At 42.0% G+C, this 57,671-nt stretch carries 22 protein-coding genes and 2 pseudogenes (1 of these 24 running past the window's edge); 18 read left to right on the top strand and 6 right to left on the bottom strand.

Annotation, left to right across the window (positions count from 1 at the left end; genetic code table 11):
- The 4 genes from NSTCB13_RS25440 to NSTCB13_RS25425 form a co-directional block, all read right to left on the bottom strand.
- Nucleotides 1–677, bottom strand: the 5' portion of a protein-coding gene (locus tag NSTCB13_RS25440; protein ID WP_448274238.1) for an SAM-dependent methyltransferase. 253 nt of this gene lie to the left of the window's left edge; 677 of the gene's 930 nt are visible here — the first part of the coding sequence; the start codon lies at nt 675–677; its stop codon lies beyond the left edge, outside the window.
- A 173-nt stretch (nt 678–850) separates the two neighbouring features.
- Nucleotides 851–5,527 carry a type I polyketide synthase gene (locus NSTCB13_RS25435; RefSeq protein WP_448274237.1) on the bottom strand — a complete coding sequence of 1,559 codons (4,677 nt, stop codon included), beginning with the start codon at nt 5,525–5,527 and terminating at the stop codon, nt 851–853.
- The gene (locus NSTCB13_RS25430) at nt 5,505–12,539 is read right to left on the bottom strand and encodes an SDR family NAD(P)-dependent oxidoreductase (RefSeq protein WP_448274236.1); all 7,035 of its coding nucleotides are present in this window, start codon (nt 12,537–12,539) and stop codon (nt 5,505–5,507) included. The genes NSTCB13_RS25435 and NSTCB13_RS25430 overlap by 23 nt, the downstream gene beginning before the upstream one ends.
- A gap of 39 nt (nt 12,540–12,578) precedes the next feature.
- A complete protein-coding gene (locus tag NSTCB13_RS25425; RefSeq protein ID WP_448274235.1) occupies nt 12,579–20,528 on the bottom strand; it encodes an SDR family NAD(P)-dependent oxidoreductase in 7,950 nt (2,649 codons plus the stop codon).
- A gap of 1,479 nt (nt 20,529–22,007) precedes the next feature.
- Between NSTCB13_RS25425 and NSTCB13_RS25420 the strand changes: the two genes are divergently transcribed.
- The 7 genes and pseudogenes from NSTCB13_RS25420 to NSTCB13_RS25390 all read left to right on the top strand — a co-directional run bounded on the left by NSTCB13_RS25420 (nt 22,008) and on the right by NSTCB13_RS25390 (nt 44,195).
- Nucleotides 22,008–22,844 (top strand): hypothetical protein, encoded by an 837-nt coding sequence (locus tag NSTCB13_RS25420; protein WP_448265686.1) that lies wholly within the window; start codon nt 22,008–22,010, stop codon nt 22,842–22,844.
- 210 nt (nt 22,845–23,054) lie between these two features.
- Nucleotides 23,055–31,010: an amino acid adenylation domain-containing protein gene (locus NSTCB13_RS25415; RefSeq protein WP_448274234.1), complete on the top strand. Its 7,956-nt coding sequence runs from the start codon at nt 23,055–23,057 to the stop codon at nt 31,008–31,010.
- Nucleotides 31,007–34,849, top strand: a complete 3,843-nt coding sequence (locus NSTCB13_RS25410; RefSeq protein ID WP_448274233.1) for a non-ribosomal peptide synthetase — start codon at nt 31,007–31,009, stop codon at nt 34,847–34,849. The genes NSTCB13_RS25415 and NSTCB13_RS25410 overlap by 4 nt, the downstream gene beginning before the upstream one ends.
- 172 nt (nt 34,850–35,021) lie before the next feature.
- Nucleotides 35,022–36,065, top strand: a complete 1,044-nt coding sequence (locus NSTCB13_RS25405) for an inosamine-phosphate amidinotransferase 1 (RefSeq protein WP_448274232.1) — start codon at nt 35,022–35,024, stop codon at nt 36,063–36,065.
- A 199-nt stretch (nt 36,066–36,264) separates the two neighbouring features.
- Nucleotides 36,265–36,453: pseudogene (locus NSTCB13_RS25400) on the top strand (hypothetical protein); the annotation flags it as partial.
- Between the two features lie 52 nt (nt 36,454–36,505).
- On the top strand, nt 36,506–43,564 hold the full coding sequence (locus NSTCB13_RS25395) for a PAS domain-containing protein (RefSeq protein ID WP_448274231.1): 7,059 nt from the start codon (nt 36,506–36,508) through the stop codon (nt 43,562–43,564).
- A 1-nt stretch (nt 43,565) separates the two neighbouring features.
- The gene (locus NSTCB13_RS25390) at nt 43,566–44,195 is read left to right on the top strand and encodes a response regulator (RefSeq protein WP_448274230.1); all 630 of its coding nucleotides are present in this window, start codon (nt 43,566–43,568) and stop codon (nt 44,193–44,195) included.
- A gap of 271 nt (nt 44,196–44,466) precedes the next feature.
- Here NSTCB13_RS25390 and NSTCB13_RS25385 read toward each other — a convergent pair.
- Together NSTCB13_RS25385 and NSTCB13_RS25380 are read right to left on the bottom strand one after the other, a co-directional pair.
- Nucleotides 44,467–45,791, bottom strand: a pseudogene (locus tag NSTCB13_RS25385) (IS4 family transposase).
- A gap of 28 nt (nt 45,792–45,819) precedes the next feature.
- A complete protein-coding gene (locus tag NSTCB13_RS25380) occupies nt 45,820–46,005 on the bottom strand; it encodes a hypothetical protein (protein ID WP_448274229.1) in 186 nt (61 codons plus the stop codon).
- Between the two features lie 164 nt (nt 46,006–46,169).
- On the opposite strand from NSTCB13_RS25380, the gene NSTCB13_RS25375 reads away from it, so the two are divergent.
- From NSTCB13_RS25375 to NSTCB13_RS25325, 11 genes are all read left to right on the top strand, one after another.
- Complete coding sequence (locus NSTCB13_RS25375) at nt 46,170–46,775, top strand: DsbA family protein (protein ID WP_448274228.1); 606 nt, start codon at nt 46,170–46,172, stop codon at nt 46,773–46,775.
- 184 nt (nt 46,776–46,959) lie between these two features.
- Nucleotides 46,960–49,734: a PAS domain-containing protein gene (locus tag NSTCB13_RS25370; protein WP_448274227.1), complete on the top strand. Its 2,775-nt coding sequence runs from the start codon at nt 46,960–46,962 to the stop codon at nt 49,732–49,734.
- A 30-nt stretch (nt 49,735–49,764) separates the two neighbouring features.
- Nucleotides 49,765–50,172 (top strand): four helix bundle protein, encoded by a 408-nt coding sequence (locus tag NSTCB13_RS25365; protein ID WP_448274226.1) that lies wholly within the window; start codon nt 49,765–49,767, stop codon nt 50,170–50,172.
- Nucleotides 50,169–50,837 (top strand): response regulator, encoded by a 669-nt coding sequence (locus tag NSTCB13_RS25360; RefSeq protein ID WP_448274225.1) that lies wholly within the window; start codon nt 50,169–50,171, stop codon nt 50,835–50,837. Before NSTCB13_RS25365 ends, NSTCB13_RS25360 begins: the two co-directional genes overlap by 4 nt.
- 206 nt (nt 50,838–51,043) lie before the next feature.
- Nucleotides 51,044–51,604, top strand: coding sequence for a DsbA family protein (locus NSTCB13_RS25355; protein ID WP_448274224.1), 561 nt, complete (start codon nt 51,044–51,046; stop codon nt 51,602–51,604).
- Nucleotides 51,597–52,466, top strand: coding sequence for an alpha/beta fold hydrolase (locus NSTCB13_RS25350; protein ID WP_448274223.1), 870 nt, complete (start codon nt 51,597–51,599; stop codon nt 52,464–52,466). Before NSTCB13_RS25355 ends, NSTCB13_RS25350 begins: the two co-directional genes overlap by 8 nt.
- A gap of 83 nt (nt 52,467–52,549) precedes the next feature.
- Nucleotides 52,550–53,137, top strand: coding sequence for a Dps family protein (locus tag NSTCB13_RS25345; protein WP_448274222.1), 588 nt, complete (start codon nt 52,550–52,552; stop codon nt 53,135–53,137).
- A 113-nt stretch (nt 53,138–53,250) separates the two neighbouring features.
- Nucleotides 53,251–54,837 carry a GMC family oxidoreductase gene (locus NSTCB13_RS25340; RefSeq protein ID WP_448274221.1) on the top strand — a complete coding sequence of 529 codons (1,587 nt, stop codon included), beginning with the start codon at nt 53,251–53,253 and terminating at the stop codon, nt 54,835–54,837.
- A gap of 218 nt (nt 54,838–55,055) precedes the next feature.
- Nucleotides 55,056–55,595 carry an SgcJ/EcaC family oxidoreductase gene (locus tag NSTCB13_RS25335; RefSeq protein WP_448274220.1) on the top strand — a complete coding sequence of 180 codons (540 nt, stop codon included), beginning with the start codon at nt 55,056–55,058 and terminating at the stop codon, nt 55,593–55,595.
- A gap of 134 nt (nt 55,596–55,729) precedes the next feature.
- Nucleotides 55,730–56,479 (top strand): SDR family oxidoreductase, encoded by a 750-nt coding sequence (locus tag NSTCB13_RS25330; protein WP_448274219.1) that lies wholly within the window; start codon nt 55,730–55,732, stop codon nt 56,477–56,479.
- Nucleotides 56,480–56,763: 284 nt separating this feature from the next.
- The coding region (locus tag NSTCB13_RS25325) for an NAD(P)-binding domain-containing protein (RefSeq protein WP_448274218.1) at nt 56,764–57,671 on the top strand (908 nt) is incomplete at its 3' end.

The following is a 57,671-nucleotide window of genomic DNA, read 5'->3' as shown; positions in this document are numbered from 1 at the left end:
TGGTTGGCGAAAGGAATACACATTTTCTTGCTATTGACGCGCAGCCAAAAGTCAATATCTCGTCCAACTCTCGGCAAACAATCTGCTAATGCTAATTTTCCACCAGGGCGCAAAACTCGAAATGCTTCAGCAAAAAAATCTTCACGAGTATTGAAATGAAAAGCACATTCTAAAGCTGTAACTTTATCAAAAGAATTGTCTTCACAAGGAATTTTTGTTGCCGAACCAACCTGAAGATTTATGCGTTCGGCTAATCCCGCTCTAGCTACTCGTTCTTGAGCAATTTCTACTTGTAGCTCTGTAGTATTTATCCCAGTAATTGCATCTACATTGTTTTCACGTACCCAAAGGATATCTTGTTCGGCAAAACCGAAGCCGACATCTAAAACTTTGTCTCCAGGGCTAAGTTCGGCAATTTCTCCTAATTTACGGGCTAAAGCGGCACAAGCTCCGTCATAAGTAGTTTCTTCTTGCCAATAACCAAAGTTGAGCCATTGGGGAATATTGGGATTGTGAAGATCGCGATCTCGTTTTGCTATCCCGGTGTAAAGGTCAGACACCTCAAATTTATCTTGTAAAAACCAGATTTCCTTAAGTGGATTCTGGATGAATTCTTTGATAATTATCCAGCGATTGCGCCATTCATCATTGAAAGGGATTTTGCCAATATTTTCCAAAGCTATACCTCCTATTTGTAAAATAAAAATTTTCGCTGCACTGAAAGTTTTATAGCGTTTCCCACTCTAGTGAGATACGAAATCACCCCTCCCCAGCCCTCCCCTTGCCAAGGGGAGGGTGCGCGACAGCGCGGGTGGGGTGTATTTTATGTATTTGGGAATTGCTATAATATTTACTCACCATATTCCTCCAGCTCTGCTAACTTTTGATTAAGTAGTATAGCCAATTCATCTTCATTGAGACTTTCATAAGGATTCAAAGTATCGCTATTATGTATTGCGATCTCAAAATCAATATGCTTTGCTAAAACTTCTGCCTGTAGATAATTGCTGAGACTTGCAAGATTAGGATAATCAAAAATTATAGAAGTAGGTAAAGTGCAAGCTAAGTTACTTTCCAGCCGATTTTTAAATTCTAATACCATTAACGAGTTTAAACCTAACTCTAAAAATGAGGTATTTTGAGGAATAACACTACTGGCAGCTAATCCAGTAACTTCGCGTAAAATTTGCTCAATTACTTGAAATAAACTTTCTATTCGCTCATCTATGGGTGCAGATTTTAACTGTTCTAATAATTTTGCTTCTTTGCTATTTTCTTTGATTGCGATCGCTTCGGCAAAGAATGGTTGATTAATCTTAAAAGCTCGATTAAAAGTAGACCAATCAATATCAATAATAGCTCCTTGAGAAACGTTAGCCAGAATTAACTGGCTGAGATATTTGAGGGCAGTATCAGAAGACATACTTTGAATACCCCAATTAGCAAAACGTTGTTTGTCAATTTCATTTCCTGTATCCCATGCTCCCCAATTGATGCTGATACTTGGTAATCCTAAACTTTGCCGTTGCTGCATTAAAGCATCCATAAAAGCATTAGCAGCAGCGTAACTACTTTGTCCAGGCGAACCGAGAATCACAGCAGCAGAAGAAAAGGCAACAAAAAAGTCTAAAGATAGGTTGCGGGTATAGCGGTCTAATAATAAAGTACCTTCTACTTTGGGACGCATGACATTTTGATATCTTTGCCAATTTTGATTGCTCAAAAGACCATCATCTAAGACACCAGCAGCGTGAATTACTCCACGTAAAGGAGGTAAATCTGCACCAAAACGGGAGAATATTTGTTCCATATCTGCGGCTGAGGTAATATCAGCACCGATAACTGTAATCTGTGTACCATTTTTAGTTAACGAGGCGATCGCTTCTGGTTGAGACTTAACATTGCGGCTACACAAAACTAAATGTCTAGCTCCCATTTCTGATAACCACTCAGCCATTAGCAAGCCCAGTTTACCTAAACCACCAGTAATTAAATAAGCTCCTTCTTTGCTAACTAATTGCTGTTTTTGAGTTGTAGGAATTGTTGCAGATACTAACCTTGCTCCATAGCGATTTCCTTGACGTAAAGCTAGGCGTGACTCAGCGCTTGCAGCGTGGAATTCGTTGAATAAAAATTCAGCTTCATTAGGTTCTGTTGTGGGTGATAAATCTAAACATACACAACGAATTTGCGGGTATTCATTATTAATTACTGCGCCTAATCCCCAAAGGGAAGACTGTTGAGGTTGCAAATCAGTCTCAGCTAGCACTCGATTTGCACCGCGAGTTATTAACCATAAATCAGGTAGTTTTTTCCAACTAGCGGTAAGAGTTTGAATTAAGTGCAATGCAGCATGACAACTATTGTAAACAGTATCCGAACATTCTTCATCAGGTACATTTTCCCAAGCAAAAATCACACCCGTAGCAAATTCTCCCGATGGATATGCTTCTTGATATAAGCGCTGAAAATCAGATTTTTGAGATGGATTGATGATAAACTCATCTTGAGAATGGCATTTATATTCATCACCAAATTCTACAGTAATAACTCGTTCTCCAGCTTCTTTCAATAAATCAATAGAATAATTCAATGCTGTTCCAGGATGTACAAACACTAACCAAGAATTGTGTTTTTCTGTAAGAGTTGGAACTGTATCAAGCTTTTGCCATTCAATTTTGTAAAACCAATTATTTTCATTTTCTTGCCATAAACGTTGTAAAACCGCCGGATTAGTACGCCGTGCTGTTAAGTCTGTAAACCGAGCGCAAAGCTGTTCTTGCTCATCGTAAACATCTACGTTTACGCATATTTCGCCGTTACTATTAGATTTAACATCAATGTGCGTCCAAGCTTGAGTACCAGGATTGCCAAAGAATTCTAGTGAAGAGAAACCATAAGGTAAATGCAATTCTTGGCCGTGAATTTCTGGGAAAGCCGCACCAACACTTTGCAAACAAGCATCTAAAAGCACGGGATGCAGACAATATCGCCGATCTGCCAAACTGCGATCGATACTAATCTTAGCCTGAGAACCATTGCTTAAATAATTTAGTTCTTGAATAGCTTGAAACCCCTTACCATAGCTAATTCCCATCTGCTCATAAAGGTCATAAAATCTAGAAATCTCAACAGATTCTCCTTTTTTATCAGACCAATTCCTAACAGATGTGGGTATTTTTTGATTGTTGGGTTTAATTTCACCAGTTACATTAAGAATCCAGTTATCTTTTGCCGAATCACTACTAAATATCTCAAAACCATAGCCATTTGACTTGTTAGGCTTAAAAATCATTTGTAATTTACTTGGAGATTGAGATAAAAGTAATCCCTGATGAATAGACACATTTTGAATAATCGCCAAATTATCAGTAAATATTTTCTGGATAGCTGCTAAAATCGCTTCAATAAAACCCGTAGCCGGAAATAAGATTTTTCCAAATACTTTGTGTCCTTCCAGATATTCTGGACGAGCGGCACTTATCTCTCCCTCAAAAATAAATTCTTTCGTAGCTAGTTTTTTAACATCGCTAATAAAAGGATGCAACTTAGTTTTGATATCAGCTACAAAAAATTGTGAATTTGTTAGCCAATAACGTTCTCGCTGAAATGGATAAGTAGGTAAATTAATCCGCTTTCCGTGCTTAAATACCTCCGTCCATTCTACAGAATAACCATTAACAAAAAGTGTCGCTAAACTTCTGTAAATCTGGGCTTGTTCATCTTGTCCGGGTACGATACTGGGTAGCCATGATATTTCTTTGATTTGATAAGTTAGCCTTGCTATACCCAGTAACACAGGCTTTGACCCTATCTCTAAAAAATGGCGATAACCACTGTCAATTAAGAATTTAAATCCTTTATCAAAATGCACAGTGTTGCGAAGATGGCGCAGCCAATAATCAGGAGTAGTAATTTCTTGACCAATTGGTTTACCTGTGACATTGCTAATAATAGTCAAGTTTGGTTCGTGGAAAGAAATTTTCTCTAAAACCTTGGCAAACTCATCAAGAATTGGCTCTATTAACAGAGAATGAAAAGCATGAGATACTGCCAAGCGTTTAGTCTTATAACCCTGTTCTATAAAAGTTCTTTCTACTCGTTCGACAATTTCACGCAAGCCAGAAATGACATTAATTGCGCCATTGTCTGCGGCAATATTTACTTGATTTTTATATGGAGCAAGATAATTTGCTACTGTTTGATAATCAGCATAAATCGCTGCCATTGCTCCATTATGCGGTAGTTCTCCCATCAAGCGACCGCGTTGGACGACTAATTGCAAGGCATCTTCTAAAGAAAAGACTCCTGCTAAACAAGCGGCGACATATTCACCAATGCTATGTCCTAAAAGTGCAGAAGGTTGTATTCCCCAAGATTGCCATAATTTAGCAAGTGCGTATTCAAGTGCAAAAAGAGCTGGCTGTGTGATTTGAGTCTGTTCTAGCTGTTCGCTATTTTGCAATTGAAAGATTAAATCTAACAGCGACTTTTCTAAAATCGGTTCTAAGATTTGGTTACAAAGATCCAAAGTATTTTTAAAGACAGGTTCTTGGTTATAAAGAGTTTGTCCCATCCCTGAATATTGAGAACCTTGTCCTGAAAAGAGAAAAGCTACATTGGGCTGATTTTCTGATGTAATTGACGTAATTACATGATGAGAATCTTCATTTTTTTGGAAATCGGCAAGTGCTGTTTGTGCTGTAGTAATTGAGTCGGCTAAGACACACAATCGATGCTGGAAAACAGCCCGCCCTGTACTGGCGGTAAAACAAGCATCTGCTAAATTAACAGATTCATTCAAAGCGTACTGATAATTTTTGGCTAACTCTTTGAGAGATTTTTCAGAACGAGCCGAAAGCGGCAGTAGGTAAAATGTATTCTCGGATTTTTGCGGAGAATTAGATGCAATTTCTCCAACAATAATATGAGCATTAGTACCACTAAATCCAAAAGAACTTACTCCCGCGATGCGTTCTCGCTCGCTAGAATGCCAGTCTTTTCCATGTACTGGAACTTCAAAAATCTGAGAACTCCAATCAAAACGGGGGTTGGGTTTTTCAAAGTGAAGATGAGGAGGAATTTTGTGGTGTTGTAAGGCTAAAACAGTTTTAATTAATCCAGCAATTCCGGCTGCTCCTTCTAAATGTCCTAAATTAGTTTTGACAGAACCAATAATTAAAGGTCGATTTTGGGGGCGCTTCCCAAATACCGCAGCCATACTTTCTAATTCAATCGGATCGCCTAAAGCAGTTCCAGTACCATGAGCTTCGATAAAATCTATTTGCTCTGGTTTGAGTTTCGCTGTCTTCAATGCTTGCTGTAATAATTTTTCTTGAGCATCGCCATTAGGGACAGTCAAACCACTACTTGGGCCATCGTGATTCACAGCTGTAGCATGAACTCTAGCTAAAATGCGATCGCCATTTTTAATTGCTTGACTTAACCGCTTGAAAACAATCATCCCGCAACCTTCGCCGCGCACCATACCATTGGCACTTGCATCAAAAGTCTTGCAACGTCCCATCGGGTGCAAGCATATGAGCGCGACTTTCTATTAAGGAAATTACCGGGGTTAACATGATGTTGACACCACCCGCCAAGGCAATGTCACATTCACCATTACGCAAAGCATTGCAAGCTAAATGTACTGCTACTAAAGAAGAAGAACAAGCAGTATCAACTGTCATTGATGGCCCTTGCAAGCCCAGTACGTAAGAAAGACGACCGGCGGCTACACTTACAGAAGTTCCAGAACCGGTATACGCGTTGATAGCTTCTGGTGCATGACTCAACTGGGCATAGTCTTGAGTCATCGCCCCCACAAAAACACCAGTTTGACTGTTGCGTAACTGCTGCGGATTTTGTCCGCCTGATTCTAAAGCTTGCCAAGTAGTTTCTAGTAGCAGGCGTTGTTGAGGATCTATAGCGACAGCTTCGCGGGGGATAATGCCAAAAAATTCGGCATCAAATCGATCTATTTGTTCTAAAAATGCTCCGTAAGGAGAATATATTTTTCCTGGTGTATCTGGATCGGGATGATACCATGCTTGCATATCCCAGCGATCGCTGGGAATTTCTCTGACTGCATCTTTTCCTTGTTCTAAAAGTTGCCAGAATGATTCCAAATCATTCGCACCGCCAGGAAACCGACAAGCCATCCCCACAATCACAATTGGATCTTCTTCTTGTTGTGGTTTTTCTAAGAGGATGTTTGAAAAATCATCAAGTTTACCGAATAACCCCTCTCCAAACCTCTCCCCCAGTGGGGGAGAGGCTTTGAAACTCCCATTCCCTTGTAGGGAAGGGGGGCTAGGGGGGTTAGGTTGATTAGGATTGAGTTGTTGTACAGAAGTTTGCTGTTGAGAAATATTTAAAACTTCTCGCAGCAAATAATCTGCTAAAGTTTCCACATTGGGAAACCGAAAAGTAATTGTTGTGGGTAAAGAGCAATTAAAATCTGTTTGCAAAAGATTGCGAAGTTCTGTAGAGGTGAGTGAGTCCATCCCCATATCAAAAAAGCCTTGTTGGGGAGATACTTCATCGGTTGATAGTCCTAATACAGTGGAAACTCGCAAACTAATCTGGCGGATAAGTAAATCGCGGCGCTGTTTTACAGGTATAGTTTGCCATTGTTCTAAAATATTTGATGCAGTTTGAGATTTAGCTTTTCCTTGAGGTAAGAAGTTTTGATAAAAGCTTTGATTAATGTATGGGAAACGCTTCCAATCAATAGCAATTACACCAGCACGCACAATCTTGTTAAACAAGATTTTTTCTAGAGTATTGAGTGCTAAATCAGGTGCGATCGCATCATAACCTTTGGCGGCTAATCTTTCTAAAACGTTGCGATCGACTGCTGCACCGATTTCGCTCCACGGCCCCCAGTTGATGACTGTAGCTGGCAAATTATGGGCATGACGATAATAGGTAAAGGCATCCTCAAAGGCATTAGCAGCCGCAGCATTAGCTTGTCCCGCCGAGCCAATGAGCGACACCGCAGAGGTATAACAAACAAAGAAATCTAAAGGATCGTTCAGGGTTAGTTGATGTAGTAGCCAAGTTCCTTTCACCTTGGGCGCAAGAACATGGTTAAAACGTTCTGGTGTCAGTCGCAGTAATGTTGTATCGTCTAAAGTGCCGGCGATGTGGAAAATTCCCCGCACTGGATATTGCGATCGGCATTCTTCTAGTAAGGCGTGCAGTTTCTCGCCATTTGTGATATCAACATCTTTAATTTGGATGTCTGCGTTACTGGATTGCAGACTTGTTATAATTTCAGGAGTGAGAGCTTTTGCACCACTGCGACTGCACAATACTAAATGACGAGCGCCACGTGCTATCATCCATCGAGCAGTAGCTAAACCTAATCCGCCTGTACCACCAGAAATTAGATAAAAGCCATCTTGACGGAAATTAATGTTTCCGTCTGCTAATTTGCGCTCTACCAAACGCGGACAGAAGCGTTGTTCGCCCCGCAAAGCAATGCGGTTTTCTTGGGTATTGTTGTAGATTTCTCTAAATAACTTTTCTGCTAAATCTTGTGTATGAGGATCTAAATCAATCGCTCTAAAATTGAGTTCTGGATGTTCTAGAACTAAGCTTAAAGCGATTCCCAATAAGGAAGATTGGGCTGGAGAAGTTAAGGTGGTGATTTCTTTGGCGGGAACAGCACCTTGAGTGACAAGAATGAGTGCAGGGGGATTTTCTTGTTGTAATAATGCCTGAAGTAAAAATAGGAAACGTCTACAATGAATCTCTACTGCTCGATAAATTTCGCCTTCTATTTCTTGTAAGGGCCAGAGGTAGATGATTTCACGAGTTTCTGGCGTTAAAAGGTTTTGTAATAGTGATAGATAATCGTCGGCGTTATCAGGATCGATTTCTTGAGGGGAGATGAGAGAACAAGCAACTCCCCTTTGTTGGAATGAGGTGATTAAACTGCGACCAATTCCTTTATTATCGGCAAAGATTAATTCATGAGAAACAGACTTAGGATGACCATTTTCTTTAGCAATGATGACGCTTTGTCGTAATAGATTGCGTGTCTCTGGTTTGGTTGGTTCGATGACGTTAATTTCTGTAAATTGATGCTTGGCGAGTAAATTTTGCCAATGTTTTGTATCTACCAAAGGATAACCATTGCGGTGCGGATCTTGACTGCATAACCACCATCCCTCTGTTAACCCAAAGGTTAAATCTACCCAACGACGCGCCCCAGTACTTTCTAATAGTATTAGTAGAGCATCAGGAGCTATTAGAGAACGGAGATTTGCAAGTGTTTTGTTAATATCTGTTGTGGCATGAAGGACGTTAGCAGCGATAATAATATCAAAATATCCGGGGAGAAATCCTTGAGTCAGGGGATTTTTTTCTATATCTAAAGTTTGATATTGAATGAAGGGATAATCACTAAAACTTTCTTTGGCTCTGGTTAAAAAACTAGAAGAAATATCGGTAAATATATATTCAATTTGCTCTTGAGGTAAATGTGGTAAAATTGCTGCTGTAGCAGAACCCGTTCCGCTGCCAATTTCGAGGATTCGTAGCTGACGATTTGTTGGTAAATTTCCTACTGCACATTTAATTGTAGCTGCAACTAATTCATTCATCAACTTAGCACCAGCCGCATCAGAATATACAGATGCGATCGCATTCAAATCACCTTGGGGAAATAGTAATTCTAATGGCTCAATTTGGCAGCGCATCACCGCAGCTAAAGCCGATCCACAACGTTCTATCAGATTAATTTCTGCAAGGTAATCGGGATATTCGCTACGTAGTTGTTGAATTTGTAATTGAGATGAAGATATAACAAGTTCTTTTGCTAATAACCATCCATCTTTTTGCTGAGTAACTATTCCTTCCTCAGCTAAAATTGCTAAACACCGCGACAATAAAGGACGATAAAATTCAACTACTCCACCTTGATTCGCAATTTTTTCTTCTTGATAAATTTTACCTAACTGCGGTTGCCAGTTTAGCTCTTTTAAACCTTCCCATATATAACTTACGCTTAAAGTTTCCATTTCTTCAAGTAAGCGTTCATATTGGCGCAATTTTTCTGCTAATTGCTGTTCTAATTGCTGGGGTTTAACTTGAGTTTTAATGGCATCAGGATTTAGTAAATAATCTCTTCCATCAGGTAATAATGGTGCTAAGGGAACCCATTCTTCTATGTAAGATTGTGGTTGTATTTCACGGCGGATAATTTCTTGACGTTGAACAGCTTTGAGTTCAAATCCTCTAATTGTTACTAGTAACTCACCTTGTTCTGAATAAATATCAATATCAGAGATGATAAAATTATCAGAATTTTTAGTTATTCGAGCTGCACTGATAACACTATCACCTGGAGACTTGAAGAATTGAAATTTAGCAATGCGGACTGGAACATAAGTTATCGAAGAATTTTGCTGAAATAAAATCGCCGCGATCGCCTGAAAACAAGCATCCAACATCGCCGGATGAAACCGATAGTTTTTCGCTTCTAAACTCTGACTATTTGTTAACTGTATTTCAGCGAATGCACTATTTTTACCATATTGAAGCTTATTGATTATTTTAAAGCTACTACCGTAATTGACTCCAGATTTTTGGTAGGTTTCATAAAAGGAATTAATCTCAAGCTGTTCTGGACAATTAGCTATTATTTGCTCAACATTTTGGCAATCTACATCTATTAATTTTAAGTTATCAACTTCTCCAGTAACAAGTACATCCCAATTATTAACGCTTTGCTGATATATGTGAAATTTATTTTTGTCAATAATTAATTGTAGTGTATCTTCTTGTTCTCGGAGCAATAATGCTTTTTTAAACTCAATATTTTCTAAACTTACAGCCTGACTGTCTATCGCCGCTAACGCCATTTCAATAAATGCTGCACCGGGAAATATCGGTTTATCAAAAACTTGATGTTCTGCTAGAAATGCGGGGCTATTTTGACTAATGCTAGCTCGATATTGAATAGAAGATAGAGGAGAGGAGAAGCGATCGCCTAGTAAAGGATGTCCAGAGCGATGATGAGATTTAGTAGCATTTACCCAGTAGCGTTTGCGGATAAAAGGAGAATTGGGTAAACTAATTTTTTGTCCAGAGCGAGAGCGATGAAATTCCTGCCAATTAATATTTACTCCTCTTACATATAGTTGGGCTATGACTGTTTGAATTTGTTTATAGTTACTGCCATCTTTGGCTAAACTACATAAGTAAATAATTTCATTTGCGGGTAAATTACTACGCTCGACATTAATTATGGGCTGATTTCCAATTTCTAGAAATATTTGATAGCCCATCTGATGCAAATTAACAATTCCTTTAGCAACATTTTCTGATTGACGTAGCTGTTGCACCCAATAAGCAGCAGTTTTAATAGAATTACTAGCAACTTCACCATTATGAGAAATTAAAGTGAGTTGCGGATTACTATAAATAACTTCTTCAGCTACTTTTTGAAAAGCTAAAAATTTGCTTTCTTCAGTTTGTTTATTAAATAAATGAGCGCGATTTGCAACTAACTTAACTGCATCTTCAATTGAAAAAACTCCAGCTTGTTGAGCAGCCAGATACTCACCAAAGCCAGAACCTAAAACCGCAGAAGGGTAAATTCCCCAAGATTTCCAGAGTTCACACAGCGCATATTGCAGTGCAAATAATGCTGGTTGAACATATAAAGGATCGTTTATATCTTGATTGCTATCAAGTAACTCTTCTAGAGAGAAATTTAAATGATTTTGGAATAGGCGAGCGCATTGCATCAAAGCATCACGAAATGCAGGCTCATTTACAAAAAGCTCTTTCCAAATTCTTGAAAATATAGCTGTTGCCTCATTGCAAACAAAAGCAATTTTAGTGTTTCCTCTTGCCTCACCGTGAATAATATTAGTTTCTCGGTCATTACCACTAGCAAAAGCTCGAAGTTGTTCTTGAAAACTGGCAATGTTGGAAACTAATAAAGATAAACGTTGTTTATGATGAAAACGACCTGTATTTAAAGAAAAGGCGATATCAGTTAAGTTAACTTCTGGTTTTTGGTCAATATAATTAACAAAGTTAGCAGCCAATAAACGCAAACGTTCTTCATCTTTAGCAGACAGAGTAACTAGTAGAGGAAATGTATTTGTAGTTGGAGATTGCACTTGCGGAGGTTCGCTCAATATCGCATGAGCATTAGTTCCCGATGCTCCGAAAGAACTGACTCCGGCGGCTTTTATTTTGCCATTACCTTGAGACCAAGGACGAGTTTTTGTCACTACCTGGAGAGGTAAGCTATCCCATTTAATATGAGAATTTGGTTTTTGCAAATTGAGATGAGCCGGAATTTCAGCATGATAGATAGATAATATCGTCTTGATCAATCCAGAAATCCCCGCCGCCGCCGCTAAATGACCGAGATTTGTTTTGACAGAACCGACTAACAAAGGTTGGGATGAAGAACGATTGACACACAAAGCATCAGCGATCGCTTTAATTTCAATCGGGTCTCCCAAAGATGTACCAGTACCGTGAGCTTCGATATAATCAATGACATCGGCGCTCAAACGAGCGTCAGCCAGAGCTTCACGAATTAAATCTGTCTGCATCGGCCCATTAGGAACTGTAAAGCCGCCACTCGCACCATCGTTATTAACAGCTGTTCCCCGAATTAACGCCCAAATGCGATCGCCATCTGCTAAGGCTTCACTCAATCTTTTTAAAACGACGACTCCGCAACCCTCACCAATCCCAAATCCATCAGCGCTTTCGTCAAAGGTTTTGCACCTACCATCAGCAGCTAACATCTGATTTTTGCACAAGGCGATCGCTACTTCCGGTGTGAGAATTAGGTTCACTCCTCCCACCAAAGCCTGACGACATTCTTGGGCGCGCAAAGAACGGCAAGCTAAATGCACTGCTACCAAAGAAGAAGAACAAGCTGTATCCACAGCCAAGCTAGGGCCATTGAGATTTAAAAGATAAGAAATGCGTCCGGCAGCAGCATTTATATGGTTGCCAGAGATATGATAAGCCCCAACTGTGCTATAATCTCCTCCTGGTGCAATCAGACGAGCATAATCATTGTTTGTGATGCCAATAAAAACACCAGTTTTGCCGATTCTGGCAGTAGGCGCAGCCATTCCCGCATCTTCTAACGCTTCATAGCCAACTTCTAACAGTAACCGTTGCTGGGGATCGATATGCAAAGCTTCTCTCGGTGCAATTCCGAAAAAGTGTGCGTCAAACATTGACACATCATCGAGAAAACCGCCTTGAGATACATAGATTTTGCCAGGTTTACCACGGTCTGAGTCATAAAAATCAGATATATTCCAGCGATCGCTTGGTACATCTGTTAGCGTATTACCACCAGCTTTGAGAAAAGACCAAAAAGCTTCAGGAGTAGAAATATTTTTACCAAAACGACAACCCAAACCCACAACTGCGATCGGTTCGCTTTGTTGAGCTTCAACAGCCTTTAATCTCTCCTTCGCTTCATTCAGTGCCTTAAACACCCTAGCTTGGACAGACTTATCGTTACTTGATATCTCCAACTCCATCTTTTCTCCTTCCTCTGCGCCTCTGTGTGAGCTAAAAAATCAAGAATTACCCAAAAAAGCCTCCAAATCTGCAAGCTCTTGTAAAACTAAATCTTCATTAACCTCCTCCTCAATAGGAGCAACATTGATAGATTGATGAGAAGTATGTGGAGGGACGCTCCCTTGCTTCTCATGAACCTGCCAACCAAATACCTGTTCCACCAAATAATCAACTAATCTTCTAATATTGGGAAAATCAAATATCAAAGAAGCAGGTAAAGCCACTTCCAATCCTTTTTCTAAGCGATTTTTCAATTCAATCGAAAGCAAAGAATCAATCCCCATTTCTAAAAATCCTTGTTCGGGGTCTGGCATCTGTTTATTTCCCAAAATTATCGCTACTTTTTTGCCAATATATTCAAACAAATGTTCCCGACGTTCTCCTGGTGGAATTTCTTCGAGAAGACGACGTGTAGAGGTTGACTGTGGAATTTTATTGACTAAAGTTTGGTATTTTCCTAATTTATCAAAAATTGGTTTATTGCCTTTAGATTGATAAATATTTTTGAATCGCTCCCAATCTACATCAGCTAGTAAAATTTGTGTTTTCCCAGATTCCATAATAGCAGTCATGGCTACAAAAGCTGTATCCAAAGGAATTTCTTTCATCCCAATTTGTTTGAGCCAATCCTCATATTCTTGAGAAACTATGCCATTTCCAGCTAATAATGCCCAATTCAAACTAGTAGCCGGTAATCCTTGAAGATGACGTAAATGAGCTAAAGCATCCATCAAATGATTAGCAGCATCGTATAAACCTTGCTCTTTGGCTCCCCAAATTGCACCTGCGCTAGAGAAAAATACAAAGTAGTCTAATTGCGTTGCTAAAGATAACTGATGCAAATTCCAAGAACCGCGAACTTTAGCCTGAAAAACTTCTGCGATATCATCCAATGTACATTCGCTTAATTTAGCTTTGCGTCCTGACACTCCGGCAAGATGGAAAATACCTCGGAGCGGATAAGATGTTTTTTGGATGTTGGCAAATATGCGCGACATCTGCTCAAAATCTCCAACATCTGCTTGACAAACTTCTACAACTGCTCCCTTTTGTTCTAAAGTCTTGAGATTTTGAATAATTTCCCCAAATTCTGTTTGTGACTCCCACTCAGACCGTGATGGAAATTGGCGGCGTGTAGTCAAAATGAGGTGTTTTGCACCCAAATCAACCAGATGGCGAGCAAGTTGTAACCCTAGATGACCAATACCTCCAGTAATCAAATAGGTGGCCTGAGCTTGGATAGTAACTGGTTTTGTAGGTAGAGATTCCTCTGGGACTAGACGCGCAACGTAAGCTTGACCTTTGCGGAAGAGAAGCTGATCTTCACTGACATTTGTCAATCCTGAGAGTAAAGCGCCAAGATTTTGAGCAAGATCGGCGTGGGGATCTAGGTCTATCATTCCCCCCCATAATTCTGGTTCTTCTAGCGCCATCACGCGCCCCAACGCCCAAAGCGGAGACTGAGTAAGAAAATATGGCTGCTCTAATCTAAAGGGTTGACCGCCTTGAGTTATGAGGAATAATTTAGGAGGATGAGGTATTTTTTTAATTGCTTGGAGAAGATTTAAAAGATGGTGACAGCGATTGAATAAAGTAGACTCATAGCGATCGCCCTCTCCAGCATTCACAAGATAAATAATTCCACGCAAAGATGTGTCTAGCTCAAAGCTATGTTTTGGATTAGCGATCGCACAATCACCAAAATCTTTTGTTAGTTGCTGTTGAATGGCTACAGCTAGATTATCGGTTTTATCAGTAACAATTAGCCAATTACCCGAAATATCGCTAGTTTTCTCAGTATTTTGAGCAACAATGATACTTTGCTGAAATAAAGGACTGCCAATTTTTTCGTCGGGAGAAATAAATTCAGCTTGAGCAAAGCCAGATTCTAAGAGGATAGATTGCCAAGTAGATGCTGTAATGATGGGATGATCTGTGCGTAAATTGCGTAGCTTGCCGCCGTAGGCATCGCTAAAACGCCACCAACCTTGAGTCACACCAAATATCAAATCAATCCACCGCGACTGATGAGTAAGTTCTAGGAGTAACAGATGTCCTCCAGGACGCAGCAAACCTCGAATGTGGGGTAAGGTTTCTCCTTGTAAATCCCGCGTCGAATGCAATACATTTGCGGCAATAATCAAATCATAAGAACTGGGTGAAAAACCTTGAAGTTCGGGGTCTTTTTCTATGTCCAAAACCTTGTATTCTATGAAGGGAAATTGAGCAAAAGTATCTCTAGCAGTTTCTAAAAAGAATGGCGAGATATCAGTAAATGTGTAGGTAATTTGACGAGAAGTACAAGCTTTGAGAATTTGATGAGTAGTTGCTCCAGTTCCCGCACCAATTTCTAGAATTCGGATTGGTTCAACTTGAGAATAGTTGGCTAATAAAAGTTCAACAGTTCTAGAGATACTAAGGTTAAGAACTTCTGCCCAAGATGTATCTTTATAAAACTCTGTAGCTCCAATTTCTCCATTTTGAGAAAATAAGATGGATAAAGGAGAAATTTTCCCTGTAAGTATAGCTGCAAGATTGGCAGCAACGCGCCTAAACAGTGTTAATTCTACACGAGCATTTGGATACTGAACAATCAAATCATCTACTGTTAAATCAGGGCGGGATTGTCGCGGTTCGCGGATGATTTTACAGTCAGAACCATGTTTTTCTAGAATGCCTGTTTCTGCCAATATCATTAAGCAACGATGCCATAGCAATCGATACTCTTCTTTAATACCAGCCTGACGGAAACTATTTTCTGACGAGAGGATAGTATTGATTTGCCATAATTCCAAATCTTTTAACGCTTGCACAATAAAGTCTGCACTGAGTTTTTCCATCTGGGAAAAAGCTAGAGAAACTCCTGTAAATTGTGCGGATTTTATTTGTTCTCCAAAATAAGAGTCTAAATTCGTTTTAATTGTTTCTAGATTCTGTAATTTCTTGCCTGATAAAGCATAAGGCAACCATTCCAACTGGTAAAGTAAGTTCTCAAAATTAGAATTACTAGTGTCTTGATGATGTAGCTGAATTAGTTGTTGAACAATTGTTGATAAAGTTTGTTTTTCACCTTCAGAATAATTTCCAGTTTCTAGTAAAGTCTGCATCAAGCTTTTTGTATCTTTTTGAGACAGCATCTTGACAACAGCAGATTTTTCTGAAATTGGTACTTGAGTTTTTAACGGAATCCAATGTCGGCGTTGCTGGAAAGGATAAGTTGGTAAAGTGCATCTTCGAGGTTGGTAATCTTGGTGAATACCAAACCAATCGATATCTGCACCGCGCACATAAAGTTTACCAAGGCTTTCTAGCAAAACTTCCCAATCAGCAAATCCTGAGCGTAAACTCGGTAATATTAAAGGGTCAGATAAAGATATTGATGACTGAATAATTCCCAATAAAACAGGTTGCGGCCCAATTTCAATAAAAGTATCACAACCTAAAGATTGTAAAGATAAAACTCCTTGATTAAATTGCACAGTATGCAACAAATGCTGAATCCAATACTCAGGAGTAACAATGCTGTCGTCTGCGATTTCTCCTGTCAGGTTAGAGACGATTGGAATTTGGGGTTTAGCAAAGTCAATTTCTCGTAGAGTCTTGTGAAATTCTTCGCATACAGGTGCGATGAGTGGTGAGTGAAAAGCATGAGAAACTTTGAGTTGGCGAACTTTAATTCCTTCGTTGGTAAAGTGTTCGCAAAGGTGTTGAATAATATTTTGTTCGCCGGAAATTACTGTATGTTGTTCGGCGTTGATTGCGGCGATCGCAATTTTTATTCCCTGACTCTGGCACACTTGCCGCACAGATTTTTCATCTAGGAAAACGGCAGCCATAGCTCCTTGTTCTGCGGGTAATTCACCAATTAAATTTGCTCGGTGTACGATTAGTTTTAAACCACTTTCAATATCAAAAACTCCTGCAAAACAAGCAGCAGCATATTCGCCTAAACTGTGTCCTAAAACTGCTGTAGGCTGAATGCCCCAAGAACGCCATAATTGAGCCAGTGCTACTTCAATAACAAATAAAGCTGGTTGGGTATAAAATGTACGATTTAAAGCTGCATCGGAATTAGCAAATATAACTTGCAGTAAAGATTTACCAGTGAGTTCTTGATATATCGTTTCACATTGGTCTAAAGTTCGCCGGAAAGTTGGTTGAGTTTGATAGAGTTGATCGGCCATTCCCGGATATTGAGAACCTTGTCCTGTAAACAAGAAGGCAATTTTGGGAGGACGCTTTTCATCAACTTGAGCGTGAATTACTGACTCTATATCTTGTTGTCCAAACTGCTGCAATTTAATGACAAAATCATCAATTTCAGAACCAGTTACCGCCAACCGATTTCGGAAGTGAACCCGGCTAGTATTGGCTGTGAATACGACATCACAGATATCGCTTTCGGGATGATTTTTAAGAAATTCTGCATAGCCTTTTGCTAAATCTACCAAAGCCTGTTCGGTTCTAGCAGAAAGTGTTAGTAAGTGGTGGGGACGTTTGATGTCATTGGGTTGGAGAGTAATGGCGGGAGCTTCTTCCAACACGATATGAGCATTTACGCCACCAATTCCTAAAGAGTTAACCCCAGCGCGTCGAGGCAATTCTTTGCCATCTTGTTGCTTTGCAGTCCAGGGGATGGCTGCGGTATTGACATAAAAAGGAGTCTTGGAAAAATCAATTTGGGGGTTGGGAGTATTGAAGTGTAGAGTTGGGGGAATAATTTGATGTTTGAGAGCCAAAGCAGCTTTAATTAGACCAACAATACCAGAAGCAATTTGCATGTGTCCAATATTTGTCTTTACCGATCCCAAAGCACATTCTCCCTGGTTTGCAGTGCTATATGCTCTCGCCAAAGCATCTATTTCGATGGGATCGCCGAGTTTCGTACCTGTACCATGAGCTTCTACAAAGCCAATAGTATCAGCCTCGACACCGGCAAAGGCTAGTGCTTCGGCTGCTACTGAAGTCTGACCTTCTCCTGATGGAGCTGCAAATCCTAGTTTTGTACCACCATCGTTATTGATGGCAGATCCTTTAATCACAGCGTAGATGCGATCGCTATCTGCTAGAGCATCTGTTAATCTCTTGAGTAAAACTACCCCAACGCCACTGCCAAAAATCGTACCATTTGCTTGGGCATCAAAGGCGCGACAATGCCCATCTGGAGATACAATCAAACCTTCTTGATACAAATAACCGATTTTTTGGGGAGAGTTAACAGAAGCAGCTCCAGCCAAAGCCATGTCACTTTCACCATTCAGCAAACTTTGACAAGCCAGATGCACAACTACTAGTCCGGTGGAACAGGCTGTTTGGACGTTGACACTAGGGCCGCGCAGATTTAATTTATAAGAAATCCGCGTCGTCAAATAGTCTTTGTCGTTAGCCACCATTGTTTGGAACCCTCCCATCGAATCTAATGTGAAGGGTTGTAACTTGTCGTTACTATCTAATTGACCGCGATTTGGATAGCAATTATTGATAAAATAAGTGTTCATGCTTGCTCCAGCAAACATCCCGATCGCTCCCTGATATGAGATCGGATTGTAACCGGCGTTTTCTAAACACTCCCAGCTAGATTGGAGCAGTAAACGTTGCTGTGGGTCGAGCAATTCTGCTTCTCTATCTGTGTATCCAAAGAAGTCGCTATCAAAACACTCTGCTTTGTCAAGAATTGGTCTGGCTTTGACATAGTTAGGCTGCTGGAAAAGTTCAGGAGAAACTCCCGACTCTAGTAATTCTTCTTCTGAAAAGAAAGATATTGTTTCGACTCCGTTTTTGAGATTTTCCCAGAAACTATCTATGTTATTCGCTCCAGGAAATCGTCCTGCCATACCAATAATGGCAATATCATGAGTTGCATTCTGGTGACGCGAACGGTTTGCGGCGCGTTTGCGACTTTTTTCTTCTATAGCCTTTGGGGAATTAGATTCTTCAGTTAAGAAACAAGCTAATGTAGCAACTGTAGAATTTTTAAACATTTCCGCTATGGGCAACTGGCGACCAAAAAGTTTTTCTAATTGATTTTGGACGCGAATTAAGTGTAGAGAATGTCCTCCCAATTCAAAGAAGTTATCGTGTAAACCGACTGACGAAAGTTGCAAAACTTCACACCAAACTGCTGCGATTTGGCGTTCATTTTCAGACTGTGGTAAGCTGGGGTTGTTTTGGCGATCGCTAGCTAAAGATTCATTGATTGCTTGGATGCGATCGCTAAATAATCCCTGTTCAAAATCTTTTTTTAATTTAGCTTTTTGAACTTTACCAATAGATGTTTTCGGAACTAACTCAGCCTCCAAGGGGATGACATAAGCAGGCGCAATTCCTACTTTCTGCGTTAAATGACTGCGAATTTGTCTGACTAATTTTACCGAATGCTCAAGATTATTTGATTCTGGACTAAAAGTAATAACTAATAAATCTGTTTCTCTATTTTGGTCGAAAACTGCAAAAGCAGCCGTATATGAAATAGCTACACCATCTAATTCTTCTATCGTTGTTTCAATTTCATGGGCAAAATAGTTAATGCCGTTAATAATAATTTCTTGTTTTTCTCTCCCAGTAATAACTAATTCACCATTGTGCAGATAACCTAAATCCCCCGTAGTAAACCAACCCCCATCTTGAAAAACTTCTTGGTTTAATTCGGGGTTATTATAATATCCTTCAGTCACAGAAGGGCCTTTAATCTGAAGTCGTCCAATTTCACCTTCTGGTAAAACGTTTTTTTCTTGGTCAATAATCCGAATAGTAGCTCCCGGAATCGGCTGTCCTAGAGATACAAAACTATTCTCTTCTATCAGTTCATCTTTACTTAAACCTGCTGACCAAGTGATTCCAGAACACGATTCAGTCATGCCGAATGCTGGTTTAATTACTCTATCCCGCAATTGATGTTTTTCTAGAAGTTCTAAAAACAAGCGAATAGTTTTGACTGAAACTTGCTCTCCTGCATTCACTAAAAATTTGATTGATGAGAGGTCATAGCAAGACTGATTAAGTTCTTGGGCGTGCTGATTAATTAAGGAGAATGCAAAGTTAGGGGCCCAAGAGATAGTCGCTTGATGCTTTTGAATCAAGTCTAACCATTTGAGTGGTTGACGCAGAATCAATTCAATTGGCACATGAATTTGATGACAAGCCAAATCCACAGCCATAATTCCTAAGAATACTATCGCCCCCACATGGTCTAAGGGCATCCAATTTAGCGTAACTTCTTGTTGTGTAAAATTATTCATCCGCACTGTACCGGCGGACATAGATAAAAGGTTGCGATGATGTAACATCACACCTTTGGGTAGACCTGTACTACCAGAAGTAAATAGTAACAACGCCGGATCTAGTGGTGCAAGATTGGGTAATTCATCAGCCGACTGTTGGTTTGATAGAGATTGATGACTTCGTAAATCATCTATCGATACTACTCGCAATTCCTTTAGATGAGATTGAGTAGTTAGTTTTTCTATTTCGCTAATTAATTCACAATCTGATAAGATAATCGGTTTATCTAAAATCTGCCAGACATTCTCAAGTTTTTTAACTGCGGCATTTTTTATATCATAATTGGGAGCAATGCTCAGAGGTGCAGGGATAATCCCACCTAAAAAACAAGCCCAAAGTGCTGGAATAAAATCTTGGCTTCGGCCAATTTGCAATATAACTTTATCCCCTAATTTCAGCCCGCGCTGATAAAGCCCATTTAAGATAGTGAGAGCGTCGTTATATAAATCTTTATAAGTTTGAAAATATTCTGTCTCGTCATTTCTAATGTATGTAATTCCTCGATCGTACTTGGCAGCATCAATTAATGCTTCCGAGAGAGTCCGCCAGTTATCTTCTAATTGCCCACCAAAACTAATGGAATTTCTCAAAATTTTTTCTTGCTCAGGTTTCTGATGCGATTGTTCATGCAAATTAGTGTCGATGAGCTTCTTAATTTGTGGGTGCATATACTTTAATGGCAAGTGTTGATTAGGTAATTACTTGACTCAAGATTTTTCTTTTAATGTTTTACATACTGGTGGATTTTTATTTTGTCAATTTAAACTTTCGTTATTTAAGCTAGATTTTGTCTATTAAAGTCTTTTTGTTTGAGGTAATCTTTGAGTAGGTAAAATTATAATATTTGTTTTAGTTATGTTGTCATTTGTTTACAGCGAAATAAAATTCTGCATAACTTAAAACAACCTTCCATTTGTTTAATGCTCATTACTAAGTCTATATTATTACTGATAAAATCAACCGTTTGCTATAAAAAAAAATTGTAACTTTTACTATTAAATTTTTTATAGATTTTTCTAAACAGTTTTACTTCTTGTTTTCACAACTTATGTAGTCCCATTCGTGAGAGATTAAGGTCAGATCCAATTTGTCAATAAGCAATCGTACTTAATATCTTGCCAAAATTGGGGTTGAGAACGGAATTTTTAGGCAGGCATCGCATAATCTCGATCCGTATCATTCATTGTCGCGCTCAAAATTAAGTACAATAGTTCACTTAATACTTCTGCTTTCCCCAAATTTTCAGCATAATTTCTGATTGACAAAAGTAATATTATTTTAACCTCTCACCGATGATGTAGGTCTGACATTCATTACAACTTATGTATAATTGGAGATTTTTTGATATTTAAATTCAAATATCATCTCACTACTAAGATAAATATGCAATACCAAATCAATATATTTTTCCTTAACTGTCTTAACTGTCTTAACTGTCTTAACTGTCTTAACTGTCTTAACTGGTTAACAATTGAGATTTTTTATTAAACGCAATTATCGCAGTGAAAATTGCTGTTATATTAAACTTAGCTTGAGTTAAAGAATGGTCAAACTAAAAAGTAAAAACAACATAACTATATATCCCACAGCGATCGCTAGCTATTTAATTAACCTGGATTTAGTAGCTATGTAAGCTTTAGTAGATAGAGGATACAAAAATTTGCGATCGCTCTCTACTCAAAAAAAGTTTACAAAGAAGTTAACTGTATACAATTCTTATTGATACAAGCATTTTGGCTCTGAGTTGAATCCTAGCGTGAAAAATAGATGAAATTTTTTCCGAATTACTTATTGTTTCCCAAACGCTTATGGTGTAAATTTAAGCTTTATGGTTCTAGTACTTACCACTAGTTACTCAATCACAAGAGTTGATTAAGAATTTAATTAAATAATCAGGCAAGCTACTCGATCAAAGAATAATGAGGACAATTTTTGCGATTGTTCTAAATATTTTTATGTTTTTTAGCAATCAAATGGTTATATACGCCAAATTAGAGTTAAATTTTGCATTAAACTTTTAAGATTTAATAAAGCAGTTGAAATCGCAAATTTGTTGGAAAACATTCATAAAAACCGAACGATTTTCATAAAAATTATAAAAATCAGAAATTAAATTATTTTTTCATTTTTTTAATTGGAGTAAAGCAATGATACCTTCTATATTCAAACTCAAAATTGATATTCTCAATGAGCCATATAATTCAGTTACAAACAATAACCAAGTAATACCCACCCTCTCGTATAAGGCAATTCAAAAATCTGTTAAACTTCTTCAGTCTTGGGGAAATTACTTACTTCCAATCTACAACGTTTCTGAAGCTGATATCGCTGGCATCATGCCTCTATTACTATTCGTTGAATCCATAATCTATCAGATTGATGAAGATAACGAAATTCATGAAGATATTAATAAAAACGTTTCAGTGTTGCGAAACGTATTAACCCAGCTAAACTTATTTGATGACGCATTAGAAACTCGGCTTCAACAAGGATTAACATACTACAGCTTGGAAACGCAGTTTTGTTCTGGAAAGATACCTACACAAGCAGACATTGACTCCGTATGTATAGGTAAAGCTTTTGATTATTATATTTTAACTCGGCTATTTTTTAAGTTAACTAGTCAATCTGATGAAGAAATGTTAGGAATCTACCGCATCGCAGAGCAAATTGCAGAAATTGGATGTGACTTAAAATCATACAAAGAAGATATAGAACGTAATGTGATGAATATCTATCGAATGTTTGTTCGCCTTTACGGTTCAGAAGCACCTCAACAGTTGCAGCAATATCTGGAAAAATTGAATTCACAATTGCAATATCAACTCAAATTACTCGAACAAACTCGACCAGATATGGCTAGAAAGTTTATTAGGCTCTGGAATAATATATTTCCTGAAGATTGCCCGATACCTGAAATTCCTGCTCCAATTTTGGAAGAGGCTAATTTAGTTGCAGGCTCAATTGCTGCTTACACAACTTAAAACTTTAAATTGTAGGGTGCGTTATCGCAACGCTTAACGCACCGAGAAAAATGGTGCGTTACGGCTAGTCTCAAACTCCCAAATCTTTGCATAGCCCTAACACAACGGCAATAAAGCGGGAGGAACATCCACGCCGCTTTTTGCCTCCCCTACTTAATATTTACTTGATAAATAGGCTCTAAATGTGCAACACAATTCACGGAGATTTGTATGGAAGTAGCAGAATCACATCTTGTTGCATTAGATTACCAAATTCGACAACTTCGAGAAATCCAGCCAGTCACACCTTTATTTAACAGTGTAAATCAGGATCGAATAGAGCATCAAGAAAAATTAATTAATATTATATCTGTAAATATACGTGATAGTATATATCGTTTGACTGCTAATTCTCCGGTTAATAAACTTGCTTTATATCTATCAGCTATTAAATTTTTAATATTTAAATATACTGCTCAAGAAGAGTTTGTTGTGGCAACGGGAGCTTTAAATCTACATAAGTCTGATAGCCTAATATTCTCCCGATTCTCTGGTCAAAAACTCACATCATTTAAGGATTTATTAAAAACAATCCGCAGTGAGCTACAAGAAGGATATCGCTACCAAAGCTATGATATTGATGCTTTTCTCGAAACATTTCTTGCAAGAGGCGGAAATCCAGCAGCAATTTTTGACATTGCTTTGATCCAAGAGGGATTGTGCAGTCGCAGTTCTTTATTAAACAACTTTCAATTAGTCTTTGAAATTGATGAACGAGATACTGCTGTTTCTGTAACTTTTGCCAAAGATGCTTTTCATCGAGATTTTATCCAGAGAATGCTGGGACATTTTCTGCAAATCTTGGAAACTGTTACAGCTAATCCTGATTGTGAATTGTCAGAAATTGACATATTAACAACACAAGAGCGTCATCAATTACTGAAAAAATGGAATAATACAGAAATTCAATATCCCCAAAAATGCATTCATCAACTATTTGAAGAGCAAGTAGAGCGGAATCCCGATGCAGTAGCGGTAGTATTTGAAAATCAGCAATTGACCTATCGACAGTTAAATGAGCAAGCTAATCAGTTAGCGCACTACTTGCAAACACTAGGCGTAAAACCAGAGGTACTGGTAGGTATTTGCATAGAGCGTTCCCTAGAAATGGTAGTGGGACTGTTGGGAATTTTAAAAGCGGGGGGAGCTTATGTGCCATTAGACCCCAGCTATCCAGCAGAACGTCTGGCTTACACGCTTCAAGATGCAGCAGTACCAGTGTTGCTCGTTCAGAAATCGCTGTTAGCATCAATACCAAGAAATCAAGCAACAGTGGTGTGTTTAGACACAGATTGGCAAGTAATTAATTCTTGCAGTCGAGAGAATCTAGTTAGTGGTGTCCAGCCAAATAACTTGGCTTATGTAATTTACACTTCTGGGTCTACAGGAAAACCCAAGGGTGTGTTAGTTAATCACCAAAATGTGACTCGTTTATTTGCAGCCACTCAGTCTTGGTATCACTTTTGTGCAAGTGATGTCTTCACACTATTCCACTCAATTGCTTTCGATTTTTCCGTTTGGGAACTCTGGGGTGCTTTGCTGTATGGTGGACGTTTGGCGATCGTACCCTACTGGGTAAGCCGCGATTCCTCAGCTTTTCACACCTTGCTGCGCCAAGAGCAAGTCACAGTTCTCAACCAAACGCCATCTGCTTTTCGCCAACTGATCCGGGTGGAAGAACTGGCGGAAAATCAAGAATCGAAACTGAGCTTACGTCTAGTCATCTTCGGCGGCGAAGCTCTAGAGCCGCAAAGTTTGAAACCCTGGTTTGAGCGATATGGCGATGCCTGCGGCGGGCTTTGCCAACGCTCTCCCCAATTAGTAAATATGTACGGGATCACAGAAACAACCGTCCATGTTACCTATCGACCGCTAACAATAGCAGATGTTAACAATAGCAAGAGCCTAATTGGTTCCCCGATTCCCGATTTGCAATTGTACATCCTGGATGAACAGCTAAAACCTGTACCTATCGGCATCGGGGGTGAGATGTATGTTGGTGGTGCTGGGTTGGCTCGCGGCTATCTAAATCGTCCAGAACTGACAGCAGAGCGGTTCATTACTAATCCGTTTAGCGACGAACCAGAAGCAAGGTTATACAAAACTGGCGACCTAGCCCGCTATTTAGAAAATGGAGACATTGAATATCTCGATCGCATCGATAATCAAGTTAAGATTCGCGGTTTCCGCATCGAATTGGGAGAAATTGAAGCCGCACTGCTAAAACATCCAGAGGTGCGGGAAGCGGTGGTAATCGCCCGAACTGACCAACCAGGAGACAAACGCCTAGTAGCTTATATAGTTGCCAAATCTTCAAATCAAGTAGGTGAGAACCAATCCCAAAACGAGCAGATATCACAATGGCAACAGGTATTTAACGATACTTATCGCCAAAATGCTCCCACTCAAGACTCAACCTTCAATATTATCGGCTGGAACGACAGCTACACAGGTCTACCCATTCCTCAAGCACAAATGGGTCAATGGTTGGACTCTACAGTTGAGCGGATTCTGGCTTTGCAGCCTCAGCGGGTGCTGGAAATTGGCAGCGGTACGGGGATGCTGCTGTTTAGAATTGCTCCCCAATGCTTGCGTTACTGTGGCACTGACATTTCCGACAATGCTATCCGTTATGTGGAGATGGAAATGCAAAAACGTGGCAGCGATTGGTCACAGGTGCAGCTAATCAACAAACCAGCCCACGACTTTGAGGGTTTTGAAGCCAACACATTTGATACAGTTATCCTCAACTCAGTTGTTCAGTATTTTCCCAGCATTGATTATCTGGTAAGTGTCTTAGAAGGTGCAGTGAAGATGGTAGCTCCAGGGGGCTTTATCTTTGTGGGGGATGTGCGTAGTCTACCCTTACTGTCAGCCTTCCATGCCGATGTCATGCTGTACCAGACATCCCAGGAGCTACCGACAGAAGATTGGTGGCAGCGCGTACAAAAAAATCTCCAAGAAGACCAAGAACTAGTAATTGACCCGGCCTTCTTTAATGCTCTTGTGCAGCATCTACCGCAAATCAGCCGAGTGCAAATTCAGCTCAAACGAGGTCGCGATCGCAATGAGCTGACACGGTTCCGCTATGATGTGATTCTCTGTGTAGGAGACAGGGTTTCTGCCTCAATTGAGCCTCAGTGTTGGGACTGGCAGCAAGATGAACTGACATTGCCCTCGCTTCGCCAACTTTTACTAGAGACACCAGAGATTGCGATCGTCAAAAACGTTCCTAATGCACGTGTTTGGAAACAAGTCAAGCTCTTAGAACTACTGGCAAGGGATGAAAAACCAGCCACAGTCGGCGGTCTAGTTCAAGATTTAGAAGCTCTCACCCAGCAAGAAGGCATAGAACCTGAAGACTTTTGGAGCTTGAGTGATGAGTTACCTTATACCATCGACATTAGCTGGTCGGATACAGGGACGAATGATTGTTATGATGTTGTGTTTAGCAGGCGATCGCTAGGGCTAATATCTCATGGAATACTACCTCTACTTAGGGAAACGCCCCAACTCAAACCCTGGAGTCACTATGCCAATAATCCTTTGCAGGGTAAATTAACTCGCCAGCTAGTCCCACGGCTACGCAGTTTCCTCAAACAGTCTCTTCCCGACTATATGATTCCCTCCGCCTTTGTAACGCTGGAGGCACTACCGCTAACATCCAACGGCAAAGTTGACCGCCGCGCTCTACCAGCACCCCAGACAACTAGAGCAGACTTGGAAAAAGCTTTTGTTGCCCCTCGAACTCTAGAAGAACAGGTACTAGCCGACATTTGGGCTGAGATTCTTGGTCTAGAACGAGTTGGTATCCACGACAACTTCTTTGCTTTAGGCGGCGATTCCATCCGCAGTATTCAAGTTTTAGCCCTAGCTAAAGAAAGAGGTTTGCACTTCTCAGTTCAACAGATGTTTTTACATCAGACGATTTACGAACTGACGCAAAACCTCGCCACAGCGGAGATTGGTAATAGAATCACAGAAAAAGTCCAGCCGTTAGCTCTCATCTGCGAACAAGACCGCCTCAAGTTACCTGACAATATAGAAGATGCTTATCCTCTTGCCAGACTTCAGATGGGGATGTTGTTTCACAGCGAGTACAGTCCTGGTTCTGCTGTCTATCACAACGTCAACAGTTTTCATCTGCGAGTTGTTTTCGACGAATCAAAATGGCGAATAGCTGTACAAGAACTTGTTGCTAATCATTCTGTACTGCGGACTTTTTTCGATGTCAGCAACTTCAGCGAGCCGTTGCAGTTAGTTAGGCGCATAGTTCGTGTTCCCTTGGTAGTAGAGGATCTGCGCCATTTATCTGTCGCTGACCAAGAAAGTATTTTGGATGCTTGGTTTGCAGCCGAAAGAAAACAAAATTTTCGTTTAGATAGTCCTCCTCTATTACGCTTTCATATCCATCGCCGCAGCGATGAGACATTTCAGCTAACTTTGATCGAACACCACGCTATTCTCGACGGATGGAGTGTAGGCTTACTATTCACTGAATTACTGCAAAGATATTTATCCTTCTTAAGTGAAGAAATTCTCCCTCTCAATCCATCACCTGCGTTGGCACAGCCCGCCGTAGGCATCGGATTCCGAGACTTTATTGCTTTAGAACAAAAAGCCCTCAATTCCCAAGAGTGCCGACAACATTGGTTGGAAAAACTTAACGGTATTACTATTACAAAGTTGCCTCGTTGGCCTCAATCCTATCACTCACATGAACCTGAATTAGGTACATTAGGTACTCAGGAAGTAACCCTATCTCTAACAGTTTCTCAAGGTTTAAAACAGATAGCAAATAAGGCAGGAGTTACCCTCAAAAGCGTACTTTTAGCGGCACACATGAAAGTGTTAAGTGTGCTTTTTAATCAGTCCGATGTCTTAACAGGTATGGTATCTAATGGTAGACCAGAGGAGGCTGATGGAGAGCGAGTACTGGGACTTTTTCTGAATACTTTGCCATTGCGTTTGCAACTTTTGGGAGGTACTTGGATAGACTTGATGCAAGAGACATTCAAGGCTGAACGAGAATCCCTACCTTTCCGACGATATCCCCTAGCTGATTTGCAGTGGAATTTAGGCGGTCAGCCTTTATTTGAAACATCGTTTAACTTTACCCATTTTCACGTTTACCAGAGTATCTTAGGGCTGCCAGGTCTACAGGTATTAGATAGCAAGTTTCTGGGAAAAACAAACTTTACTCTGGGAGTCCACTTTAGTTTGGATCTCTTCTCGTCCCAGATACATTTAACTCTAAAATACAATGCCAGCGAGTTGTGTCAAGAACAGGCGATCGCCATTGGCAATTATTACACTAGCACCCTGGCAGCAATAGCTAGTGACCCTTCACAACGCTATGAATCTTTCACTTTACATCTTCTAGAACCAGACAAAACTGCAATATCTCATGCTCAACAAAGCCAGTCAATACAACAAATTGAGTTGAATACTAATGCAGTGTGGTCAAGCAATATTTTGCCAAATGAAAAGCATAAAAAACATCTAGATTACTGGCGAAAGCAACTTAACGATGGGCAACTAACCCGCGTTCACTTACCTACAGATTTCCATCGTCCGCCTACAAAAACATTCAATGTTTCTCGTTTAAACTGGACATTTCAACCAGAAATTGTCTCTGGTTTACGAACGATTTGTAATCAAACAGAAACTACTTTATTTATGGGGCTTGTGGCGGCAGTAAAAGTATTACTTTATCGCTACAGCGGTCAGCACGATATTGCTATTGGCACAGAGATTACCACTCGCAATAATTATCAACTTGCATTTCCCAGCCAATTTTTGAATACAGTTGTTATCCGTGATGAAATAGAACCAGATCGAGGATATCAAAATCTGCTAATTAAAGTTCGTCAAACTGTTACCGAGGCATTGGAACATTCTGCTTATCCGTTTGATATTTTGGTAAAAGAACTGGCAAATTCCAGTGAAATTAACCGCACACCTTTGTTCGATGTGTTGGTACTTCTGCAAAACATTAGTCAACCTGTAGAAGAAGTACAGATAAAATCTCTAGGTTCGCTAGACGATCTAAACAAATTTGACCTCTCTTTTGTTTTTATTGAGCAGAACAACGAACTCAGTTTAGCTCTAATTTACAATACAGATATATTCCAAGCTGAGAGAATACAACAAGCTCTGAGACATTTGGATAAACTACTTATAGAAATGGTAGTAAATCCCAGCCAACCAGTTTGTAAAATTCCTCTTTTGTCAGCCGCAGAAACAGCTTTTATCGAAAGCTTTACCAAACCAATTCCGCGCTTAGAAACACGCACAGTCATCCATGATTTTATCGACCAAGTAAAAGCCCTACCAGATAAAACATCAATTCTTTATCCGGGTGGAGAATTTAGTTATCTAGAATTAGATATACTCACTAACTCTTGGGCTAACATCTTTAAAGATTTAGGTATTCAAAAGGATATTATTTGTGGCGTAATGCTTGAAGGAGATTACCGTCAAGTATTAGCAATGCTAGCAGTATTTAAAGCTGGGGGAATTTATTTACCTCTGCGTTTGGATGAACCAGAAGAACGTTCTTTACGCATGATGCTTAAAACATCCCCCGCTATTATAGTGGTCGATCGCAAAAATTTAGATAGTGTCAAACCTCAACTGGCAGTATTACCAAAACCACCTCATATATTGGTCGCAACTGCCCATGAAATTCAGCAATACTATCAGTGGAATGGCACAATTTATCAATGCTTGCCTGTAGTAGCAAGTAATGATGAAAAAGCTCTAATTCTGCCTGAAGCTGATGATTCTAACTATATTATGTTTACTTCCGGGTCAACAGGTGAACCCAAAGCCATACTTGGTAGTCATGGCAGTTTGCGTCACTTTATCAACTGGGAAAAACTAGAATTTGGGATTAATCAAAACTGGCGCTGTTTGCAAATTGCAAAAATTAACTTTGATGCTTACCTTAGAGAAACTCTCGTCACTTTATGTTCTGGAGGTACTCTCTATATTCCAGATAGCACAGACCGCGAAGATTCGGAGCGTTTGTTATTAAAGTTGGGAGAGTGGCAGATTAACTTACTGCACACCGTACCTTCGGTAATGCGCGTATTTTTAAATATCGGTCGCAATTTAGTTAATGCTGACCAGTTACTAAAAAACTTACAAGTTTTGGTGTTGGGAGGAGAACCTTTATTTACCAAAGAACTGTGTGAATGGCATCAGGTTTTTGGTTCTCAAACAGAATTTGTGAATATTTATGGTGCAAGTGAAACAACTTTTGTCAAGCATTTTTATCGGATTCCCGACCCAAATAAAATTACTTATGCACGAGTTCCTGGAGGTAAAACATTACCAGAGGCGGCGTTTGCAGTCATTGATGAAACTCGTCCCTGTGCTGTCGGAGAAGTGGGAGAAATTTTTGTCAAGTCGCCTTATTTAACAAAAGGCTATTACCAAGATGAAAGTTTAACCAATTCTGTTTTTGTACCCAATCCTTTGAATAACGGCGCTGATGTAGTTTATCGCACAGGAGACTTGGGACGACTGCTACCCGATTTGACGGTGGAGGTGATAGGACGCAGCGATAACCAAGTGAAGTTGAATGGAATACGGATTGAGTTAGGAGAAATTGAAGATGCACTGGCTGCTATTGATGGTGTAGAAAAAGCACTGGTAATTGCTGAGAAACAAGAAGAATCGGTGACAGTTATTGCATATTATCAAGCAAAGAATGCTGTAAATCATCAACATATTAGCAGCCAATTAAAACAAGTTTTGCCGATTTATATGCAGCCAACTTATTTGATGCAGTTGGCCGAGTTTCCATTATTGCCAAATGGCAAAATCAATCGTCTAGCACTACCAAAAGTAGAAGCAAATATTGTTCAAAAAAATCATCAAATTACTAACTTTAATCCACAAGAGGCTTTATTAGCTTCAATTTGGGGTGAATTATTAGAGGTAGAGGTGAGTGACGCGAATCAGTCATTTTTTGAATTAGGAGGAAATAGTTTAAAAGCAATGCGCTTAGTGTCGCATATCCGCAATCGCTTTGGAGTTGCACTGCGATTACGAGAAATATTTACTCAAAATACTTTAAAAGCTCAAGCTGATTTGATTCAATCACGACAAAACAAATGATAAAGTCACTACCGAATCAACAATATTACGAAGTATCCCACGCTCAAAGGCGGATGTGGATTCTGCACCATATAGATGAATATTCTAGCGCTTACAATATTAGGCTGGCAATGAGAATCAATGGCAGCTTAGATATTTCAGCATTTAGAGAAGCCTTTCAACAACTTGTGAGTCGCCACGAAATTTTGCGAACTACTTTTACAAGTGTCGCAGGTGATATTCAGCAAATTTTGCATGAAAAATTGCCTACAGAAAAATTAATAAATTTTCAAGATTTAAGAGGGCAAAAAGATGTTGAGGCCGTAGCTGATACCTTAATTCAAGAATCAGCTAACTCGCGCTTTGATTTAGAAAAGTTACCTCTAATGCGAGTTTTATTAGTGCAGATCGAGTCAGAGGAATTTTTGTTTGGCTTGACCATACATCATATTATTGGGGATGCGCGATCGCTCGATATCCTTTTCCAAGAGTTTGTTACTTTATACTCTGCTTACACGCAGAAAAAAACTGCCGTCTTACCTCCACTACCATTGCAATATAAGGATTATGCTGCATGGCAAAATCAGTGGTTAGAAAGTGAGGAGGTAAAAGAACAACATAGTTATTGGTGCGATCGCTTTGCCGAACAACCACCCATACTCAACTTATCTACCGACTTTCCCAGACCGCAATTTAAATCTTCTCAAGCTGGTGTATATACTTATAATTTCAGTCAGAATATCGGCGATAAATTACGCTCTTTTGCTGCTCAAAATCATACAACTCTATTTATAACTCTCTTAACTTTATTTAAAATATTACTCTATCGTTACACAGGGCAGCATGATTTAGTCATTGGCATACCTATTTCTGGACGCAATCATCCAGACCTAGAAAACCAAATCGGATTTTATGTTAACACCCTAGCTTTAAGAACTTCACTCCCAGAAGCGGGAACTTTTAAACAAGCATTGGCAGAAGTAACAAATACTTGCCTCGATGCTTATGAATATAGCGATTATCCTTTTAATAAATTAGTATCTGCCCTGGATTTAGAACGAGATTTATCACGAAATCCTTTATTCGATGTGATGTTTTCACTGCTTAGTAAAGATAATAAAGCAGTGATGAAAATTCCGGGAATTGAACATAAAACATACCCGCTGACACCACGAACGGCTCAATTCGATTTGAGTTGGAGTCTGTTTGAAGATGCCAACGATTTAAGATTGGTCATAGAATACGAAGCCGATCTGTTTCGAGAAGAGACGATCACTAGAATGAGCGGTCACTTTTTACAAATAATTCAGGCAGTAGTTGAGAATCCCGCTTGCCAATTATCACAAATCAATTTACTAACTCCTGAAGAACGCTATCAATTACTAACTCAATGGAATAATACAGAAGTTGCCTATCCTCAAGATAAATGTATCCATCAGATATTTGAAGAACAAGTAAAACTTCACCCTAATGCAGTTGCGGTAATATTTGAAGGTCAAAAATTGACCTACCAACAGTTGAATGAGCAAGCAAATCAATTAGCTCACTGTTTACGAGAAAAAGGCGTAGAACCAGAAGTATTGGTAGGAATTTTTGTTGAGCGTTCCCTGGAAATGGTAATAGGAATATTAGGTATTTTAAAAGCAGGAGGAGCTTATGTACCCCTAGATCCTAGCTATCCAGCAGAACGTTTAGCTTATATGCTCTCAGATTCGGCAGTTTCTATATTGCTTACCCAGCAGTCCTTAGTAGGTTCTTTACCAGAAAATCAAGCCGAGGTGCTGTGTTTAGATAGTGATTGGCAAGTAATTGCTAAATATAGCCAGCAGAATCCTATCAGCCAAGTGACATGGGAAAATTTGGTTTATGTGATTTATACCTCTGGCTCTACAGGTAAGCCAAAGGGAGTAATGAATATCCATAAAGGCATTTGCAATAATTTATTACGAACTATAGATGCTTATCCACTCACAGCAAGCGATCGCATTCTGCAAATAACTCCCTTTAGTTTTGATGTTTCAGTTTGGGAAATTTTCTGGTCTTTAATAGCTGGGGCTACTTTAGTAGTGGCTAAACCTGAAGGTCATAAAGATACTGCTTATTTAATTAATTTAATTGCCCAAGAACAAGTTACTCAAATCAACTTTGTTCCCTCAATGCTGCGAGTTTTTCTTCAGGAATCTAACTTAGAAGATTGCCGTTGTTTAAAGCGAGTATTTTGTGGTGGAGAAGCACTATCTTATGAACTGACACAACGCTTTTTTGAGCAGTGTGATTGTGAATTGTACAATTTTTACGGGCCAACAGAAACAGCAGTTGATGCCACTTTCTGGCAGTGTACGCCACAGTCTAATTATCAAATAGTTCCTATTGGTCGCCCTATTGCCAATACCCAAATTTATATCCTAGATTCTCATCTCCAACCAGTTCCTATTGGCATTCCTGGAGAATTGCATATTGGGGGCGCTTCTTTAGCTAGAGGCTACCTCAACAGACCAGAATTAACTGCCCAAAAATTTATTTTTAATCCTTTTGGTAATGGTAAATTGTATAAAACTGGAGATTTAGCTCGTTATTTACCAGATGGGAATATTGAATATCTTGGTCGCATCGATAGCCAGGTCAAGTTGCGCGGCTTACGTATTGAATTAGGAGAAATAGAATCGGTTTTAGAAACTAATCACCAAGTAGAACAAACAGTCGTCATTCTGCATGAAAATCAACGGTTAGTCGCTTATGTAGTTAGAAAAGACCAGTCATTAACCCCTAGCGATCTGCGTCGTTTCTTACAGCATAAATTGCCAGCTTACATGATACCTTCAGCTTTTGTAATGTTGTCAACTATGCCATTAAATCCGAATGGCAAGATAGACCGGAAAAAATTGCCTAAACCCGATGAAACATCGATAGTAGAATCATCTTATTTAGCTCCACGTAATTACTCCGAAAGCATCTTAGCAAATATTTGGCAACAAGTCCTGCAAGTATCAAAGGTAGGAGTGAATGATAACTTTTTTGATTTAGGTGGTCACTCATTACAAGCCATGAATCTCATGGCACTAATTTATCAAGAATTGGAAATTGACATTCCTTTGTCAATAATTTATGAAAAACCTACAATAGCAGAATTGAGTGAGTATATCATCTACGTCAAAGAGATGAATATTCAACCTAAAGAACGTCCTTATGTAGTTTTTAATAAAGCACGAGAAAAAGCTGTTTTTATATTTCCACCAGCCCTTGGTTTTGCCGCAGCTTACGCAAAATTAGCTGATTATTTAACAGATTATGCTATCTATACTTTCAGGTATATTGCCGATGAAGCAACTTTAGAAAAATATGCAGAATTAATAGATCGCCTAGCACAAAATCAAAACATAAAATTGATGGGACATTCAGCAGGTGGTTTTTTGGCAATGTTGATGGCTCAAAAGTTAGAAAGTCGCGATCGCAGAGTTTCTGATGTCATTTTATTAGATACCTATAGAGACGGTCGTGAAGCTAAAAAAGCCCAAATGTCAGAAATTATAGAAGGTGTTGATGGTTTCTTATTAAATCCCAAACGCCAAGAATTAAGACGTTACTTTATGGAGAATCAAAAGTTACGCGATCGCACCTACAATCAAGTTTGGGAATACTTCAATTTTCTTTGGCATTCAGACCTAAAAAATTTGCAGATTGACGCAAATATTCATCTCATTCGTGCTGAAGGCAACTACGATTACGAAGATGATTGGATACAAGCTACAAGGAGAGAACGAATCAATTATTATGCATCTGGTGTTCATCGGGAAATGATCGATCCTCCCTATCTCAATCAAAACGCCACTATTATTAATGCGATTCTCAGTCAAAATTGAGAATTCACAATTCAAAATACTCTAGCGATTCTGGGGTGGTATTTTAAACAGAAACCTTAACTACCGAATTCTGTTTTAATAACCCTTTGCACCTATTTCAATCATCTTACTGGGTATATGCAGTCGCTCGAAACAGTTTTTCTAACTCTCAAATTTAGGACTAGAACAACAGATGAGTAAAGTAAAAGTTGATAACGAATGGGACGCTCTTGAAGAAATTATTGTTGGCCGTGCCACCAATGCACGTATTGCCTGTCGAGATCGAGGTTTGTTTGCAGTCGAATATAGAGATTATGGTAGCATTGAAAACATTCCTTCTGGTCAGTATAGCGATCGCATCATCGAAGAAACTGAAGAAGACCTTGATGAACTCGTGCGTACACTTCAAAGCCACAATGTAGTTGTTCAGCGTCCTGACATAGTAGATCATTCTATTAAATTTCGCACCCCTGATTGGGAATCAGACGGTCAATACAATTACTGTCCCAGAGACTTATTCGTTACAGTTGGAAGATGGATTATCGAAGCGCCAATGACGCTACGAGCAAGATTTTTTGAAACTCTTTCATTTAAATCTATCTTGATGGATTATTTGCAGAGCGGAGCTAAATGGATATCAGCTCCAAAGCCTAGACTCGCTGATGAAATTTATAATATTCACGATCCCAACTCTTCAGCAATCAAAGACTATGAACCTCTATTTGATGCGGCAAACATATTGCGGTTAGGGAAAGATATTTTTTATTTGATTTCAGATACTGGAAACCGCTCTGGAGCATTGTGGCTGCAAACTATATTAGGCGAAGAATATAAAGTGCATACCTATGACAACGTTTATAGTGGAAGTCATGTAGACACCACCATCGCTGTAATTCGACCTGGTTTAGTTGTGGTGAACGCTGAACGAGTTGGCGAACAAAATTTGCCCGATCTATTCAAAACTTGGGATGCGATCTATCTGACGGATATCGTTGATATTGGTTATACAACAACATCCTATGCTTCTAAATGGATTGGTATCAACCTCTTAATGGTAAATCCAAATCTGGCGATCGTTGATAAATCTCAAACTCCACTCATCAAACAACTTGAGAAACGCGGTGTTGATGTTATACAACTCCAACTCAGACACTCAAGAACCTTGGGAGGAGGGTTTCATTGTGTAACGCTGGATGTGCGACGAAAAGGCTCATTGGAGAGCTATTGTACTGCTTAAAAATTGCATTATAAAGCCTATGCAATTCTTAGTAAAAGACAGATTTTAGACAAAGGATATATCTATAAAGTGGGTAAGTCTAAATAAAGGAATTTGGCTATGGCTTATTACACCGTTAAAAACTAAAGTTACGATCCAATACAGTGCAGTTAAGCCTAGAGGTTCAAACCAAAAGCTTGATTTGGTAAGGAGAGTATAAATTTGGAGAACCCTAGCCTCCCAATGTAAATCTGCTCAATTATGCAAAACTCAAGTGATTACCTCTTCGGGTAATCTGTTATGGCTTGCTAAAGGACAAGTGATTGAGTTCTACGGTTATGCACAGTACTGGAATAATCTTAGCAAGGATTCTGTTTTACCTGCTCTACAACAGGGACAAGCTCTAACAGAATTGGTGTATAGTTTGAGTTATGCCAGATTATCCTCTCAAGAGTTGCTCTATGATTGCTCTACCTGGTATTGCCATCCAACAGAAGATATACGAAAGTGATAATTCTCTAGTTTATCGCGGCATCAGAGACGATGGAGTAGGGATCGTGGTAAAAATACTCAAGCAAGATTATCCCTCACCTCAAGAACTGACCCGCTACAGACAGGAATATAAAATTACCCGTTCCCTCAACTTGGAAGGAGTAGTGAAGGCATACAGCCAGCAAGAGTATCAACGCACTCTGGTGATTATCTTAGAAGATTTTGGGGGAGAGTCCCTAGAGCAATGGATGCACAAGCGCCCAGATATGTTTTGCCCTATGCCCTTATCCCAATTTTTAAGTCTGGCGATCGCCCTCACCGATATTCTAGGCAGAATCCACGCAGCCAATGTCATTCATAAAGATATCAACCCTGGAAACATAGTTCTCAATCTGGATACTGGCGTTATCAAAATTATTGACTTTGGAATTGCCACCCAATTTAACCGCACAAATCCGACTTTCAAAAGTCCTCATGTTTTAGAAGGCACACTTGCATACTTGTCTCCAGAGCAAACCGGGCGGATGAACCGTTTACTCGACTACCGGACTGATTTCTACTCACTGGGTGTGACATTTTACCAACTGCTCGCCGGACAACTACCATTTTCCACCACAGATGTGCTGGGGCTAGTCCATTGTCATATTGCCAAAAATCCTATTCCGCCTAATGAAATAAATACAACGATTCCCAAGCCAGTTTCAGATATCATTCTCAAATTGATGGCGAAAAATGCTGAAAATCGCTATCAAAGTGCCTGGGGCATCAAAGCGGATTTAGAAATGTGTGCTGAACAATTAGCAGAAATCGGTCAAATCTCTAGCATTCAACTGGCGCTTCAAGACGTTTGCGATCGCTTTCAAATTCCCCAAAAACTGTATGGGCGGGATAAGGAAGTTGCAATGTTACTGGCGGCGTTTGATCGTGTAGCCTGTCCAGAGTCAAATCCTGTTGCTGCTTTACCAAACAATTCAGAAACAACTTCACAAACCCAACAAACGGGCAACCCAAAATTCCAAGTTGAAATGATGTTGGTATCTGGCTATGCTGGCATTGGCAAATCTGCGTTAGTGCAAGAAATCTATAAACCAATTACCCAAAAGCGTGGCTATTTTATCTCTGGTAAATTCGATCAATTTCAGCGCAATATTCCCTACAGTGCGATCGCGGTTGCCCTGCAAAAATTGGTACGGCAATTACTTAGTGAACCAGACGAGTATGTACAACAGTGGCGATCGCGCCTACTTGCAGGGTTGGGCAGCAATGGACAACTGATCGTTGATGTCATCCCTGAAGTGGAATTGATTGTGGGCAAGCAGCCGCCTGTCTTAGAAGTGGAAGCTGCGGAAGCTCAGAATCGTTTCAATCGCGTCTTTGAGCAGTTTATCCGAGTGTTTTGTTCCAAGGAGCATCCGCTAGCGATCTTCTTAGATGATTTGCAATGGATTGACTCCGCGACGCTGAAGTTAATCGAGTTGATGCTGCTGGATGAGCAAAATCAATTCCTGTTTTTGATTGGAGCCTATCGAGACAATGAAGTGACTCCAACGCATCCACTGCTCTTAACGCTAGAGAGGCTGCAAAAAAAAGGGGCAGTGCTTCAAGAGATGATCCTGGCACCTTTAACGCTCTTGCCATTGAGTCAGTTGATTGCCGAAACGCTACATCGAGATGTGGACACTGTTCGTTCCTTTGCTGAGTTGGTGCTGCGTAAAACCGAGGGCAATCCTTTCTTTGTCAGTGAATTTTTGAGGATGCTGTATAGCGAAAATCTGCTGACCTTTGACCCCCCTCAATCCCACGCCAGATGCTACCCTGCGGGAACGCTAAGAGCGAACAAGTCGGCAGAGCCGACGACAGTCGCCTCAAGTCGGGAAACCCGCCCACGGCGCTGTCTCCCCAACGCACTGGCTCCCCTTGCTAAGGGGGGAAGTAAAGGGGGGTGGCAGTGGGACATTGCTCAACTTCAAACCCAAAATATCACTAATAATGTTGTGGAGTTGCTGCTCTTAAAGTTAAAGAAACTACCAGAAGAAACCCAGCAAATTCTCCGCTTAGCCGCTTGTATCGGAGCTGAATTTGATTTAGAGACGTTAGCGATCGTGTGTGAGAAATCACCCAAAACGGTTTTTCAGGATTTACTACCAGCGATACAAGAAGGATTCATTCAAACCCTGTCTGAATTAGACGAAGACTTGTTAGTTCAAGAGTATAAGTTCTTGCATGACCGAGTACAGCAAGCCGCCTATGCTTTGATTTCTGAGGATCAAAAGCAAGTAACGCACTACTGCATTGGACAACTCCTGCTGAACAAGCTGTCTGAGGTCGAACAAAGTGAAAAACTTTTTGATATTGTCAACCACATCAACTATGGTCAATCCCTTTTGACACAGAAAGATGAAAAAGAGAAACTAGCACGACTCAACTTGGCTGCCGCTCAAAAAGCCATCGCCTCTACTGCCTATGAAGCTGCGATTCGGTATCTTGAGACTGGCATTGGCTTGCTCAAAGAGGAGGCTTGGATGAGTCAGTACGACTTGATGTTCCACCTGTATCGGACTCTCTGCACAGCACAGTTGAGCAATGCTAGCTATGAGCAATTAAGCGCCACAACCAAGGTTGCTTTAGAACACATTTCTTCTGCTGTCGATCGCGCAGATATTCGTGTATTTCAAATAACTCAATATACCCTACAAGGCGAATGTGAGAAAGCAGTTCAAACAGGTCTAATCGGATTGCAGGAGCTGGGGATTGAGATTAAGGGCAAAAATTTGCCAGAATTAGTCCGGGAAGAGTTTGCTGCTGTTGCCAAAAGCTTAGAAAATCGCTCAATTTCCTCACTTTTAATTTTACCGACAGTGAGCGATCGAGTCATCCGAGCAATGATTAAATTGCTAATTGCTGTAGATATACCAACCTACATTACGGCTAATATTGAACTTTACTGCTTTGTCAGTTTAAGAGTAGTTCGTCTTTCCATTGAACATGGAAATATTGCTGAGTCTATTAAGGCTTATGCAAACTATGGTCTTCTTCTAGGTTTGATGGAAGGGCAATACCAACGAGGCTATGAGTGTGCAGATTTAGCGGTACAACTTAGCTACAAACTAAACAGTAAATCTCAGCAGTGTAAGGCACAGATGTTGTTTGGAAGCTTTATTCAAGTTTGGTCAAAGCCTATAGCAGGGGCGGCCACGATCAATTACAAAGGTTTTCTGGCAAGCATGGAGTCGGGAGACGTTCAATTTGCAGCCTATAACGTAGTCGGTAATATTTTTAATCGCTTATTTCAAGGAGAAAATTTAACAACCGTTGCAGAAGACAACGAAAAATATCAGTTGGTGGCAAAGCAGATTCAGGACGAGCTTGCGAAGGTGGCACTGGCTGGAGCTAAATTTTTTATCGCAAAACTTGCTTTAGGGCAAGCGGCACAGGAACACGAGCAATTGCTCAGGGAGACAGAAAAAATAGTTCATCGGGGTGAAACCTCACAAATACGGTTTTCAATTTGTCTTTATTACATCCTCAGAATGCATCTTTCCTGTTTAACAGCAGATTTTGAGCAAGGCTGCCATTATTTCGTTGAAGCGGGGAAGATTCTAAATTCTATCGTCGGGTTTACAACCTATAGTGGTTATTTCTACTATGGTTCTCTGATTCTACTCAACCTGTATTCCGGTCTATCTCAAGCAGAACAAAGTCATGCTTTGGAACAGATCCGATTAAATCAGGAGCGCTTGAAAGCATGGTCGGATAGCTGTCCAGAAAATTTTTTACACAAGTTTCATCTCGTTGAGGCAGAGAAAGCACGAGTCTTAGGGCAAGTTCTTGAAGCCGAGGAGTTCTATGAACAAGCCATTCAAGGAGCCAAGGACAACGAGTATCTTCAAGAAGAAGCATTAGCCTATGAATTAGCCGCCAAACATTACTTAGCTCGTGGTAGAGAAAAGTTTGCCCAAACATACATGAAAGAAGCTCACTATTGCTATAAACGCTGGGGAGCAATGGCAAAGGTTAAAGATTTAGAAACTCGTTATCCTCAACTATTTCCTCAGTTGTCTAACGTAGTTTCTACACCAATTCGCACCACGGCTGTAACTACCTCAAATACCTCACATATTGCTCTCGACTTAGCAACGGTGATGAAAGCAGCTCAAGCAATTTCGAGTGAGATTGAATTGGAGCGATTGCTTAGTTCTCTAATGCAAATTTTAATTGAAAACGCGGGAGCACAAACTGGATTTTTGATTTTGGAAAACTCAGGAAAATGGGCGATCGAAGCTTATTGCGAACTCAATGACGATGAGAATGTCTATGCTACGCAAGTGTTGCAATCGCTCCCAATTGCAAATCATTTACCTGAATCAATTATTAATTATGTTATCCGTACTCATGAATCTGTCATATTAAATGATGCAACTCGTGAAGGTCATTTTATCAATGAGCCATATATTCAGCAGAACCAAACGAAATCACTTCTTTGTTTGCCGCTATTGAATCAAAGTAAACTTGTTGGCGTGTTGTATCTGGAAAATCAATTAGCAACTGGAGTATTTACACCAGAGCGAGTCTCCGTTCGCGCAAGCGTGCCGGAGGCATTAGGAGACGCTACGCGATCGCAAGTTCTGAATCTACTTTCTACTCAAGCAGCGATCGCAATTGAAAATGCCAAACTCTACTCGAAACTACGCGACGGCAAAAATCAGATAAATCAATTTCTAGAAGCGGTTCCAGTGGGAATTGGGGTCTTGGATGCGACTGGTCGCCCTTACTATGTCAATCAGCAGGGAATTGATCTGATGGGTAAAGGCGTCGATCCTAACGCGACATCAGATCGTCTTGCAGAGGTTTATCAAGTTTACCTGGCTGGAACGGATCGAAACTGTTCCCCTGAGGATATGCCAATCGTCCGAGCGTTAAAAGGCGAACGTACAAGAACGGATGATTTAGAGATTCACCAAGGCGAGACTATTATTCCCATTGAGGCATGGGGAACGCCAGTCTTTGACGAACATGGGAACGTTGCTTACGCAATTGTAGCCTTTCAAGATATCACTAAGCGCAAACAAACCGAACATCTCTTAGCCAATTACAATCGTACCCTAGAGCAACAAGTAGCCCAACGAACGGCAGCTTTAGAGCAAAGTGAAGCGGAATTGCGCCATCGCGAACAGGAATTACGACTGATTGCCAACGCTCTACCAGTTCTGATTAGCTATGTAGATGCCAATCGATGTTATCAATTCATCAACCATACTTATGAGGTCTGGTTTAACCGTAGCCGCGATGAAATTTTGGGCAACCCTGTTCGCCAACTGCTCGGTGAGGCGGTTTATCAACGAGTTGAGCCGTACATTAATCGGGTGTTTGCAGGGCAAACGGTATCTCTAGAAACAGAGATCCCTTTTCCGGACGATCGGCGGTGCATCAGCGCGACCTTGATCCCTGATTTCGATGACAATGCTCAAGTCAGAGGCTTCTACAGTATCATGACAGATATTAGCGAACGCAAACAAGCAGAAGAAGTGTTGCGTCAGTCCGAAGCTCAATTTCGGGAACAGGCAATCCTCTCCGATTTTCGCGCCGAGGTGGATAGTGCCTTGGCTCAAAGTGCTAGTTTGCCCTTGATGCTGCATCGCTGTGTCCAAGCCGTTGTTAAGCACTTTAATGCGGCATTTGCTCGGATTTGGACGCTAAATAAAGACAAGAATGTTTTGGAGTTACAAGCCAGTGCGGGGATGTATACCCGTCTTGACGGTGAGTACAGTCGAATTCCTGTAGGTAGCGTCAAAGTTGGACAAATTGCTCAGGAACGCTGTCCTCTGTTGATTAACAATGTGTTTGATGAATCATCCGTTGATAAAGAATGGGCAAAACGAGAAGGCATGGTGGCATTTGCGGGCTATCCGATACTGCTGGATGAACAGCTTGTTGGAGTTATAGCGATGTTTACTCGACATCCCATTCCGTCGTCCAACTTTGAGGCGTTGGAGTTTTCAGCCCGCGAGATTGCATTAGGAATTAGACGCAAACAGGCAGAAGAAGCGTTGCAAGCCTCCGAAGCAGAACTTCGGGCGCTCTTTTGTGCAATGCCCGATCCGCTTTTGGTAGTAAATGCACAAGGGCGGATTTTGAGAGCAACCCTGCTTGAGTCAGAGAAATTATCTAACCCGATTGACGAACAGGTGGGTCGAACATTTTCCGAAATTTTTGAGCGATCGCAAGCCGATACATTTCTTAGCTGTATTCGGCAAGCATTAAGCACTCAGCAGCCCCTAACGATTGAGTATAGCTCGATTGTGGGAGGGTGGAAAACCTGGTTTGCAACTCGCATCTCGCCCATCTCAGAACATTCTGTCATTTGGCTGGCAAGAGATATCACCGATCGCAAACGAGCCGAAGAAGCCTCCATTCTAGAAGAGCGCAATCACATGGCACGGGAAATTCACGACACTTTAGCCCAAGCGTTTACAGGTATTATCATTCATGCTCGCTCCGCCTCCAATAAGGTAACGGCAGACCCAGAAAAAGCGCAAACTCTCCTCACTCAAATCCTCGACTTAGCCCGTTCTGGGCTTGCGGAGGCACGTCGTTCAGTAGAGGCATTACACCGCCCATACCTTTTAGAGAGCAGTAACTTACAGGATGCCTTAAGCCGTCTTGCTGCTCAATTAGATTCCTCCATCGCCACCCAAATTGTCTACGAAGTCATGGGTACACCCTATTCCCTATCCTCGGATCTGGAAAATAATCTGTTTCGGATTGGGCAGGAAGCTTTGACAAATGCAATAAAATATGCTAGTGCAAGTGAAATCCACATTGAACTGATCTATGAACCGACCCAATGCAGCTTGCGAATTAAAGACGATGGGCAGGGATTTAATGTAGAAAACCAGGCGATGCGGAATGGCTTTGGTCTACTGGGGATGGCAGAACGGGCTGAACGCATTAGAGCTGAATTAAAGATTCAAAGTGACTTAGAGCAAGGGACAGAGATCGTAGTATCTATTCATCGGGGGCTAAGTTAGTATGAATCAGCCCGGTAGCATTCGCGTTCTGGTTGTGGACGATCATCCTGTTGTCCGCCAGGGTTTGATCGGAATGTTAGAGGAGGCTCCAGATATTGTCATTGTTGGTCAGGGGCGAAATGGGTATGAGGCGATCGCAGTTTTTCAGCAACAGCAACCTGATGTGACTTTGATGGATTTACGGATGCCTGAGATGGGAGGTGTTCAGGCGATTACAGTTATTTGCAATCAGTTTCCCAATGCCCGAATTATTGTGCTGACCACGTATGACACCGATGAAGAGATTTATCAAGGATTGCGAGCCGGGGCAAAGGGGTATTTACTGAAGGATTCTGAGCCAGAGGAACTATTGACAGCAATTCGGACAGTGACCAGGGGACAACAGTATATTCCCCCCAACGTGGCTGCCAAGCTAGTCCAACGGATGACTGCTCCAGAACTGAGCGATCGTGAGTTAGAAGTTCTCCAGTTAGTCGGACAGGGCATGAGCAACCAGGAAATTAGCACTGCTCTCAATATTAGTGAAAGTACAGTGAAGACTCATATCAACCGAATTTTAAGCAAACTAGATGTCAAAGATCGCACCCAGGCAGCCATTATTGCGTTGAAACGTGGAATTGCTAGCTTATGAAAGCAAAGATGTACTTCTGCCTGGGTTATATCATGTCCAGTTAAAGACTTATTATTAAGACCGCAGGGGGCAGGGAGCAGGGGGAAAGAGGTTTTCCTGGTTTTTGCACAGATGCGGGAATCATAACTAATTAGGCGGACATGATATTAACCATCATATTTTAGTCTGTCAAAAGAGGCAGGGGAGCAGGAGGCAAGGGGGAAAACTGAGACGGAGCTTGTACTTTGCCCCGGTAAGAGTGCCAAGAAGGGTGGGCTTGATACCATTGGTGTCAAGTTAAGGCATCAGCCCAGATGTCAAGAGAGCGAGCAGCCGTTCGTCGGTGGCGTTGACGGACGGCTTTAACCAAGCCCATCGAACGATAATGTTCGACAAGCCAAGGAATAAGTTTTAACTCAGGGTTAAGCAAAAGTGCGCGGTGAAAAAAATATAAACTGCGAAACACCATTTCCACAGAAATGCGTTCCAAAGGTTGTTGTAAAGCGATTGCTACATCAGCACACAAGTCGTTGAGGAGGGCGTAGAAAATCCAAGTAGCGTATATTTGCATCTCTACACCATTAGTGCCACCGACCCAGAGATAGGATAAACCTAACAAACGCTTAGTCAATAAAAATGCGTCTTCAATTCGCCAACGTCGGCGGTATAGTTCACAAACTTCTTGTGCTGAAAGTTGTTGTGGGTCAAGAACGTTAGTCAAATAATGATACCAAGTCTGACCCCACAATACGGAAACTAGGCGCATGGGATGGTGGCAAGGGTGAGTATGATTTAATCCCATGTGAATAATTTCGTCTTTGTAGTGAGAACCTTGAGAAAGTACACGTGTAACCCGATATCTCACCTTTTCCTTTTGGCGTGTGAGTACGTACTTGCCAGCAACAGTCAGAGAATCAAACCACTCAAAACCATAAAATCCCATGTCTACTATCAGTAAGCCACCATCAGGTAAACGTTCTAACAGTGAAAGCCACCAACGAGTCTCATTGATTTTGGCATCAGCATCATACCAAATTGCTACAGGAGTGTGAGTGAAAGCTTCTACAACCATCAATCAGCATCTTTCCGGCTAATACCGTGCCTGTTTTTTCTTGCAGTTGTCCAAAATGTTTTTTCATCGCTTCGAGTGTTGAGGCATCCCCAATCCAGATGGCAGGAAATCTCTGTACTACTAATGACCAGGCTGGGGCTAATTCTCTTGCGCTTCTTTTCGCTGATAAACGCTCTATCACTTGCTCAAAAACTAGTGCAAATAAATGAGCAGGTAAACTATTGAGTCTTTGAGACAACGCTTGTTTACTGACTTTCGTTGCTTCTACCCACATTAATCCTTCTATTTCTAGCGATCGCAATACATCCGTGAGATGTTGCACTTGTCGATACACTAGACTCAACACGATTGCTGCCATTACTGGCTTTCTTCAGTATTCGTGAACGCAGGCTCCGTTCTTTGTCTTTGACCCCTTTGAGGTTTGTAAATGTACCTGGACTAATTAGTTCAAACAGACGTGATTCTATCTCAACACTTGCTGGGGCTGGTACGCTGACTCGATGGCGAAAATCTGGATTCCCTTGTTTTTTGCGTGGTTTACTCATGGCTTTTTCAACACCCCTATGTTGACTTTTACCATTGATTTGCCCACTCTTGACAACCATCCATTTTTCTTAACTTGACACCAATGGCTTGATACCCATGTTCCGCTTCGCTCCACGGCTTTGAGACTTTCTCTTGCTCCCCCTGCCCCTCTGCTTCTTCTGTAAGGCAATCAATCCTGAGTTTGATTCGTTCTACTCCCTCAAATTGACTCATCCTCAATCATTTTGTTGATTAAAATACAGACCCTGAATTGACGACAAGCCTAAGCAAGTCTCATACATTAAATTCATACAAACGATTATAGGCTTGAAGGAAAGAAATTTCAGAGCGCACGCGATGAATCTCTTTTCCTCAAAGATTTAAAATGAGGGTTTAGAATGGGCGATGTTATTCCTGACGACACACCCGGCGCCTCTTGCGGTAACTGCGAAGCAGAGCGCAATCAATTAGTTGTACTTCCTTCTGAGCAAGACCATCGACAAGGATCGTTGAATGCTCGCGTTGTGCTTGTTGAGTATGGGGATTATCAGTGTTCCCAATGTAGCGAACTTTATACCTCAATTCAGGCAATTCAACGCCAGCTTGAGGCGACCTTATTCGGGAGAGATTCTCTATGCTTTGTATTCCGACATTTTCCTCAACCTCAAATCCATCCTCAAGCTCAAAAGGCAGCAGCAGCGACAGAAGCAGCAGCAACACAAGGGCAGTTTTGGCAGATGCACGAGATGTTATTGAAGCATCAGCAAAAGCTAGAAGATGGGTATTTAGCAGAATACGCTGACAATTTAGGGCTTGATGTAACTCAGTTTATTCGAGACATTGCCCAAAAAGTGCATGTCGATCGCATCAATAGAGACATTGCCAGCGGAATGCATAGTGGGGTAATTAGCACTCCAGCTTTATTTATCAATGGTGTGCGTTATAGAAACGCTTTAGAGCTTGAACCGCTACTTATTGCGATCGTTGGAGCTGCTCATGGCTAGTAGTTCGCCAAGTTCACTTGGCGGGGGAAAGGGGAAAGGAAAAAGGGGAAAGGTTTTAAATCCCTTACCCTTTACCCCTTGCCCTTTACCCCGCCCTCACCCAGCATTTTTGGGTTGGCAAACCATTAGTATTTTCGTCAATGGACTAACGCGCGCGAACTGCCGTAAATGAGGAGTCTGATTGATGAGCAGTCTTCTCAAGCAAGTTGTAGCTCAAGTTTCCAGAACGGTGCCATTGCAGACGGTTTTGATTGTGCCGTTTGTGCTGCAAACTTTGGTGACAGTCGGCTTAGTGGGGTATTTTTCCTTCAAAAATAGACAGGAAGCCATCAACGATCTCGCCAGTCAACTGCGGCGCGAACTGACGAACCGGATCGAAGGCAAACTACAAACCTATACCGAGATACCCCATAACATCAATCGGCTCAATGCCAGCACCTTCGCTCAGGGAAAAATTGACCCTAGCGCAGTCAAAGGTGAGTTTCCACTCTGGCAGCAAATTCAGATTTATCCAATGGTGAGTGATATCTACTGTGGCGATCGCAAAGGTTCTCTTCTAGGAGTGCGACGTAGCCCTGCCGATCGCTCAATTGAACTGCGGTCGAGTAATGTTGCTACAAATCGTAAACTCTACGGCTACAGCCTCGATCGCAATGGTCAGCGAGGCCAGTTAATCAGTCAAGGCAACAAAGCCTTCGATGCGCGGGTTCGTCCTTGGTATAAAGCAGCAGTGACGGCAGGCGAACCAATCTGGAGTGGAATCTATGCCGACTTTGCTAGCCAGTTGCCAACGATCACCGCCAGTACGCCTGTCTATAGCACTGCCGATCGATCGCTGTTGGGAGTCTGTGCCACCGATGTATTTCTGCCTAATGAGATGAGCCGTTTTTTGGCAAGCCTGCAAATCGGCAAGACAGGCATCGCCTTTATTGTAGAGCGATCGGGACGACTGGTTGCGACCTCAACCGCAGAGGCGATTATGAGTAGCGAGGCTAATTCTACTCAGTTGCTTGCAATTAAGAGCCACAATCCCACTGTGCGAGCCACTGCTGCCTATTTGCGCGACCATTTTGGCGATTTGCAGCAGATCCAGTCTGCGGAACAGCTTGACTTTAACCTGGACGGCAAGCGGCAGTTGGTTCAGGTCATGCCATTCCAGGATATTCGCGGGCTAAACTGGCTAATTATCACAGTATTGCCCGAATCAGATTTCATGGCGCAAATTAATCAAGACATTCACGCAACTATTCTACTTTGCGTTGTAACTTTGTTGCTTGGCATGATTATCTGCATTTTGACTGCCCGCTGGATTACTGAACCGATCGTCAACGTTAGTCAATCGGCAAAGGCACTGACTCGCGGCGAATGGAAGCAGACGTTAGAAATTGAGCGATCGGGCGATTTGGGCGAACTGGCTCGATCATTCAACCAGATGGCACAGCAGCTTCAAATCGCATTTGCCAAAATGCAGTCTTTAAACCAGACCCTCGCCCAAAGTGAAACCCGCCTCCAGAAAATTTTAGAGTCTGTTCCGGTAGGAATTGTGGTTATGGACGCAACAGGTCGCCCTTATTACGCGAATCAGAAGGCAATCCAACTCTTGGGCAAGAGCGTGCTGCCGTCTGTCACCCCAGAGCAAATTGCAGAGGTCTATCAACTCTATGTGGCAGGAACCGATCGCCTCTACCCAACCGAACAACTGATGATTAGGCGAGCACTAAACGGCGAACAGGGCAGTGTGGATGATATCGAAATTCACCAGGGGAATCGCATCATTCCAATCGAAAGTTGGGGAACTCCAATTTTTGATGAGTCTGGCAACATTCTGTATGCGATCGCAGCCTTTCAAGACATCACCGAACGCAAACAAGCAGAGAAGCTTTTAGCAGAATACAATCGCACCCTAGAGCAACAAGTTGCCCAACGAACGACAGCATTGCAGGCAAACGAAGCAGAGCTACGCGGTGTCTACGAGGAACTTCGCTTACAGGAGCAGGAATTACGACTGATTGCCGACGCTCTACCCGTTCTGATTAGCTACGTCGATGCCAATCGCTGTTATCAATTCATCAACCATACCTATGAGGTCTGGTTTAAACGTAGCCGCGATCAAATTTTGGGCAACCCTGTTCGTCAACTGCTTGGTGAGGCGGTTTATCAACGGGTTGAGCCGTATATTGATCGGGTGTTTGCAGGGCAAACTGTCCCTCTAGAAGCAGAAATCCCTTTTCCGGATGATAAGCGGTGCATCAGCGCCACCTTTATTCCTGATTTCGATGACAATGCTCAGGTAAGAGGTTTCTACAGTCTCATGACAGACATTAGCGATCGTAAGCGAGCCGAACACACTTCTATCTTAGAAGAACGTAACCGAATGGCGCGAGAAATTCATGATACATTAGCTCAATCTTTCACAGGTATTCTGCTTCAGGTTGGAGCAGCAACACAAGTGCTGGCAGATGACCCCCAAGCAACCCAAGTACATCTAGAAATGATTGAGGAACTAGCACGCGCTGGGCTGGCAGGGGCAAGGCGATCCGTAGCAGCACTGCGTCCGCGGCTACTAGAAGAAGGTAATTTAGAGAGTGCCTTGCATCGGATTGTGGCTCAAATGCGAGCAACGACCGACACGGCTCTGATTTGCGAAACTCAAGGTATAGCCTATTCCTTACCAACCGAAGTGGAGAATAACTTACTCAGAATTGGGCAGGAAGCATTAACCAATGCGATTAAATACGCTTGTGCTGGCGAAATTCGGGTTGAGTTGGCGTATAACGAAACACAGTGTATCTTACGGGTTAAAGACGATGGCAGGGGCTTTGGAGTAGGTAGCACTCCTTTGAACGGTGGGTTTGGCTTATTAGGAATGAGCGAACGGGCAGAGCGCATTGGTGCACAACTAACAATTCAAAGCCAACCAGGTCAAGGAACAGAAATTATGGTGATAATTGGGGTGTAGGGTGTAGGGTGTGGGGGAGCCACTCCGGTCTTGGGGTCTCCCCAAGTAGAGGATGTGGCGTTGTGGGGTGTGAGTAAGTTGGAGAGTTACCGCGATCTGGAGGTTTGGAAAGTATCGATGCGATTAGCAAAGCAGGTTTATCAGGTAACAGAGGTAATGCCAAAGCATGAAATCTATGGATTAACTTCGCAGATTCGTAGAGCCTGTGTTTCTGTGCCTGCCAATATTGCTGAAGGATATGGACGGAATCATCGTAAGGAGTATCTTCAGTTCCTCGGTATCGCCAATGGAAGCCTCAAAGAGTTGGAAACCTTGCTTATTCTTGCAAATAATTTGAATTACATTGATGACATTACTGAATTAATGAGTTTATGTGACAGTACAGGACGCTTACTGAATCGTCTGCGTCAAAGCCTTCAAAGGGGGATAGACAATTGACTTCTCCACACCCCACACCCCACACCCCACCACCCACCACCCACACCACTAAGATTAAGGTGCTGATTGTTGACGACCATGCCATAGTCAGAAAAGGTCTAGCAACCATCATTAACCGCGATCCAGAAATGACAGTTATCGCTCAAGCTGAAGATGGGCAACAGGCGATCGCTGCGTTTCGAGAATACCAACCTGATGTCACGCTAATGGATTTACGAATGCCCAAAATGGGAGGGGTGGAAGCCATTATGGCGATTTGTGCTGAATTTAAGCAGGCTCGAATCGCGGTACTTACAACCTACGATGGCGATGAAGACATCTATCGCGGCTTGCAGGCAGGCGCTCAAGGCTATCTGCTGAAAGATGCTAAACCTAGCGAGCTTTTAAATGCGATTCGCGCCATTCATAATGGCCAGAAATACATTCCGCCAGAAGTGGGCGCAAAATTATTGCAGCGAATGAGCAATCCAGAACTCAGCGAACGAGAGTTGGAAGTGCTGCGTTTGATGGCACAAGGAAAGGGTAATCAAGAAATTGGCACTGTTTTGAATATTGGTGAAAGTACCGTCAAATCCCATGTAAATCGGATTTTGAGCAAACTGGGCGTGAGCGATCGCACACAAGCCGTGATTACTGCTGTTAAGCGTGGAATTGTCAGTTTGTAAGCTGTACTCAAGTTGGTATCCAAATTCCAACTAAAGTTGGAGACAACCTTCCACTGGAAGCTGGACGGGTTAATCCATCACTCGATTGTATAAAAATGCCAACCTAGAGTGGACGACAACAGAGGGTCAATTGTCTATATTAAATCCATAGCAACGTTAGCGCAGTTGGGTTGTAAGGCTTAAGTTTGCTTAATACAAACCGAAACATGACTTACGACCGCAATCATTATATTTCTTTATTCGTTCTGCCTTCAACCCAGGATCATATTCAAGGTGTACTGAATGCTGCTGTAGTCTTCGTCATGTATGGAGATTATGAATGTTTTCAAAGTGCCAACGTCTATCGATTGATTAAAGTTGCTCAACAGCAATTGAAGGTTTCGTTTGGAGAAAACAATTTAGGTTTTATCTTTCGTCATTTTCCTCAGGTACAGATTCATCCCCATGCTCGACGAGCAGCGCAAGCTGCGGAAGCAGCAGCAGCTCAAGGGCAGTTTTGGCAAATGCATGAGATGCTGTTTATCCATCAACAGGAGTTGGGAAATGGCTATCTAGTTGAGTACGCCAATCGTTTAGGACTTGATATTTCTCAATTTTTGCAGGATTTATCCAGAGGAACGTATGTCGATCGGATCGATGCGGATATCGAAGGTGGACTGCGAAGTGGAGTGGAGGCCGCGCCCGCTTTATTTATTAATGGAATTCGCTATCTTAATCGCTGGACTGTTGAGCAGATAATGGCAGCCATTGTTGCTGCAAATGATTAACGACAAGAATCAGAGATTTCAGCAATTTAGTAAGAATACAGAGGCGATCGCCATGATGCTTTTTACATGGAAAAAAGTTCAAAAATTGTTGCTGTGGTTATTTGCATTAAGTGTTGTTGTTGGAATATCAATGCATTCAACACCAGCCACCTCCAAGGAATTACCTCAAGCGTCCAACTCTAAACCTGCGATCGTTCTCGTTCATGGGGCTTATGCTGACGGTACATCATGGCAACACGTTATTCCATTGTTAGAGCAGGATGGCTACAGAGTGACTGCTGTGCAGATTCCCCTCACCTCGCTTGCTGATGATGTGGCAACGACGAAGCGGGCGATTAATAATCAAAAAGGTTCTGTTGTAGTAGTTGGACATTCCTATGCTGGAAATGTGATTACGGGTGCAGCAGCTGGCAATCCACTGGTGAAAGCTCTGGTTTATGTTAATGCTTTTGCACCAGATATCGGTGAAAAGACGAGCGATCTCAATAAAAGGTACGCAGCACCTCCGATTAGTACGGCGATCGTGTCTGATGCGGCAAACTTTCTCTATGTCGATCGCGAGAAGTTTCACGAATTTTTTGCCCAGGACGTATCAAAGGCTGAGGCGCGAGTGATGGCAGCAACCCAAAAGCCGATCGCCAGCGCAGCCTTTGAGCAATCATTGAATGAAATCGCCTGGAAAACGATTCCTTCCTGGTTTATCGTGACTCAAAGCGATCGCGCCATCAACCCTGAACTTCAACGATTTATGGCTAAACGGATTGGTGCTAAGACAACCGAAGTTAACTCCAGTCATGTTCCTTTTATCTCTCATCCAAAAGAGGTTGCCAAAGTGATTGAAGCAGCAAGTACGGCTCTGTAAAGTAATCCCAATCTTTAAGAGAAGCAGTTTCTCGATACATACAAATAGAACATACCTAATTATTGACTCTAGGAGATTCGATCGTGGCAACTCAAAATACAGCTATCACTGAAGTCGATCGCAGTCAACCCTTACTGCATCAACATGGATATGAAATTCAGCAGTATGGTACTCTTCGTGATTTGCCAATTGTTCTCAACACTAGTACCCGCAGCGAAAGCTGTGTTTTAGTCAATCAAATTTTGGCAGATACGATTATTCTCTATCACCTTTACAAGAAACATCACTGGTTGATGCGCGGACATACGTTTTATCAACTGCATCTGTTGCTCGACAAACACGCCAGCGAACAAATTGAGTTAATTGATGCACTAGGTGAACGAGTACAAACCCTGGGAGGCGTGGCGATCGCTGACCCGCGTCATGTAGCAGAAGTCACTAAAATTAAGCGTCCGCCCAACGGCGTTGAGGAAGTACCCGTGATGTTGTCGCGCTTACTGGAAGCCCACGAGCTGATTATTGAGGAATTGAGAGTAGCGATCGATAAAACAGCAGCAAATCAAGATAGCGGCACTAACGATTTGTTGGTGAGTCAAGTGTTACGAACCAATGAGACGCAAGTTTGGTTTCTGGCAGAGCATTTGGTGGATACACCATTGGTACGGAGTTAAATTCAGCAGATCGGGTGTTGTAAATGAATAACTAACAGCATTTTAGCGATCGCTCTTTAGATCAGTTCATTCTTGACTCCATTTATCCATTGTAGATAACAGAGGAAGAGAATATGACTAATTATGACTACATTGTAATCGGTGCAGGTTCAGCTGGTTGTGTGGTTGCCAATCGTCTAACCGAAGACTGTGACACAACCGTATTACTCCTCGAAGCGGGCAACCCAGCTACAAAACCAGAAATTCAAATTCCGGCGCAATGCTTTAGTCTAATAGGCTCTGAAGTTGACTGGGGTTACTTTTCTGAGCCGGAACCCTACCTGAAGGGCCGCAAAATGTTTTGTTCCCGTGGCAAAGTCTTAGGGGGCAGCAGTTCGATTAATTTCATGATGTATGTCCGGGGCAATCCTCACGATTACGATCGCTGGCAGGAATCAGGAAATCCCGGTTGGTCGTACCTTGATGTCTTGCCCTATTTCAAAAAATCGGAACACCAGCAGCGAGGCGCATCAGAATTTCACGGGGTTGATGGGGAGTTGAGCGTTACCGATTTGATATCCCCTGCTGTAATTTCTCAACGCTTTGTAGATGCCTGTGTGGCAATGGGATACAGCTACAATCCTGATTTTAATGGTGTACAGCAAGAAGGGGTAGGATTTTATCAATTGACAGTCAAGGATGGTAAACGGCACAGTGCTGCCTCTGCTTTTCTCCTACCCATTCTCCATCGTCCCAATTTGACTGTAATTACAGGGGCATTGGCGACGCGATTGGTGTTTGAAGGCACTCGCTGTGTGGGAGTGGAATATCTGCATGAAGGTACGCTCCACCAGGTTAGAGTCAACCAAGAAGTGATTTTAAGTGCGGGTGCGTTTGATTCGCCCAAACTGCTAATGCTTTCTGGTATTGGGGATGCAGAATATCTGCAAGCGATGGGAATTTCTGTCATTGCAGATTTGCCGGGTGTCGGTCAAAACCTTCAGGATCACATTCTCACTTGTGTCGTTCAAGAAGTTACTCAAGATATACACCCCGCCATCACTAGTAATGGAGTCGAAGCCGGATTATTTTTGCATAGCAAGGAGAATGCGGAGGTTGCACCCGATTTGCAGTTCTTCTTCGGCCCGATTCAATTCTTGTCACCTGGTTATACTCCTGCTGATTTTGGATTTACAGGTGCAGTCTCTCTTACCCGTTTCCAAAATATTGGCAGTGTTAGTTTGCGTCCTGCCGGAGGCAGCAGCGCCTCGCTATCGCTTGACCCCAAAGAACCACCAACCATTCGGATGAATTATCTACAAAGTCAAGCTGATGTGCAAAAGTTGGTTGAGGGAGTTAAATTAATGCGGCAATTGTTTCAGACCAGTGCCTTTGATAATTTTCATGGTGAAGAGATTGCTCCGGGTTCCCACGTTCAGAGTGATGCAGCACTGGAAGCTTACATTCGAGACACTTGCAGCACTGTGTGGCATCCGGTTGGCACTTGCAAAATGGGCATTGACCGAATGGCAGTGGTCGATCCTAAGTTGCGGGTACATGGGGTTGAAGGATTGCGAGTTGTTGATGCTTCCATCATGCCAACAATCACCACGGGAAATACGAACGCACCGACCATCATGATTGGCGAAAAAGCGGCAGATTTAATTAAAGCGGAGCGTACCTCAAAAAGCATTGCTAATAAAGCCCTCTATGCTGCTTGAGAACTGGTTTATCACAAAGAAAAGGGTGTGGGGTGTGGGGTGTAGAAATAAAAAACTTGAGTTCTGGGTCACAAGCCCAGTTTAAAAAAAAGATGTATTTCTCGCGCTGCGCGAGAAATACAGCGTCATTGCTTCAATCCCATGCTTTTAAACGTGGGTTCCCTACACCCCACACCCGTTGCGCCACACCCTCTGAATTAAAAGGAAAACTCAAAACTATGAATTCACAAACAGTTCAAACCACCACTATTGCTGACGAGTCGGCAATCCGTGCTTTCCCTCGCCAGATGATTGATGCTTGGAATCGAGGTAGCGGCGAAGGCTTCGCTGCCCCGTTCAGCAAAACTGCCGATTTCATCACGTTCGAGGGCACGCATCTTAAGGGTCGAAAAGAAATCGCTGCATTTCATCAGCAAGCGTTCGACACAGTTGTTAAAGGAACACGCCTGGAAGGTGAGGTAAATTTTGTCCGCTTCGTGAACTCGCAACTCGCGCTCATGCTCGTAGCGATCGGGGTAATACTGCCCGGACAAACCGAAACTTCATCGTCACGAGATTCGCTGCCGCTATACGTGGTAACGAAAGGCGACGAAGGTTGGCAGATCGAAGGGTTACTTAATACCCGAAAGTTAACGCTAGAACGTCAGTTCTTCTTAGACGACTTTGACTCACTGAGCGCAGAAGCTCAACGTCAAGTGACTGACCTAGTTGTAAGTCTCAAGCAGCATCATCAAGCAGAGCAATCAAAGGAGATGTAAGGAATGGCACTAAGTTAAAATACAAAAGACGATCGCCCTTACTCCCCAATACGGGCTGACTATTCTTCCTCCTGACTCCGCTCTCCATAAGCAACTGACTGCTTTAAACCCAACAATCAGAGGATTCGCGCATAATGAAAAAATTAGAAGGAAAAATCGCCCTTGTCACGGGTGGCAACAGTGGTATCGGTCTTGCCACTGCCAAACAGTTTGTTGCTGAAGGAGCCTATGTTTACATTACGGGTCGTCGCCAAGCCGAACTGGATGCTGCTGTAGAAGCCATTGGTAAAAATGTTACGGCTGTGCAGAGCGATGTTTCTAATCTGGCAGACCTCGATCGCCTGTTTGCCACCATTAAGCTTGAGCTTGGACACCTCGATATCATCTTTGCTAATGCTGGCGGTGGAGAAATTGCCCCACTTGGAGCGATCGCTGAGGAACATTTTGACAAAACATTCAACGTAAACGTCAAAGGTTTGCTGTTCACCGTACAAAAGGCACTGCCACTGTTGCCAGAGGGCGCTTCTATTATCCTGAATGCTTCGATTACTTCTATAAAAGGTACGCCAGCATTCAGTGTTTACAGCGCCTCCAAAGCCGCCGTGAGATCGTTTGCTCGGAATTGGATACTCGACCTCAGAGAACGCAAGATCCGAGTGAATGCCATTAGCCCTGGTGTGGTTCCGACTCCTGGTTACGATCGTTTGGGACTCAATGACCAGCAGTTGCAAGAATTTGTGGACAGCCAAGCTGTCACTATTCCATTAGGACGAGTCGGCACACCCGATGAGATTGCCAAAGCGGTTGTTTTTCTGGCTTCAGATGACAGCAGCTTTGTCAACGGCATCGAGTTGTTTGTCGATGGTGGTATGGCACAGATTTGAAGTCCAAAAGGATTTAAAGATGAAGGGAAAAGGGTAAAGGTTAAAGGGTAAAGGGTAAAGGGAACCCCATAACTAAAGTTACGGGCTTAATACTATGAGGCTGTATTCCTCTTACTACGTATCTGGAAATACATCTTTTTTCCTTCTCTATGTTTAAAAACTCTTTCCCCCTTCCCCTTTCCCCCTTTCCCTTTCCCTTTCCCCTTTCCCCTCTTTGGTCGTCAGGATGTGAGATAGATTCGACCCGAATAAACAATCGCATTTCACTATCTGAGGAGATCGAGATGACAACAACGACCGATTCCGATTTTGCTGCCCGCGAGGCACTACGCCTGCTCGGCCCCGATCCCGAAAACTGGGTACCCGATCGCCCTGGCATCGATCGCAATGTCACTATAATCGGTGGCAGCGGCAGCGGTAGCGCCTTTGTATTTGCGCTACGGCGTGCTGGCATCGGTCGCGTGACGGCGATCGATGCAGCCGATGACGAGGCTCATGCAGGCGTGTGGCTGACACGAGCGCGGATGGAAAAGCTCCGCACGCCGAAAAATGTGCCTGGCCCGGAACTAGGCATCCCAGAATTATCCTTTCAAGCCTGGTACGAAGCGCGGCACGGTGCGGAAGCCTATGCGGCGATCGATCGCATTGGGCGAGTGACATGGGCTGAGTACCTCAGTTGGTATCGGCACTTCCTCGGTATCCAGGTTCGTTACCGGACGAAGTTGGTGCGGGTTGAGCCAGCCGATGGTTTCTTCCGCCTACACCTTGAGGTAAACGGTGTCCCACAGGTAGAAACTACGCGCAAAATTATCTTCGCAAATGGCGTGGCTGGCACTGGTGGTGCATACATACCTCCAGTACTGGCTGACTTACCACGCACGCTGTACGCACATACCGCCGATGCCATCGATTTTGAAGCACTGCGCGGTAAGACTGTGGCGGTACTGGGTGGGGCGGCTTCAGCTTTCGATGCAGCAGGAGTGGCGCTGGAATCGGGAGCTAAGGCAGTACACCTATTTGTCCGGCGGTCGGCACTTCCATCTCTACCAATCCTTCGGATACGGGAATACCCTGGTGCTTACTGCAACTATCCCCAATTACCCGATGCAGCCCGCTGGTTTCAAGCTTGGCGCTTTCGTCGAGCAGGCTCCACACCATCACGGAACGCGATTGAGCGAGCGATCGCCTTCCC

This window comes from Nostoc sp. DSM 114160 (assembly GCF_053470305.1).
The sequence above is the reverse complement of the archived record's forward strand: the minus strand, read 5'-3'. Positions and strand labels throughout refer to the sequence as shown.

What these genes read in the sequence shown, in the direction of transcription:
- NSTCB13_RS25395 (WP_448274231.1), top strand. Translation starts at nt 36,506, where the DNA reads ATGATTGCTCTACCTGGTATTGCCATCCAACAGAAGATATACGAAAGT.
- NSTCB13_RS25425 (WP_448274235.1), bottom strand. Translation starts at nt 20,528, where the DNA reads ATGCACCCACAAATTAAGAAGCTCATCGACACTAATTTGCATGAACAA.
- NSTCB13_RS25375 (WP_448274228.1), top strand. Translation starts at nt 46,170, where the DNA reads ATGGGCGATGTTATTCCTGACGACACACCCGGCGCCTCTTGCGGTAAC.
- NSTCB13_RS25370 (WP_448274227.1), top strand. Translation starts at nt 46,960, where the DNA reads ATGAGCAGTCTTCTCAAGCAAGTTGTAGCTCAAGTTTCCAGAACGGTG.
- NSTCB13_RS25355 (WP_448274224.1), top strand. Translation starts at nt 51,044, where the DNA reads ATGACTTACGACCGCAATCATTATATTTCTTTATTCGTTCTGCCTTCA.
- NSTCB13_RS25380 (WP_448274229.1), bottom strand. Translation starts at nt 46,005, where the DNA reads ATGAGTCAATTTGAGGGAGTAGAACGAATCAAACTCAGGATTGATTGC.
- NSTCB13_RS25420 (WP_448265686.1), top strand. Translation starts at nt 22,008, where the DNA reads ATGATACCTTCTATATTCAAACTCAAAATTGATATTCTCAATGAGCCA.
- NSTCB13_RS25435 (WP_448274237.1), bottom strand. Translation starts at nt 5,527, where the DNA reads ATGGGACGTTGCAAGACTTTTGATGCAAGTGCCAATGGTATGGTGCGC.
- NSTCB13_RS25330 (WP_448274219.1), top strand. Translation starts at nt 55,730, where the DNA reads ATGAAAAAATTAGAAGGAAAAATCGCCCTTGTCACGGGTGGCAACAGT.
- NSTCB13_RS25335 (WP_448274220.1), top strand. Translation starts at nt 55,056, where the DNA reads ATGAATTCACAAACAGTTCAAACCACCACTATTGCTGACGAGTCGGCA.
- NSTCB13_RS25430 (WP_448274236.1), bottom strand. Translation starts at nt 12,539, where the DNA reads ATGGAGTTGGAGATATCAAGTAACGATAAGTCTGTCCAAGCTAGGGTG.
- NSTCB13_RS25405 (WP_448274232.1), top strand. Translation starts at nt 35,022, where the DNA reads ATGAGTAAAGTAAAAGTTGATAACGAATGGGACGCTCTTGAAGAAATT.
- NSTCB13_RS25415 (WP_448274234.1), top strand. Translation starts at nt 23,055, where the DNA reads ATGGAAGTAGCAGAATCACATCTTGTTGCATTAGATTACCAAATTCGA.
- NSTCB13_RS25410 (WP_448274233.1), top strand. Translation starts at nt 31,007, where the DNA reads ATGATAAAGTCACTACCGAATCAACAATATTACGAAGTATCCCACGCT.
- NSTCB13_RS25340 (WP_448274221.1), top strand. Translation starts at nt 53,251, where the DNA reads ATGACTAATTATGACTACATTGTAATCGGTGCAGGTTCAGCTGGTTGT.
- NSTCB13_RS25390 (WP_448274230.1), top strand. Translation starts at nt 43,566, where the DNA reads ATGAATCAGCCCGGTAGCATTCGCGTTCTGGTTGTGGACGATCATCCT.
- NSTCB13_RS25350 (WP_448274223.1), top strand. Translation starts at nt 51,597, where the DNA reads ATGATTAACGACAAGAATCAGAGATTTCAGCAATTTAGTAAGAATACA.